Genomic DNA, 55,436 nt, shown 5'->3' with positions numbered 1-55,436 from the left:
GCACCGCGGCCCGGGCGGCGGCGGCACCGCCGCCGGGCTCGATGTCGCCCTGCCCCTGCGCTCCTGAGTGGGTTTCCGGTCCGGGGACGTACCCCATGGCGGGCGCACCGGCGCCGGCCCCGGCGGAGAAGTTCACACCGCGCTCGATCCGGTCCAGCCGGGCCATGACCGAGCGCTCGTCGCCGTACGCGGCGGGAAGCAGCACGCGCGCGCAGATCAGCTCGAGCTGGAGACGGGGCGAGGTGGCGCCGCGCATCTCGGTCAGCCCCTCGTTGACGATGTCGGCGGCGCGGCCGAGCTCGGCGGGGCCGAAGGTGCCGGCCTGGGCCTGCATCCGCTCGATGACGTCGGCGGGGGCGTCGATGAGCCCCTTCTCGGCGGCATCGGGGACGGCGGCGAGGATGACGAGGTCCCGCAGCCGCTCCAGCAGGTCGGCGACGAACCTGCGCGGGTCGTTGCCCCCCTCGATCACCCGGTCGACGACCTCGAAGGCGGCGGCGCCGTCGCCGGTCGCGAAGGCCTCGACCACGGAGTCGAGCAGCGAGCCGTCCGTGTACCCGAGCAGGGAGGTGGCCATGGCATACGTCACACCCTCCGCCCCGGCACCGGCGAGCAGCTGGTCCATGACGGACATCGAGTCACGCACGGACCCGGCACCGGCCCGTACGACGAGCGGCAGCACACCCTCCTCGACGGGGATGTCCTCCTTCCCGCACACCTCGCCGAGGTACTCCCGCAGGGTGCCGGGCGGCACCAGCCGGAACGGGTAGTGGTGCGTACGCGACCGGATCGTCCCGATGACCTTCTCGGGCTCGGTGGTCGCGAAGATGAACTTCAGATGCTCCGGGGGTTCCTCGACAACCTTGAGCAGCGCGTTGAATCCGGCCGACGTGACCATGTGGGCCTCGTCGATGATGTAGATCTTGTACCGGCTGGCGGCAGGCCCGAAGAACGCCTTCTCCCGCAGGTCACGGGCGTCGTCCACACCACCGTGGGACGCGGCGTCGATCTCGATGACGTCGATGGAACCGGGTCCGTTGCGCGCGAGGTCGCGGCACGACTGGCACTCCCCGCACGGGGTCGGCGTGGGCCCCTTCTCGCAGTTCAGGCACCGCGCGAGGATGCGGGCACTCGTCGTCTTGCCGCAGCCGCGCGGACCGCTGAACAGGTACGCGTGATTGACCCGGTTGTTCCGCAGCGCCTGCTGCAACGGGCCGGTGACATGCTCCTGCCCGATGACCTCGGCGAACGACTCCGGGCGATAGCGGCGGTACAGCGCGAGAGACGACACGCCTACGAGGTTATAGGCGCCCACCGACAACCGGACCGGCCGCCGCACACGCAAGCGCCCCCCACGCACCCGCCAGAGCCGACCTACCCTTGCTGCCTTCCGGCCCTGGGGGAGTTCAGTCAGATAGCGCCGCGTGAGGGGCTACGCAGAGGCTACCCCATGTCGCGGGCGGGGAACGAGTTCGCGAGCACTCCTCTCGGTCATGTAATGTTTCCGGCGGAGGATTCGCCTAGAGGCCTAGGGCGCACGCTTGGAAAGCGTGTTGGGGGCAACCCCTCACGAGTTCGAATCTCGTATCCTCCGCCAGTGCCTCACCGGGCACGATGTCGAAGGGCCCCACCGCTTGCGGTGGGGCCCTTCGACGTTGTCCGTCACCGATGAGCCGAACCGAGGTCCGGGTGCGGGTTCCCTCGGTGGGGGGCGGGGTGCAAGCTGGAAGGGAGGCCGCCTCGTCGTTCGGGCGCGGGCTCGTGGGCGCGCGGTCTCGCCACTCCGAGTGAGCCTTCCGGCTCGGCAGGAGGGAAGCGAGATGACCGATCAAGTCACCACCGACATCCGCTGGCACCTGACCGGCGACTGGTTCGACGTGTGCAAGTGCGCCATACCGTGCCCCTGCACGTTCGCCCAGCCCCCGACCTACGGCGACTGCGAGGGCGTGCTGGTCTGGCACATCCGGGAAGGCAGCTTCGGCGACGTGCGGCTCGACGGTCTGAACGTCCTGATGATCGGCTCCTTCACCGGCAACCCCTGGGCCGGCACCCACACCGATCCGTACGCCGCGATGTTCCTCGACGAACGGGCCGACGAGCGGCAGCGCGCCGCGCTCGGCACCATTTTCGGCGGCGAGGCGGGCGGATGGCCGGCGGAGTTCGGGGAGATGTTCCACCCGGAGATGCGCGGGATGGACTTCGCCCCCGTCCACGTCGAGATCGACAAGGACCTCGCCACCTGGCGGGCCGAGGTTCCCGGCCGGGTCACGGCCACCGCCGAGGCGCTCACCGGTCCGACGACGCCACAGGGCGCCCGCGTCCAGGTGCACAACGCCCCGGGTGCCGAGGTCGGTCCGGGCCAGGTCGCCACCTGGGGACGGGCCACCACCGACCGTGCCGACGCGTTCGGCTTCTCCTGGGAACGCTCGGGGAAATCGAGCAAGCACTTCCCGTTCGAGTGGAGCGGCCCCGACCGGTGAGGACGCGCCCGCGTCACATGTCGCCCATCGGCATGGTCCCCTGCAGCCCCGGCAGCAGCCAGTCCTGGAACGGCGCGAGCACGGCCAGGACGAGGAACGCGATGCCCACGGCCCGGGCGAGCAGCGGGCCTCGGGACCACAGTTTCTCGACGAAGATCACCACGGCCAGCCCGGCCATGGCCGCCACGTTCATCACGCCGAGCGGCACCAGGACCACCATCAGCCCCGCGCAGCAGCCGACGCAGTAGGCGCCGTGGTGCAGGCCCACCCGGAGGTCGCGGGCCGGCCGGCGGAACCCGGAGTAGCGCACCAGGTGGCCCATGGGGTCGCGGCAGTGCCGCAGGCAGACGTTCTTGAGGGGGCCGAGCTGGTACAGGCCCGCGAGCAGGAAGGCCACCGCGCCGATCCAGCGCCCGGCGGTCGGACCGTCCTCCACCAGGTCGCCGGTGACGGCCAGGGCCGCATAGGCGAGCAGGCCGAAGGCGGTCCACACCAGCAGATAGCCGCCCACGAACTCGACGGTGCGCGCGGTCCGCGTCCAGCCGGAGGACCGGCGGCCGATCCCACGGACCCAGGTGACCGCCACCGGCGCCATGGACGGCAGCATCATGGCCGCCATCATCGTCACCCACAGCAGCAGGAACAGCGGCAGGGCCGTGCCCATCGTGCCGGGCCCGACCCCCATGTCCCGGGCCTGCCCGATCGTCAGCACCCACGCGGGCACCGCGATCAGCACGATCAGCAGCCAGGCGGCGGCGAGTTCCCGGGTCGGCAGCAGGCTCCCGCCCGCTCCGGTCGGCGCGGGCGGCGGGGCGGAGGTGGCGGTGGACATCCGGCTGTGACGCATCGGCGCGTACTCCTGCGACTGCTTCCAGCACAGCACGGATCCCCAGGCGTCGCGACGCGTGGGCGTGGTCACGCGGGGGCCGGGCCTCCGCGCGGGCGGCTGACGCCGTCGAGCGGGTCGCCAGGTGAGCGGGTGATCAGCGAGTGATCCGTACCTGCCGGGTCTCGCTCACCTGGTCCAGTTCGGAGACCCGGATCGTCAGCTTCATGGTCCAGGTGCCCTCGAGGGGGAGGTTGAGGTCGTTGGTGGCCCAGTAGCCGCCGCGGTCGGTCACCTTCGCGTCGATGGGGCCGATGTCCTTGGCGGCGAGGGTGAAGGAGATCCGGACCTCCGGTACGAAGGTCAGGGCTCCGCCCGGGCCGAAGACGACGGCCTGGAGGCCGTTCTCGCCGACCCGGCCCGGGTCCATCGTGATCTGCACCGTGCCGCGGCCGCCGGGGGTGCCGACGTCGTAGGGGACGGTGAACGCCTCCGCCCCGGGGAGCCCGGCCACCTGGGGCCGGGGCGCCTCGGCGGCCTCCGCCTCCGCGCGGGCGGGGAGGGTGCCGGTGAGCACCGTGGTGATCAGCAGGACGACGACGGCGACGAGCACCTCGGCCAGCACGGACCGGCGCAGGGCGCGGCGGTAGTGGTCGGCCGTCGGTTCCGGCGGCGTACCGGGTGCGTCCGGTCCGTCCGTCCCCGGCGCTCGGGGGGTGTCCGGTCCGTCCGGCAGCGTCTCCCCCGCCCCCTGCCGTGCGGTGGCGGCACCGGACGCGCCCACCAGCTCGGGCACCCGCTCCTCCACCGTCGCCGGGGGCTGCGCCGCCCTGCGCACCAGGAGTGCCGTCCAGCGGCGTGACAGGCCCGCCGCCAGCAGCAGGAAGACGGTCGCGGCGAGCTTGGCCGTCAGGGTCCGGCCGTACGAGGAGTCCGTGAGGGCGGTCCAGGAGCCCAGGCCGCGCCAGGACTGGTAGACGCCGGTCACCACCAGGACGGTCACCGACAGGAAGGCCAGGCGGGAGAACCGGGTGACCGTGGCGGGCGAGGGCGGGGTCTTCGCGCGGTACAGGGTGAGGAGCAGCGCCGTCAGGCCGCCGAGCCAGCAGGCCATCGCCAGCAGGTGGAGGACGGACGACGCCATCGCCAGCGGGACCTGGATCCCGGCGGAGGCGTGCTCGGCCGCGGCCCAGGTCAGGGCGAGCGCGACGGACACGGCGGCGCCGGTCGCCATGCGGGTCCGGGGGCCGCCGCGCCGGGCGAGCGGTACGAGGACCGCCGCGGTCAGCAGGAGCAGGGCCAGCCGGGTCAGCAGGGCCAGGCCCGGGCGGCCGGTGAGGGTGCCGGAGAACGCGGAGAGGTCGAGGGCGGTGGCGGGTGACGTGCCGTTCTCGTAGGGGGCGCGCAGGACGAGCAGCGCGGCGGTGGCCGTCAGCAGGGTCCACCAGCCGGTGAGCACCGGCAGCCGCAGCGGGGCGGTGTCCGCGGGACGGCACAGCCCGGCGAATGCGGCCGCGCCGATGAGCAGGGCGGCGGCGATGTACGCGAGATAGCGGCCGGTGTCGTAGAGGCTCTTGGTGACCGGGTGCTCGGCATGGTCCGCGGGCGCCGCGGGCGGGTGGGGGGAGGGCTCGCCGATGGAGAAGGTGAAGGCTCCGGAGACCGGGTGGCTGTCGGCCGACACCACCCGCCAGGCCACCGTGTAGGTGCCGTCCTCGAGGCCGCCGGGCAGTGCGGCGCGGGCGGTGTCGGAGGCGCCGTCCGCGTGCCGCGGCTCGCCCAGATCGACGCGGCGGTTGTCGGGGCTGTAGACGCGGAACGAGTCGTCGAGCAGGCCGACGGACTCCGTGAAGGTCAGGGTGATGTGCCGGGGCGCGGACTCGACGACGCTGTTGTCCCCGGGGTCGCTGTCCCGGAGCGCGGCGTGGGCGCTCGCCGGGGTGGCGCTGCCGAGGAGGAGCAGGACCAGCACGGTGCCCAGCAGCACCAGCCCTTGAAGTCGCCGGGTTCCGCGGCCTGCGGCCTCGCCTCGTCCGCCATCGCCCGCCGCCTCGCTCCGCCGTCGCTCCACGTCGTACCCGCCTCCCGGCAATCCGGCTACGGGTTAGGTACGGATATGGACACCGGACTGCTCACCGGCCCCCGCGCGAGTATCGAGCCCGTCCGGCACGCTGCGGCCGACCGGCCGACGCGTAGCGCCCACGGTGGGTGGGTGGTGCGGGGCCGGGCCGGGGGTGTCCGTCCTCGGACTGGCGCGATTGAGCATCTTGGTGGAGCTGCGCGGCGCGGACGCGCCAGCCACTGCGGGCGAACACCCCCGCCCCGCCCCCACCCCGCCGTACGCGGCATACCCTCCACGCCCACGTCGGTCCGCGCTGCCCGCCCTACGCGCCTGCGGCCCCTGCCGCGATCCGCGGGCAGTCGTGCCTCCCCCAGTGCCTTACGGGACTGGGAGGTACCCCCAGGGCGATGGGGGTCCACCCGCTCATGGGGGTCCCCCCGCCCGAGCGCAGCCGAGGGTGGGGGAGAAGCCGAGAGTGGGGGAGGGTGGGCGCGACGACACCCCGATGGCGCCGGGCTGCGCAACCAACCCCCGGTCCACACCCACGCCGGGTAGCCCGTCGGCCCCGGTGACAACCGGCCGGTGTCCGGCAACGGGTGGGCCCCGGCACAGGCAGCCTCGTCGGGGGCGCCGGGGACCGAACGACGTACCGTGCCCGGCCTGCTCCTCAGCTCCGGCGGACACACTCTCCCCGCGCTGCGGCCGGCGGGACGGCTCACCAGGTCGGGCGGGTCGAGGCTCCTCCGTCCACGACGAGGTCGTGGCCCGTCACCCAGGAAGCGAGCCGCGAGGCCAGGAACACGCACGCGTCGCCGACGTCCTCCGCGCGGCCGAGGCGGCCCACGGCGGACGCCTCCCGCCAGCGGCGTACGCCCTCCGGCCAGGCCTCGTCGAGGCCCTCCCGGTCGATCAGCCCCGGCGAGACGGTGTTGACGCGGACGCCCCATGGCCCGTACTCCGCGGCCGCCGCGCGGGCGTGCATCACCACGGCCGCCTTGGCCGCGCTGTAGTGGGCGTGACCGGGTGCCGGGCTGCGGGCCTCGACGGAGGCGATGTGGGTGACGGAGCCGCCGCCGTCCTGGTCGCGCATGTGCCGTGCCGCCGCCTGGGTGCAGGCGAAGACGCCGGTGAGGTTGGTGTCCACGACCGCGCGCCACTCGGCCGCGGTCATCCCGGCGAGCTGCTGGACGGGCTGAATTCCGGCGTTGTTGACCAGCGCGGTCAGCCGGCCGCCGCCCCACTCGGCCGCCTCGGCCACCACGCGGTGGCAGGCGTCCTCGTCGGTGAGGTCCGCGCGGAGCACGACGGCCTTGCCGCCCGACTCCCGGATGCGCTCGGCGGTGTCCCGCGCGGACGCCACCGAGGTGCGGCAGTGCAGCGCCACGGCCGCGCCCTCCTCGGCGAACCGCAGCGCGATGCCCCGGCCGATGCCGCCGCCCGCGCCCGTGACCAGGGCGACCTGCCCCCGGAGCAGTCCGGCGCCGCTCATGGGCGGCACAGCTCCGCGATGAGCGCCGCCCGGTCGGGGTGGCGTGCCGTCAGTTCCTCCCCGTGGCCGTGCTCGTAGCCGTCGAAGGTGAACCCGGGCGCCATCGTGCAGCCGAAGAACGTCCAGGCGCCGCCCGCCGCCACCCGCGCACCCATCCAGGTGCCGGCGGGGACGGTGAGCTGGACGTGCTGGCCGCCGAGGACGTCCGGGCCGAGGACGGGGGTGCGGGAGGTGCCGTCGGGGGCGAGGAGGAGCATCTGCAGCGGGTCGCCGAGGTAGAAGTGCCAGATCTCGTCCGTGGGCAGCCGGTGCAGGGCGGAGTGGTCGCCGGGCGCGTCGGTGAGCAGGGCGACGATGGCGGTGCCCTCGGGCCGGCCGTCGGGGCGTTCGGGACCTGCCCAGGTCTGACGGAACCGCCCGCCCTCGCGGGGGAGCGGCTCCAGACCGTAGTGGGCGACGAGGTCGTCGGGGGTCACCCGCCGAAGGCTACCTCGCGGGTGAGGAAGGCGAGTTGCGCCTTCTTCTCCGGGATGTGCACGTCGGGCAGGTCGATCTCCGGCAGGACGACCGTGGGGCCGGCGGTGAAACCCTGCCTGAGGAAGCGGGCGATCGCCTTGTCGTTGGCCACGTCCGGGTCGACCACCACCCGCCTGCGGTCCAGCACCACCAGGACGTACGTGGCGATGGCGGCGAGCAGCCCGCCCGTCCAGCCGGAGCGGGCGCCCTCCGGCGCGGCGGGGGCGAGGAGCAGGTGGACGCCGATGTCGCCGGATTCGACGGGGTAGCACTCGCCGACGCGGTCGGCCTGAGGTTCATACGTCTGGAGGAGCGCGGCCGGGGTGCCGTCCTTGAGGACGAGGTACGCGTGGTGGGTGTCGAGGGTGTCCATGTGGGCGTAGATCTCGGCGACCCGCTGCTCGGTCAGGCCGTTCATGCCCCAGAAGGCGGCGCGTTCCTCGCTCACCCAGCGGTGCAGCAGGGGCGCGTCGGCGGCCGGGTCCAGCGGCAGGACGCGTACGGAGCCGAAGCCGTCGACCTGCTGTTCGTGGACGGCCGCGCGGGAGGTGTACGGGTCAGACATCGGTCTCCTTCTTCAACTGCGCCCAGTCGGTCAGGACCGGGGCCAGGTCACCGGCGAGCCAGAGGGCCTGCTGATCGCGGTGGTGGGGTGAGCCGGGGACGCCACAGGCGCCGAGCGGCACCACCCAGCGGCTGTCCTCGCGCCGGGCCAGGTCCCAGACGTAGCGGGCGGCCGGGCCGCGCGCGGCGAGGTCGGTGAGGCCGGGCACGGGGGAGGTGCAGAGCACGCAGTCGTGGTCTCCGGACAGGCCGGGTTCCTCCTGCGGTGTCTCCGGCGGCAGGGCCCGCCAGGGGACGAGGCGGTGGGTGTCGCCCCAGGTGCCGGCGGGCGGCCGGGCTGCGACCTCCTCCAGCGCGGCGCGTACGGCGGCCGGACGGTCGATGCCGAACTGGTCGTCGGCGGTGAGGAGGTGTTCGAGGGCGTGCCCGATGCGCGGGACGAGGGCGAGCCAGGGCCGGAACACCTCGGGGTACGGGGGTGGCGCGGCCGTCGCCGCGAAGGCGGGGTCGGCCGCGAGCCGGCGGACGAGCGCGCTGCGGACGGCGGCGAAGGCGGCCGCGTCGGCGCTGTCCGCGTCCATGTGGCGGTTCCAGTGCAGCAGGCGGTCACGCAGGGCGGCGGCGGGCTCGGTGAGGGTTCGGGGGTCGAGGGCGGCGAGGTGGTTCAGGAGGGGGGCGGCGGAGGCGAGCTGCGTGTCCATGTGGATGGCGGACATGTCGGCGGCGGACCAGCGCGTCCGCCGGCCCAGCAGGGTGGAGATGCGGTCGGCGCGGTGTGGCGGGGCGAACTCGACGCCGAGCGGGGCGGAGGGGCCGCGCTGGTTCGCCATCACGGCGACACCGTCGGTGAGTCCGTCGCGCGGGGGCGCGTGCCAGCCCCGCCACTCGTGACCCGGCTCCCACGCGGGGACGAGGCGGGTGCCGTTGGCCTTCGCGCGGAGGGGGACCCGGCCCGCCACCCGGTGCAGGGTGCCGCCCTCGGTGTCGGCGGCGAGGACGACGTTGACCGGTTCGGCCCACAGGTCGACGGCCCGGTCCACGTCGGCGGTGCGGCGGGCCCGCAGCAGCGGCAGCAGCGCGCCGAAGCCGAGGTCGCCGGTGACCCGGGGCGGGTAGCGGAGGGCGACGGCGAGCGGGGGTTCGCCGGGCTCGGGAACACCGTCGTCGAGGCCCTCGGGTCCGCCGATGACGACGGGGCCCCGGTCGGTCTCGATGACCTCCACCTCGACCGGGTCCTCACCCGCCACCTCGACGGTCTCGGTGTGCCGGGCGGCCCGCCGCCATGTCCCGTCCGGGCCGAGCGCCTCCACACCGGCACCGGTGCGGCGCAGCCGTTCGCGGTAGAGGTCCTGGTAGTCGGCCATGGCGTTGGTGATGGCCCAGGCGACCGTGCCGGTGTGGCCGAAGTGGGCGACGCCGGGGACGCCGGGCACGGCGAGGCCGACGACGTCGAACTCCGGGCAGGACAGGCGGATCTGCTGGTACACACCCGGGTCCTCGATGAACCGGTGCGGATCGCCTGCGATCACCGCCTGCCCGGTGACCGTGCGCTCCCCGGCGACCAGCCAGCCGTTGCTGCCGGAGGTACCGGGGCCGTCGGCGGCGAACAGGCCCACGGCGCCCTCCCCGAGGTGGGTACTGACGTGGTCGCGCCAGAGCTTGGCGGGAAACCCGGCGAAGAGGATGTGCGTGGCGAGCCAGACGGCAAGCGGCGTCCACACCTCCCACCGACCGGGCACGAGCCCGGCACGAGCGAACTCGGGCGCGAGGCCCGCGCCGTCGGCGGGGCTGTGAGCGGGGCCACCGCCGCCCGGGCCGCCCGTCCCCTCGGGGAAGTCGGCGGCCCGGCCTCCCGGACCGCCGCCCGGCACATCGGCACGCACCCCGGTCCCCCCGGCAGACACCCGCTCCCGCCCGGCACCCTCCGCCCCTGAACCCGCAACGCCGGCCCCACACACCGGAACCCCACCCGGCACATCACCCCACACTCCCGCGTCCCCGGCAGACACCCGCTCCCGCCCGGCGCCGGCTCTCGCGGAGTCCGCGGGCCCGGGTGGGCTGTCGGCAGAGGCCTCGGCCCCCGGCCCGGGCCGCGCGCCTGCCCGCCGGGCCGGCGTCGACTCGTCGGGCGTCCCTCCACGGCGCGCAGGCCCGGTGGAGCCGCCGGCCAGTCCGGCGGCGGGTGCCTCGGGCCGCGGCCCGGGCCGGGTCTCGCCGTTCCGGAGGGAGGTCAGGGTCTCGTTGATTCCCGTCACGTACGCCCGGATCCATTCCGCCGTCTCCGGGTCCCGTCGCTCCAGTTCGGCGTAGCAGCGGCGGGCCGTGTCGGACAGGCGGGCGCGGCGGACGAAGCGGTCCCAGGGGAGGGCCTCGGGGCCCAGGAAGGACGCCGAGGTGCCCTGCGCGCGGTGGCGTTCCACCTCGAGCTGCCAGGCCCGGTCGAGGGCGGTGACCCGGCCCTGGGTGCGCGCGAGTTCGTTCGCGCTGTCCGCGCGCAGATGCGGGATGCCCCAGGGGTCCCGGAAGATCTCGCCGGTCACTGTGCCCTCATTTCACTTTAGGTTAGGCTCCCCTAAGTAAACCGTGGCGGAATGGTACGCGAAGGGTGTAGAGGCGATGGGGCAGGGGCGGGGTTGGGAGGGCGCGGTCCTCAAGTTGCTGCGCGCGAAGGACTTCACGTTCACCGTGACGGGGAGCGAGGACGTCACCGCCGACTACCGGCGGGTGCACTTCACCGACGGCGGGCTGCTGACGGCCGCCGGCGTCCACCCCACCATGTGGGTGCGGCTGTGGTTCGACAACGCGGGCAAGCCGCACCAGCGCGCGTACACCCTGGTCGACCCGGACCCGGCGGCCGGCACCTTCAGTCTGGAGTTCGCGCTGCACGAGGGATGCGCCAGCGACTGGGCGCGCGCGGCGAAGCCCGGGGACACCATCGAGGCGACCGTGCAGGGCACCGGGTTCGAGAACCCCGCCCCCGCGCCCTCGCACGTGCTCGTGGTCGGCGACCCGGCCTCCCTCCCGGCCATCAACTCCCTGCTCGGCACCCTGGGCTCCGCGCCGGCGACGATCTGGTTCGAGGGCACCCTCGACGGACTGCCCTGCCGCGCCGAACCCGGCCGGCACGAGGTGCGCGAGGTGCCCCGGCGGCAGGCAGGAGCGGCGCTCGTCGAGCGCGTACGGGCCGAGCTGCCCGAACTGCTGCGGGCCGGCCCCGACCCGTACGTGTGGATCGCCTGCGACACCACGACCACCCGGACGCTCTCGGCGTTCGTGCGCAAGGAGCTCGGCGTGCCCAAGCAGCGGCTGCACGCGCTGGGGTACTGGCGCGCGGCCTGAGCCGCGACGCGCGATCATCGGGGCATGGACGTCACTCTTCACCTCGCCCAGGACCCCGATGCCGACGCCCTGCTGGGCCGCAGCCCGCTCGCCGCGCTGACCGGGATGCTGCTGGACCAGCAGATCCCGATGGAGTGGGCGTTCAAGGGCCCGGCGACGATCGCCGAGCGGCTCGGCGCGGACGATCTGGACGCGCACGAGATCGTCGCGTACGACCCCGACGCGTTCGCGGCGCTGCTCTCCGACAAGCCGGCCGTGCACCGCTACCCGGGCTCCATGGCGGGCCGCATCCAGCAGCTGTGCCGGTACCTCGTCGAGCACTACGACGGTGACGCCGAGGCCGTCTGGCGGGACGTCGGCGACGGCAAGGAGCTGCTGAAGCGGCTGCAGGACCTGCCGGGGTTCGGCAAGCAGAAGGCGCAGATCTTCCTCGCCCTCCTCGGCAAACAGCTCGGCGTCCGGCCCACGGGCTGGCGGGAGGCCGCGGGGGCGTACGGCGAGGAGCAGGCGTTCCGCTCCGTCGCCGACATCACGGGGCCGGAGTCGCTCACCAAGGTGCGGGCGCACAAGCAGGAGATGAAGGCCGCGGCCAAGGCGGCCAAGGCGGCGAAGAAGGCGGGCGCTTGACACCGAACCCTTTCGGGGGAATCGGCCGCAGGGGGCACGCGATCGGGCCCGGAACACCGCGGTGGCGTCACCCAACAGCGGACGCGCCGCGCCGAGGAAGCCCGTTTCCACCCGGTTTCGCGTGCCTTTTCCGGCGCCGTACTGCGCCGCCATGGCTGCGCCCGGAACGTCTTGACCGGTAGGCTTTCCGTGTGATCTTCAAGCGCATCGGAAACGGCCGGCCGTACCCCGACCACGGCCGGGAAAGCACCCGGCAGTGGGCGGACGTCGCGCCGCGCCCGGTCCGCCTCGATCAGCTCGTGACGACCAAGCAGCAGCTCGATCTCGAGACCCTGCTCGCCGAGGACTCGACCTTCTACGGCGACCTCTTCGCGCACGTCGTGAAGTGGCAGGGCGACCTGTACCTGGAGGACGGACTGCACCGCGCCGTGCGGGCGGCGCTCCAGCAGCGCCAGGTGCTGCACGCGCGCGTGCTCGAACTGGACTGAGGCACCCGCACCGCCGGTCCGCCTCATACCCTCCCGGGGCCCGTTCCGCCCGCCCCGGCGCCCGTTCGGGAGCCCTTCCACGGCCGGTTTGGCCCTTTCGGGTCGGACTGCACCCAGTCGAATGATCATCTGGTAGGCACGGACGCCCCGGCGCACTACGCTGCGCTCATGAGCATGCTCACTCCACCTGGCATGGGCGGCCAGTACCGGATCACGGGCGACAGGTACCCGCGAATGCGCCGGCCCCGGCGGCGCGGGAGGATCGTCGCGCTGGCCGTCACCTCCGTCGCCGTACTCGGCGTCGGCGGCTGGGGCACCCTGCAGCTCATCGACGTGTTCACCGGCGGCGGCGACTCCGTGTCCGCGGCCGGCACCAAGGCCGGCTGCGCCACCAGGGCGACCCCCGCGGCGGCGCCCAAGGCGTTCCCCGTGCCCGGCACGATCACGGTCAACGTCCTCAACGCCACGACCCGCGGCGGACTGGCCCAGAAGACGGCCGACGAGCTGAAGAAGCGCGGCTTCAAGATCGGCGAGGTCGCCAACGCGACCAAGGAGTACGACAAGAAGGTCAAGGGCACCGGTGTGCTGCTCGGCCCCTCCGCCGCGCTCGACACCGCGCTGCCGGTGCTCGGCACCCAGCTCCCCGGCGCCGAACGCCGCACCGATCCCGCCCGCAAGGGCGGCGAGATCGACCTCATCATCGGTGACGGGTTCCGGGAGCTGTCGAAGAAGGCGGACGCCGACCGGGCCCTGACCGCACTGGCCGCCCCGGAACCGACGCCCGCCTCGAAGAAGAACTGCTGACGGGACCGCGGTCTACTCGGCCGCCCCGTACATCCGGTCCCCCGCGTCGCCGAGGCCCGGCACGATGTAGCCGTGCTCGTTGAGCCGCTCGTCGACGGACGCCGTCACGACCGTCACCGGCGTTCCGGCCAGCTCGCGCTCCATGACCTCGACGCCCTCGGGCGCCGCCAGCAGCACCACGGCGGTCACATCGTCCGCGCCGCGCTTGATCAGCTCCTGGATCGCCGCGACCAGCGTGCCGCCCGTGGCCAGCATCGGGTCCAGGACGTAGACCTGCCGCCCGGAGAGGTCCTCCGGCATCCGGGTGGCGTACGTCGAGGCCTGCAGCGTCTCCTCGTTGCGGATCATGCCGAGGAAGCCCACCTCGGCGGTCGGCAGCAGCCGGACCATGCCGTCCAGCATGCCGAGACCGGCCCGCAGGATCGGCACCACCAGCGGACGCGGGTGGGAGAGCTTGACGCCCGTGGTCCGCTCCACCGGCGTCCGGATGTCGACCTGTTCGGTGCGCACGTCGCGCGTGGCCTCGTAGGCGAGCAGGGTGACCAGCTCGTCGGCGAGACGGCGGAAGGTCGCGGAATCGGTGCGCTGGTCGCGCAGCGTGGTGAGCTTGTGGGCGACCAGAGGGTGGTCGACGACGTGGAGACGCATGCCGTCAACATTAACCGGGCCCCGAGGGCTCGGTGTCCCCGCGCACGGCAAGCGAGCCGGGCCCCCGTCACTCGTTCGCTGGCGTCAAACCGCCCGTCCGGGGGAAGGTGGGAGGGACGGACTGGGGTGATGAATCAATGCCTGAGCAGGAAGAGCGGCACGATCCGTCGCTGCGCGAAACGCCCGGCCCGGCCGGGAACGGGATGGGCCGTGCGGCCGGTGCCGAGGCCGAGTCGGAGGCCGAACGACGACGGCGCCGCGCCCGGTTCCTGCGCGAACTCGCCGAGGCCCGCGCACTGCGTGACCGGGTCCAGCCGCGCCGCGCCAAGGCCGCCCGGCTGCGGCACGCGATGCGCATGCGCACCTTCCGCTGGTAGACAGCACCTCCCGAGTGCCGCGCGGGTGCGGCGGGCGGGGCCGCGTACGATCCGCACGTGGCGGCAACGAGCACGCCGGTGAGCCTCTCGGAGGCGCACACGGCGAACTGCGATCAAAACTGGCGGACACAGGGAGCGGAAGGCATCCCCTGACGGCCTTGTTTCTGCCACGATTCCGAGTGGGCGGGGCTCGGCGCACCGACCTCGCCCGCACACCTCCGCCGGGGGGATTCCCAACCGGCACGCCTATGACCAGTGGGAGAGTCACGGTGTACTTCGCCGCACTGCTCGCGCGCACCGAAGACGGGTGGGAAGCGAGCGACACGGAGCTCGACGATGTGGAAACCCTGTCGGATCTGGCCGACCTGGCCCGGGAAGCCTCTCCCGACGAGGACACGGTGCTCGTGCTGATCGAGCAGGAGGAGGGCTGGTTCGGCGTCGTCCGCGTGGACGGCGAGGAGGACCCCCGGGTCTACGTGTCCGACGCCGCCGCGGCCGCCCGCAGCAGCTACGGCGAGATCCTGCTCACCGACGAGCTGCTCGGCCGGGAGCCCGGGGACGACGGCACCGACCTGGACGCCCTCGACCTCGACGGCACGGAGGACGGGGAGCCGGACGACGAGGACGCCGAGGACGGCGCCGCGACGCCCGGTTCCGCCGACGCCGTGCCGCACGGACCGGTCGGTGACGCCCAGGTCCTGGAGGACCTGGGCGTGAGCGAGAAGGAGTTGCGTTCGATGACCGGGGACGCCGTCAACGAGATCGCCGACGCCCTGGGCGCCTCGGAGGTCCTGGAGACCGTCCGCTGACCGTGCCGACCACCACCACCGTGTCCGGACCGCCGGATCCGGTACGCGACCGCTGGCGGGCGGCGATGCGACTCGCCCTGGACGAGGCCGCACGGGCCGTCCGGGGCGGTGACGTCCCCGTCGGCGCCGTCGTGCTGGCCCCGGACGGCAGCACCGTGCTGGCCGCCGCCCACAACGAACGCGAGGCCGTCGGCGACCCCACGGCCCACGCGGAGGTCCTCGCCGTGCGACGGGCCGCCGCACGGCTCGGGGAGTGGCGGCTGACCGGCTGCACCCTGGTGGTGACGCTGGAGCCCTGCACGATGTGCGCGGGCGCGATCCAGCAGTCCAGGGCGGCCCGGCTCGTCTACGGCGCCCGGGACGAGAAGGCGGGCGCGGTCGGCTCCCTGTGGGACCTCGTCCGCGACCGGCGGCTCAACCACCGGCCCGAAGTGATCGGGGGAGTGCTCGCCGACGCGTGCTCCCGGCAGCTCACGGACTTCTTCCGCGAGCGCTGAATACCGATTTCAAACCACGCGCCACCTTGCTGTAAGGTCTCCCTCGGTAGCGTGTCCGAGCGGCCGAAGGAGCTCGCCTCGAAAGCGAGTGTGGCGCAAGTCACCGAGGGTTCAAATCCCTCCGCTACCGCTGGTGAAGGGCCTCGTCGTCGGACGGGGCCCTTCGTGCGATCATGGGCCCGCTCCACGCGTGTGACGACAGCGCACATCTGAGACAGGGGAGGGCCGCGATGGCGGTGAACGCGAAGAAGGCCGCCGTCTACGTCCTCGTGGTCTTCGTGCTGTATCTGATCATCACGGACCCGGAGAAGGCCGGCGACTACGTCACGGTCGGGTTCGAGGGCATCTCGGACGCCGCGAAGGCCATCGGCGACTTCATGACCTGGCTCGCCAACGGAGGTAAGTGATGATCCGCCATCTGGTGCTCTTCCGGCTGAACGAGGGCGTCGGGCGTGACGATCCGAGGGTCGTGGAGGGCGTGGAGGCCTTCCGTTCGCTCGACGGCAAGATCCCGGAGATCCGCTTCTGGGAGTGCGCCTGGAACATCAGCGACCGTCCCATCGCCTACGACTTCGCCATCAACTCGGCGTTCGACGACGCGGACGCGCTGCGCCGGTACGTGGAGCACCCGGAGCACCAGGCGGGTGTCGGACTGTGGCGCGAGTTCGCCACCTGGGTGATCGCCGACTACGAGTTCTGAGACTCCGCCCGGTCGCATCCGCGGACGTCTCCCGAGGGCCCCCTGTGGTGACGGCAGGGGGCTCCGGTGCGTCCGCGGGCACATGTCCCCCCTCGGCCTCCCTCAACACGGAATATGCGGTGCTTGCACACAGTGAGTCAGTCTTGTGATGCTATGACCGCTTTTGACGGATGAGTTGACGGACGATGTGAGCGATGAAGAGGTGGCGTTGACCGTGTCGGCCAGTACTGCGCCGCCCCAGGACGAGGTGTCCCCCGACACGGTCCAGACCCCCGCCAAGCGACGCGGCGCCGACACCCGCGCGCTGACCCAGGTGCTCTTCGGCCAGCTCAAGGATCTGGAGCCGGGCACGCCGGAGCACACCCGCGTGCGCGCGGCGCTCATCGAGGCGAACCTCCCGCTCGTGCGCTACGCGGCCGCCCGGTTCCGCTCCCGCAACGAGCCGATGGAGGACGTCGTCCAGGTCGGCACCATCGGGCTCATCAACGCCATCGACCGCTTCGACCCGGAGCGGGGCGTGCAGTTCCCGACGTTCGCGATGCCGACGGTGGTCGGCGAGATCAAGCGGTACTTCCGCGACAACGTCCGCACCGTCCACGTACCGCGCCGCCTGCACGAGCTGTGGGTCCAGGTCAACAGCGCGACGGAGGACCTCACCACCGCCTTCGGGCGCTCCCCGTCGACCGCCGAGATCGCCGAGCGGCTGCGCATCAGCGAGGAGGAGGTGCTCTCCTGCATCGAGGCGGGGCGCTCGTACCACGCCACCTCGCTGGAGGCCGCGCAGGAGGGCGACGGGATGCCGGGACTGCTGGACCGGCTCGGCTACGAGGACCCCGCCCTGGACGGCGTCGAGCACCGCGATCTGGTCCGGCATCTGCTCGTCCAGCTCCCCGAGCGGGAGCAGCGCATCCTGCTGCTGCGTTACTACAGCAATCTGACCCAGTCGCAGATCAGCGCGGAACTCGGTGTGTCGCAGATGCACGTGTCCCGCCTACTGGCGCGTAGCTTCCAGCGGCTGCGGTCCGCAAACAGGATCGACGCGTAACCGGAACGAGCGAATCGCTCACGAGTGCCGTTCTGTGCACTTCTGGTCCGAAAGCCCGTCAGACCCCTTGTTTCCAGGGCTGATTCGTATCTCGGATGTCGACATGTCACTACAGCGCGTTGCCGACATGTGACATTCTGCGGGAAGCGCGTTTGCCGGAGCTCCGGCGCCGGTATTCAGGTGAAGGCTGCGTTCCTCGGATCGGGAGCGTTCGCCGCGACCGTCCCGCGACCCAAAGGGGGTGGCATGTCCGCAGAACAGGGCAGCTCGAAGGTGCTCACGCTCGCGGAGAGCGAGACAGCTCCCCATGCTCTCGACGCACTCGGCCCCATCGATGAAGGCCCGGCCACACCGGTCCCGGAACTCCCGGACACCACGGAGGTTCCGGAGACGGCGGCCCTCGACACCCGCACCCTGTCCCGCTCCCTGTTCCTGCGGCTCGCCGTACTCGACGAGGACAGCCCCGAGCGTGCCTACGTCCGGGACACGCTGATCGAGCTCAACCTCCCGCTGGTGCGCTACGCGGCGGCCCGGTTCCGCTCGCGCAACGAGCCGATGGAGGACATCGTCCAGGTCGGCACCATCGGCCTGATCAAGGCGATCGACCGCTTCGACTGCGAACGCGGCGTGGAGTTCCCGACGTTCGCGATGCCGACGGTGGTCGGCGAGATCAAGCGGTTCTTCCGCGACACGTCGTGGTCGGTGCGGGTGCCGCGCCGGCTGCAGGAGCTGCGCCTGGCGCTGACGAAGGCCGGCGACGAGCTGTCCCAGAAGCTGGACCGCTCCCCCACGGTTCCCGAACTCGCCGCTGTGCTGGGCGTGTCGGAGGAGGACGTCGTCGACGGGCTCGCGGTCGGCAACGCGTACACGGCCTCCTCACTGGACTCCCCCACCCCCGAGGACGACGGTGGCGAGGGCTCCCTCGCAGACCGCCTCGGCTACGAGGACACGGCACTGGAAGGCGTGGAGTACCGGGAGTCGCTCAAGCCCCTGCTCGCCAAACTGCCGGCGCGTGAGCGGCGGATCATCATGCTGCGCTTCTTCGCCAACATGACCCAGTCACAGATCGGCGAGGAGGTCGGCATCTCCCAGATGCACGTCTCGCGGCTGCTCACACGGACGCTCGCCCAACTGAGGGAGGGCCTCATCTCCGACTGAGGCACCACGCGGCACGGGGCGCCGACAGGACGCCCCGTACGCGTATTCCCTTACCGCGGATGCGGATTCGTGGCCGCCGGGGCGCCCGCAGGGGCGCGACGGCGGCCGCCGTATTGCGCGGGCGCCGGTTACTTCAGCGCGAGCCAGGCCACCGCGGCCACGACCGCCACGGCCACGACGATGCCGACGATCAGTCCGATCCGGGGCCCGCCGCCCGCGGACGCGACCTGCCGGCCCTGGGGTGCCTCGTCGACGAACGCGCGGAACATCTGGGTGCTGCCGGCGGGGTCGTGCTGGCCCTGCGGGCCCTGGGTGTCAGCCATGGCACGAGACCCTAGCGAATCCCCGACGGGCGGCCCAAGCGGGGCGGGGGGGAGGGGCGCGCGGGCGACGGCGGCCGTACGTGGCCGGGACCGACGCGACCCGCCCCACCTGGGCGTTTACTGGAGCGATTACTTGCCTTTGCCAAGTTTTTGAGCCCTCCCGGGGATTTTTATTTGCCTGCGGCAACCATCAATCTCTACGGTTGCTTCAAGCAACGAAATGGGAGGTGCCATGGCCGCGTCGGCGCAGTACGAGGAGCTGGTCCGGCAGTTCAGCGCCTTCGGCGCCGTCAAGCGCGAGATGAACCGGCTCATGCCGGCCGACTGCCACGGCGGCTCCGCGTCCGTGCTGACGCTCCTGGGCCGCCACGGCGCCATGCGCATGAGCAGACTCGCCGAGCTGCTCTCCGTGGACATGTCCGTCACCAGCCGCCACGTCGCCCATCTGGCCGAGCGCGGCTGGATCGAGCGCTCCCCCGACCCGGCCGACAAACGGTCCCGCATCCTGCGGCTCACCCCCGCCGGCCAGGACCGGCTCGACGAGCTCTTCCGGCGGACCACCGAGCTGCTCGCCGAGCGCTTGGGCGACTGGACCGACGAAGAGGTCGAACGCCTCACCCAGCTGATGGCCCGGCTCAGGGACAGCTTCGGCGAGGGCCGCACCACAACCCGGCCGGCGCCTCCCGCACGCGCAGAGACCCTCCGTACACCCGCAAGCACATAAGAGAAGGACGCCCATGGCAACGACCACACCAACCGGTGTGCGGGCTCATGCCAAGCACGGGGGAGGCTCCTCGGGAGACGCTCCGATGACCCACCGGCAGATCATGGAGGCGCTGTCCGGGCTGCTGCTCGGCATGTTCGCCGCCATCCTGTCGTCGACCATCGTCACCAACGCCCTGCCCGAGATCGTGGGCGACCTCGGCGGCGGCCAGAGCGCCTACACCTGGGTCGTCACCGCCTCGCTGCTGACGATGACCGCTTCCACTCCCCTGTGGGGCAAGCTCGCCGACCTGTTCAGCAAGAAGGTCCTGGTCCAGATAGCCCTCTGCGTCTTCGTGCTGGGCTCCGTCGTGGCCGGCCTGGCGCAGAACCCGGCGATGCTCATCAGCGCGCGTGCCATCCAGGGCCTGGGCGCCGGCGGTCTGTCCGCCCTGGCCCAGATCATCATGGCCGCGATGATCTCCCCGCGTGAGCGCGGACGCTACTCCGGCTACCTCGGCGCCACCTTCGCCGTCGCGACCGTCGGCGGCCCGCTGCTCGGCGGGGTCATCACCGACACCAGCTGGCTCGGCTGGCGCTGGTGCCTCTACGTCGGCGTGCCCTTCGCGCTGATCGCGCTGATCGTGCTGCAGAAGACGCTGAACCTCCCGGTGCTCAAGCGCCAGGTCAAGGTCGACTGGGCGGGCGCCTTCTTCGTCACCGCCGCGGTCTGCCTGCTGCTCGTCTGGGTCACCTTCGCGGACGACAAGTACGCGTGGATGTCCTGGCAGACCGGCGCGATGGTCGGCGGCTCGATCGTGCTCACCCTGATCTTCCTGTTCGTCGAGAGCAGGGCCGCCGAGCCGATCGTCCCGCTGCGCCTGTTCCGCAACCGCACCATCACGCTGGCCTCGCTGGCCTCGCTGTTCGTCGGTATCGCGATGTTCGCCGGCACCGTCTACTTCAGCCAGTACTTCCAGCTGGCCCGGGACAAGTCCCCGACGATGTCGGGCGTCATGACGATCCCGATGATCGGCGGCCTGTTCGTGTCGTCCACGGTCTCCGGCATCATCATCACGCGGACCGGCCGGTGGAAGCGCTGGCTGCTGGCCGGCGGCGTGCTGCTGACGGCGGGCCTCGGCCTGCTCGGCACCATTCGGCACGACACCCCCTACTGGCACATCGGCGTCTTCATGGCGCTGCTGGGGCTCGGCGTCGGCATGATGATGCAGAACCTGGTGCTGTGCACACAGAACCAGGTGGCCCCCGGCGACCTGGGCGCCGCCTCCTCCGTGGTGACCTTCTTCCGGTCCCTCGGCGGTGCGGTGGGCGTCTCGGTGCTCGGCTCGGTCATGTCGAGCCGCATCAGCGGCTACGCCCAGGACACCATCGGGCAGCTCGACCCGCAGGAGCGGGCGGCGGCCGCCAAGGCCTCCGGCAGCGGCGCGATCCCCGACATGGACCTGCTGCCTCCGTCCATCCGCACCTGGCTGGAGAGCGCCTACGGGCACGGCATCGCCGACATCTTCCTGTACGTCGCCCCGGTCGCCCTGCTCGCGTTCCTGGTGACCCTGTTCATCAAGGAGGTCCCGCTGCGGACCACGGGCGCGCTCGCCCAGGCGGCGGAGGAGAAGGCCCCGGCACCCTCCGGCGAGAGCGGGAGCGCCCCGGACGAGAGCGCCCCGGACGGGAGCGCCATGAGCGGGAGCGCCCTGAGTGACGCCGCGGCCGTGTCCGCCGGCGGCGGAGGGATCCCGGTGCGCGGGGTCGTGCGCGGCGCGGACAGCGCGCCGGTGCCTCGGGCGGCCGTCACGCTGATCTCGCTGAGCGGGCGTCAGCTGTCGCGCTCGGTGGCGCAGGCCGACGGCTCCTACGCGGTGGACGCGCCCGGGACCGGCTCGTACGTCCTGATCGCGGCCGCCGACGGCCACCAGCCTCAGGCGTCCACGGTCGTGGTGGACGCACCGGTCGCCTACGACGTCCTGCTCAGCGGCACCGGCGGTCTGACCGGTCTGGTGCGCACGGCCGGAACCGGGGCGCCCGTGCCGGACGCCATGGTGATCGTCACCGATGTGCGCGGGGATCTGCTGGCCACCGGCAGCACCGGTGAGCAGGGCGAGTTCTCGTTCACCGAGCTGGTGCCGGGCGCGGTGACCGTCGCGGTGAACGCCGCCGGGTACCGTCCGCGCGCCCTGCCCGTCGAGGTGGGCGGCACCGGCGTGACCCGGGTCGAGGTCGACCTGGAGACCGGCGCCCGCGTCCAGGGCGTGGTCCGCGGCCCGCACGGCCCGCTGGCCGATGCCCGGGTCACCCTGGTCGACACGGCGGGCAACGTGGCCGGCACGGCGACGACCGGTGCGGACGGGGCGTACGCCTTCGCCGATCTGGACGGCGGCGAGTACACCGTGATCGCCACGGGCTACCCGCCGGTGGCCACCACGCTGACGGTCACCGGCGGCGGAGCCGACGACCACGACATCGCGCTCGCCCACCCCGGCGAGTAACGGAAAACCCCGGCCCGTGGCGGGCGAGCGCGTTCTGCAGCAAAGACGCGCCCCGCCGCGGGCCGGCCTCTTCAGGGCGCAACGGGATGCCACTGACCGACGGGGCCGGTACCCAGGTGCTGCGCGCCGAGGCGGACCCCGAGGGCGCCGTACGCGACGCCACCGACCCGGCGCCGGGGGCGTACACGGTCGTCGTCACCGCCGTCGGGTACGCGCCCGGCAAGGGCGGCGCCGGACTGCCGCCGCCCGGGCCGTGGGCCGTGGACCCGGCGCACTCGAGCGTGGCCGCCGTCGCCCAGCACCTGGGCATCTCCAGCGTGCGGGGCCGGTTCACCGGGTTCGCGGCCACGGTGGAGGTCGCGCCGGACGACGTCACCGCCTCGCGGGTGGAGGCGGTGATCCGGGCGGCGTCCGTCGACACCGGCAACGGGATGCGGGACACCCATCTGCGGTCCCCGGACTTCCTGGACGCCGGCCGGCACCCGGGGATCACCTACCGCTCCACCGGGCTGACCGAGGCGGGCCCCGGCCGCTGGACGGTCCACGGCGAGCTGTCCCTGCGCGGTGTGGTCCGCCCCGTGGGCCTCGGCCTGGCCTGCCTCGGCACCGGCGCGGACCCCTGGGGCGGCACCCGGGCGGGCCTTCCGCGCCACGGCCGAAGTGCGACGCGAGGACTTCGCGATGAACTACCACCAGGTGGTGCGGGCCGGTATCGCCGCGATCGGCACGACCCTGAAGGTGGAGCTCGACATCAAGGCGGTGCGCGGGGAGTCGCTCCCGGCCGCGTGAGGACCCGTCAGGGCCCGCCTCAGGGCTTGTTGTGGGCGTCGACGATACGGCGGGCGAGGTCACGCAGCTTCACGTTCTCCCGCTGCGAGGCCCGTACCAGGCTGTCGAAGGCGCCGGCCGCGTCGATGTCCATGCGCTCCATGAGGATGCCGGTGGCCTGGCCGATCATGTCCCGGGTGCGCATCGCCTCGGTGAGCTGCTCGCGCACGGTGGCGGAGTCGAGGGCGATGCCGACGTGCGCGCCGAGCAGCCGGCCGACCCGCAGCGCCGCCTCGTCGAAGGCGCGCGGCTTGCGGGCGTACGCGCTGAGCACGGTGAGCCGGCGGCGGTCCTCCCGCAGCCGCAGGGACAGTACGGAACGCAGGCCCAGCCCGGACAGCACGTCCTCGCCCCCGTCGCCCTCGCTGTCCTCGACCTCGGCCACCGGGGCGGTCCACAGACGGTGCCAGTACGGCTGCTGCCCGGCCGGGGGGTCGCCGTTCTCGGCGGCGCGGACCACCTCGTCGGTCCAGGCGAGCGTGGTGCGCCGGTTGTCGCGCTCTATCACCGAGATGGCGGCGTGGTCGGCGCCGGGCACCAGGTCCACCGCGAGCCGGACTGCCGTGTCCAGGGTGCTGTCCGGGGTCGACGTCTCGTGCAGTCGGCAGGCCGCGGCCGTCAGCGCTTCCGCCAGTTCCCCACCGGCAGGGAAACGGGGCAAATCAGAAAACCGGGATGCAGCCACCACGAACCTCTTCGGCATGCACGGCCGAACGGCCGTGCGCAGGAGAGCTCCGCAGCACATTCCTGACTGCGAGCACAGGACGTACAGAACTTTAACCGCTTCCACGGACGCGCTCCGACGTGGTGCGAGAGGTGGACGGGTGAGGAAGCGGCCCGGGTCCGCCCCGCCCCGGCGAAGGCGGCCTAGGCTGACGCCATGGCACCGAACATCGCGACGAACACCCGTGTCTCCCTCGACGAGTTGCTGGACTTCGTGCGGCCCCGGCACCGGGCGGTCCTGCTGACCCGGCGGGCCGACGGCGGCCCTCAGGGCTCTCCGCTGACCTGCGGGGTCGACGACTCGGGCCGGATCGTGGTCTCCACCTATCCCGAACGCGCCAAGACCCGCAACGCCAAGCGGGACTCCCGGGTGAGCCTGATCGTCCTCAGCGACGAATGGAACGGGCCCTGGGTGCAGATCGACGGCACCGCGGAGGTCGTCGACGCGCCCGAGTCCGTGGAGCCGCTGGTGGAGTACTACCGGAACATCGCGGGCGAGCATCCCGACTGGGACGAGTACCGGGCGGCGATGGTCAAGCAGGGCAAGTCGATCATCCGGATCACTCCGGAGCGCTGGGGCCCGGTGGCGACCGGCGGGTTCCCGGCCCGGCTGGCCGAGGGGGAGTAGGCGGGGGGAGCGCCCCGGATCAGTCCCCGCCGCGGGCCACCATCGCCTCGATGCCCGCGATCAGCAGGTCCAGGGCGAAGACGAAGTCCCGTTCCAGCATCTCCTCGACGGTGTCGCCGCCGCGGGCCTCCATGATCCTCGCCGACTCCTCGATGACCTCGGAGGCGTCCGGCGCCTGCGTCACCTCGCTCATGGCGTGCCGGTGGTACTCGTCGGCGGTCATGCCGGTGGCGGCGACACGGGCGTGGAAGTGGCCCTCGATGGTGCCGTAGCCGTACACGAACTGGAAGACGGCTGAGATGGCCCCGGTCACCCCGTGCGCGGGCAGTCCCGTCTTGCGGATGACCTGCTGGATCACTCGGGAGAAGGCCAGCGCGTTGGGCCCGATGTTGAGGAACCGGCCGGCCAGCGGCGACAGCCAGGGGTGGCGCACCAGCAGCGCGCGGTACTCGCGGGCGAGGGCGCGCAACTGGTCGCGCCAGTCCTCGTCGGCGGCGGGATCGGGCAGCGTGAGTTCGCCGAAGGTGCGGTCCAAGGCGAGTTCGAGGAGGTCGTCCTTGGTGTCGACGTACCAGTAGACGGACATCGCCGTCACGTCCAGCTCGGCGGCGAGGCGGCGCATGGAGAACTTGGCCGGGCCCTCGGCGTCCAGCAGCCGTACGGTGACCTCGGTGATCCTCTCCCGGTCCAGTCCCGACGGCTGCCCGCCGCCGCGGCCGCCCCCGCGGGTCCTGCCCTCCAGCCAGACACTGGTCCGCGGCGCACCGCCGGACCGCTGGGCTGCCCTCACCATGGCGCACCTTCCTCGACGTGCCGACACCGGTTCCTGCCGGGCACCCGTGCCCGGGTGTGCGGGATCCGGCTCTCAGGCCTTCTCCCCGAGTCTGCCCGGTCCGCCCGGCGCAGCAACGCCGCAGCGATCAGGCCGCCAGCAGCACGGCCACCGGCCCCACCAGCGGACTCGTCTCCGGTCCCGCGGAGAACGCGCCGGTGATCCGTGCCCGCTCGCCGTCCGAGCCCGCCGCCGCCGGCGCCGCCGGGAGCGAGCCCGCCGCCACCGGTACCGGTGCCGCGAACCGCGCGTTGAGCACCGCGCCCAGGACGGCGAACCCGAGCCCGTTGCCGGACTCGGCGAGGGTGCCGTTGATGGCGGCGCCGACGCCCGCCTTCTCGCGGGGCACGGAGCTCGTCACCGCGTGCGCCCGACGGGTGCCCGTCAGCCGTCGGTCTTCTTCCGCGTGAGGTCGTAGAAGGTCGCCGAACCGGCCGTCACCTCCTCGAAGTTCTGCTCCACCCAGGACGCGATCTGTGCGGAGGTGCCGGAGTCCCGGCCCCCTCCCATGCCGCCAACCATGCCCCCGCCGGCGACGAAGTAGTGGATCCGCCCCTCCGCCACGTACTCCTTGAACCGGTCGAGCGTCGGGGACGGGTCGGTGCCGTTGAAGCCGCCGATCGCCATCACCGGCTCACCGGTGGCGAGCTGATAACTCGCGGCGTTCTGGGCTCCCACGGCCGCTGCCGCCCAGGTGTGGTCACCGGCGTCCGCCGCCAGCAGTTCCTTCGCCTCGGAGCCGACGTCCGCGCCGCCGAGCAGGCCGCCCATGCCTCCGGCTTCGGCCGGGGCGTCCGGGCGGGTGCCGCCCGGAGGCCGTACGGCCCGGCCGGGGGCCGCCTGTCCGTCCCGGCCCCCCGGACCGCCACCGGGGAAGCCGCCCGCGCCGTCGCCGGGCGGGGTCCGTCCCTGCCGGCTCTGGCCTCCGCCGGGGAACCCGCCCTCTCCGGGCCGGCCCCCGCCCCCCGTGCCCGCCACCGCCGGACCCGCCGTGACAACGGAACCGAAGTGCCCCTCCTGCACGGTGCTCAGCGTGTACGACGTCGGACCGGCCAGCGCCGCGACCAGGCCGAGCCCCGCCGCCCCGAGCGCCACCCGGTGCCCCGCCCGGACCGCGAGGACCAGACCGAGCGCGGCCACCAGCCCGCCGGCCGCCACCGGCCACTTCAGCCAGGGCAGGTGGCCGGGCGTGCGGTCGAGCAGGACGTACCCCCACGCGGCTGTCGCCGTAACGGCCGCCGCGAGGGTGAGCGACGCCCAGAGCTCCTGCCGCTTCCCCCACAGGGCCACCGCACCCATGCCGACCACGGCCGCGAGGTAGGGGGCCAGCGCCACCGTGTAGTACTCGTGGAAGATGCCGGCCATGTAGCTGAACACGGCCATGGTCATCAACAGCGAACCGCCCCACACCAGGAAGGACGCCCGGGCGAGGTCGGTCCGCGCCGCACTGCGGGTGAGGAACAGCCCTCCGGCCAGCAGGATCAGCGCGGCGGGCAGCAGCCAGGAGATCTGGCCGCCGACCTCGGCGTTGAACATCCGGTCCCAGCCGGTCTCCCCCCACCGTCCGCCGCCGCCCGCTCCGCCGCCCCCGCCGACGCTGCCCGTCTCCTCGCCGTTGAGCCGGCCGAGGCCGTTGTAACCGAAGGTCAGCTCCAGGAAGCTGTTGCTCTGCGAGCCGCCGATGTACGGGCGCGAGGACGCGGGCCACAGCTCGACGACCGCGACCCACCAGCCGCCCGAGACGACCAGCGCGGCCGTCGCCCACGCGAGCTGCACCAGCCGCTTCCTCAACGGCACCGGGGCGCAGACGCCGTGGACGGCCGCGAGGACCGGCAGGATCAGAAAGGCCTGCAGGGTCTTGGCGAGGAACGCGAAGCCGATCGCCACACCGGCCCACACCAGCCACTTCGTACGGCCGTCCTCGAGGGCCCGGAGGACCAGGTGGCAGGCGACGGACATCAGCAGCGCCAGCAGCGCGTCCGGGTTGTTGAACCGGAACATCAGCGCCGCGACCGGGGTGAGCGCGAGCACGGCGCCCGCGATCAGCCCGGCCGCCGCGCCGGAGCGGCGGCGTACGGCCGCGTACACGACGGCGACCGTGCCGACACCCATGAGCGCCTCGGGCACGAGGATCGCCCAGGAGTTCAGGCCGAAGATCCGCACCGACAGCTCCATCGGCCACAGCGCGGCCGGGGGCTTGTCCACGGTGATGGCGTTCGCCGCGTCCAGCGAGCCGAAGAAGAAGGCCTTCCAGGACTGGCTGCCCGCCTGGACGGCCGCCGAGTAGAAGGAGTTGGCGTATCCGGAGGCGCTGAGGTCGTAGAGGTGGAGCAGTCCGGTCGCCAGGAGCAGGGCGAGGAGGGCGGGGCGCGCCCAGCGGGGGTCCGCCGGGGTGTCCGTCCGGTCGTGCCGCGCGGTCATCACACGTTCCTCGGGTCGTGGTCGGCGGGGGCGGGGCGGGACGGGGTTCCGTCCGGGAACACCCACGCCCGGAAGAGCAGGAACCGCAGCACGGTGGCCGCGAGGTTCGCGGCGACGAGCACGGCGAGTTCGGCGGAGTGAGCGGGCTCGCCGCTCGCCGTGTCGAGTGCGAGGAGCGAGCCGCTGGTCAGCACCAGGCCGATGCCGAAGACGGCCAGTCCCTGCGCCTGATGTCGTACGGCCCCGGCGCGCCCGCGCACGCCGAACGTGAGCCGGCGGTTGGCGGCGGTGTTGGCGACCGCCGAGACCAGCAGGGCGAGCCCGTTGGCGGTCTGGGAGCCGATGAAGGCCCGGAAGCCGCTGTACAGCAGCAGATAGAACAGGGTGGACAGAACGCCGACGGCACAGAAGCCGACCAGTTGGCGGGCCAGCCCCTGCGGTACGTCCTGGATGTCCCGGTCACGCGGATCGTCGCCGAAGGGGCGGGCGAGCCGGTCCAGCGGCAGCGAGCCGGTGGCCAACGCCCTGCCGACCCGCCAGACGCCCTTGAGGTCCTCGGCCGCCGTCCGCACGATGTGCACCGTGGAACGGGGGTCGTCGACCCAGTCGACCGGCACCTCGTGGATCCGCAGCCCCGCCCGCTCGGCGAGGACCAGCAGCTCGGTGTCGAAGAACCAGCCGCTGTCCTCCACCAGCGGCAGCAGCACCCGGGCCACGTCACGGCGGATCGCCTTGAACCCGCACTGCGCGTCGGAGAACCGTGCCTGGAGCGAGCCCCGCAGGATCAGGTTGTAGGAGCGGCTGATGAGCTCCCGCTTGGCGCCCCGCACGACCCGTGCGCTGCGGCTCAGCCGGGAGCCGACGGCCAGGTCCGAGTGGCCGGAGATCAGCGGGGCGACCAGCGGCAGCAGGGCGTTGAGGTCGGTGGACAGGTCGACGTCCATGTAGGCGAGGACGGGGGCGTCCGAGTGCGACCAGGCGGTCCGCAGCGCCCGGCCGCGTCCCTTCTGCTCGAGGCGGACGGAGCGGACCTCCGCGAGGCACTCCGCCAGCCGCCCGGCCACGTGCGGGGTGCGGTCGGTGGACGCGTTGTCGGCGATCGTGATGCGGAAGGTGTAGGGGAAGGTGCGGGTGAGGTGCTCGTGCAGCCGGCGGACGCACGGCTGGAGGTCCTGCTCCTCGTTGTGTACGGGGATCACTACGTCCAGGACCGGCGTGCCGGCCGAGGCGGCCGGGAGGTGCTCCCGCGCCGGCAGGGTGCCGGGAGAGGAATCGGTTCGCATGGGAACCGACTCTGATCAAGCGTCCTGTCGTGCCCGTGTGGTGAGGCTGTGCCGGGGCTGTGAGTGCGGTGGCGGCGTCAACCGGCCCTGCGCGGCGGGCAGATGGAGGGTGAAGACGGTCCGTCCGGGCACGCTGTCGACGGTCACGGCACCGCCGTGCGCGGTCGCGACGGCCTGCACGATGGCCAGGCCGAGTCCCGTCGAACCGGTGGCCCGGGTGCGGGCCGCGTCGCCGCGCGCGAACCGCTCGAAGACGTGCGGCAGCAGGGCGGGCGGGACGCCGGGGCCGTCGTCCGCGACGTCCACGCAGAGCCAGGGGCCGCTCCGGCGCACCCGTGCGGTGACGGTGGTGCCGGGCGGGGTGTGGCTGCGGGCGTTGCCGAGCAGGTTGACGAGGACCTGCTGGAGGCGGGCGGCGTCACCGGTCACCCGGGCGGGCTCGTCGGGCAGTTCGAGCCGCCAGATGTGGTCCTGGCCGGCGGCACGGGCGTCGCTGACGGTGTCCACGACGAGCGGTACGAGGTCGGGCTCCGCGAACTGCAGGGGCCGCCCCGCGTCCAGCCGGGCGAGCAGCAGCAGGTCCTCCACGAGCAGCGTCATCCGGCCCGCCTCGGACTCGATCCGCCCGAGGGCGTGCCGGGTGTCGGGGCCGATCTCCTCCCGTCCGCGCCGGGTGAGTTCGGCGTAACCCCGGATGGAGGCGAGCGGCGTGCGCAGCTCATGGCCGGCGTCCGCGACGAACTGCCGTACCCGGGTCTCGCTCTCCTGGCGTGCGCGCAGGGCACCGTGGATGTGGTCGAGCAGCCGGTTGAGCGCGGCGCCGACCCGGCCGACCTCGGTGTGCGGATCGCACTCGGACTCCGGGACGCGCTCCTCGAGGGTGACCTCGCCGCTGTGCAGGGGGAGTTCGGAGACCCGGGTGGCGGTGGCGGCGACCTTGCGGAGGGGACGGGTGGCGACGCCCACGATGACGGCTCCGGCCAGGGAGGCGGCGATCAGTCCGGCGGCGGTGACACAGATCTCGACGAGGACCAGGGTGCCGACGGTGTCGTCGGGCCCGGTCGTGGGCAGCGCCGCGTAGAAGGCGCCGTTGGGGCCCACCCGGTAGGCGGCGCGATGGCTTCCCAGGCCGGGGATGTCGACGGTGTGTTCGGCACCGTCGCGGGCGACCGAGCCGAGCGCGGCGGTCTGGGCCGCGTCCAGTGTCTCGGCGGTCATCGAGAAGTCGTCCGTGGACTGCTTGCCGTACACGGCCTCCGTGACGGTGCCGCTGAGCACCCTCGCCACGACGGTGCCGGGCGGCTGCGGGCCGTGCTCCACGAACTCGGGGAGATCGATCCGCCTGGGCTCCCCGCCGCCCCCGTCCGCGCCGGGCCCCGGCGGCCCGAAGGCACCCGAGGCGCGCGCCGCCACCTCACGGAGCTCACCGTCGAGCTGCTCGTACAGGTGCGACCGCAGCGCCAGCGTGGTCACCGTGCCGATCACCGCGCACACCACCGCGATCAGCGCCACGGAGGCGACGACGAGCCGCGTCCGCAGGGTCCGCGGGCGCGGTCGCCGCCGTCCGGTCACACCGCGGGCTTGATCAGATAGCCGGCGCCGCGCCGGGTGTGGATCATCGGCTCCCGGCCCGCGTCGATCTTGCGGCGCAGATACGAGATGTACAGCTCGACGACGTTCGCCTGCCCGCCGAAGTCGTACGACCAGACCCGGTCGAGGATCTGGGCCTTGCTGAGCACGCGCCGCGGATTGCGCATGAGGAAACGCAGCAGCTCGAACTCGGTGGCGGTGAGGTGGATGCCGTGCCCGCCCCGGGTCACCTCGTGACTGTCCTCGTCGAGGGTGAGGTCGCCGACGACCAGCATCGACGCGGAGCGGCGGTCGGCCGCCCCGGAACGGCGGATCAGCCCGCGCAGCCGTGCGACGACCTCCTCCAGGCTGAACGGCTTGGTCACGTAGTCGTCGCCGCCGGCCGTCAGCCCGGCGATCCGGTCCTCGACGGCGTCCTTGGCGGTCAGGAACAGGACGGGCACGTCCGGCAGCTCGCGGCGCAGCCGCCCGAGGACGGACAGCCCGTCCATGTCCGGCAGCATCATGTCCAGCACGACGGCGTCGGGCCGGAACTCGCGCGCGGTCCGGACCGCGCCCTGGCCGTCCCCCGCGCTGCGGATCTGCCAGCCCTCGTACCGGAGGGCCATGGAGAGCAGTTCGGTGATCGACTGCTCGTCGTCCACCACCAGCACGCGGACGGGGCTCCCGTCCGGCCTCAGCAGTTCGGTGCGCCCTCGGGGCGAGGTCGTGGTCATACCGCACACGATGTCGACGGCCTCTGAGAGCACTCTTTCGGCAACCTGTGTTTTCCCTGAGAAACCCCGGGCAACGGCGCGTCAAGCGGGCCTTCGTGCCTCCCCCAGTGGCCTGAAGGGCTGGGAGGTACCCCCATGGCGGCACGGGTGGGCGCGACGGCACCCCGCAAGCGCCGGGCTGCGTCGCTCCACCCGCCCCCACCTACGCCGTGCGCCCCAGCGGCACGGCCCCGCCCTCACCGCCCCGGAAGGCCGAAGAGCACCGCCGCGTTGTCGTGGCACACCCTCCGCAGCCACTCCTCCCCGAGCCCCAGCCGCTCCAGCGCGTGCAACTGGTGGACATAGGGATAGGGGATGTTGGGAAAGTCCGAGCCGAGCAGGATCCGGTCGCCGAGGGCGGCCAGCCGGGGCAGGGCACGTCTGGGGAACGGCGCCATCCGTTCACTGAAGTCGGTGAACGCCATCGTGGTGTCCAGCCGCACCTGCCCGTAGCGCTCGGCGAGGTCCAGGAAGTCCTCGTACTCCGGCATCCCGAGGTGCGCGACCACCAGCCGCAGCCGGGGGTGCCGGGCCAGCACCCGGGCGACCGGCTCGGGGCCGGTGTACTTGCCGGGGGCGGGGCCGGAACCGCAGTGGATCACCACGGGAACCCCCGCCTCCGCGAGCAGTCCCCAGGCGGCGTCGAGCGCCTCGTCCGCCGGGTCGTACGCACCCACCTGCACGTGCGCCTTGAAGACGCGTGTCCCGGCCTCGACGGCCGCGCGGACGTAGTCCGCGACGCCCGGTTCGGGGAACAGCGTCGAGGTGTGCAGACAGTCGGGTGTGCGCGCGGCGAAGCCGGCCGCCCAGTCGTTCAGCCAGCGGGCCATGCCCGGCTTGTGCGGGTACAGCATGGCGGTGAAGGCCCGCACACCGAACGCCCGCAGCACCGCCGCCCGCTCGCCCTCCTCCTTCCGGTAGGTGATCGGCCACTCGACCCCGCCGGTCAGCGGACCGAGCGCGTCGAAGTAGGCCCACACCTTGTGGAGCACCCGCTCCGGCATGAAGTGCGTGTGCACGTCGACGAGCCCGGGCAGCCCGAGGCCTTCCCAGAAACGCCGCACGTCGTCCGCTTCGGCACCGGTGTCGCGGTGATCGCTCATGCCGTCACGATCACCCGTGACCCCACCCGCGGTCCAGGGTCCGGGTCAGAACAGCCCGTCCTGGGCCGCCGCCGTCTCCTTCAGCGCCCTGACCGGCACGGCGAACTCCCGCCCCGCGGCCGGGACGAGGCCCCACCCCGCCAGCAGCCGGGTGTCCAGCACCACGACCCCCTTGCCCGTCAGCAGATGGAGATCAGGGCCGGCGGCGGCCACCAGTTCACCGCTGACGGCGCCCCCGGCGACCAGTTCGGTGACCTCCCCCACGGCCACCGATGCCCCCGTCAGCCCGAACACCTCCATGTGGTCGGCCGGCCGGTACGGCGCCGGGTCGAGCGACTCCGGCCACCCGCTCAGGGCGACCGCCCGCGCGTGCAACCCGGCGATCTCCGCCGCCCGTTCCTCTTTCCCTGCCGGGAGGGCCGCCCTCGCCGCCCGCTTGCCCGCGTAGGGAATCCGGTCGGGCACCCGGAGCGCGGCGCGCAGCAGTTCCTCGGTGCGCCGCGCCGCCATCAGCGGTCCGGTGCCCAGCCAGGTGAAACAGACCGCGCCCTGTTCCAGCAGCCGTGCCGGTCCCCGCTCGGCCGCGGTGATCCCGACCTTGACCATCCCGGGCCCGAACCACGCCAGGTAGACGCGGTAGGGCCGCGGGTCGTCCGCGAGGGTGTCGGCGGCCACCGAGTGCGCCCGGTCCAGCCGGGCGCACTCCTCGCAGCGCGCCCCCGTGCTCCGCCCCGGCACCGGCGCACCGAGCGGGCAGGCATGTCCCCGTGCCCCGACGCAGGTCCGCGCTCCCCCTTCCGCGACCCCGAAGGCCACCCGTTTCCCCCAGGTCAGCGCAGAACGCCGGCCGCCGTCCCACAGCAGCACGGGACCGTCCGCCGACCACCGCAACCCCGAGCAGCTCCATGCCTGTGCCATCACTGCCGAGACTAGAGGGCACCACTGACATCGATGATTGACAGGGGTAGGCAGGGTTCCGGTGGTCGTGGCCCGGCCTCCGACTGACGTCCTGCTGGGCTGTCCGGCGCCGGTGAGGCGGACTACCTGGAGGAGCAGTGCCGCACCGACGGACAGCGGGCCCGGGCCGAGGTGCCGGATGCGATCAGGGGTGCCAGTCTGGATGAGGCATCGCACTGCTCGGGGACGTCCGAAAGGCCGACAACATGGCGAGCAATGTCAGCGGTACGCACCACCGGTCCGGGTGGGAGGCGGAGAGCCCCTGGGCCACGAGCTGGACGGCCGCGGCGGCGGTCCTGATGACCTTCGGCGGGATCATGGCGATCTTCCAGGGCATCGCCGCCATCGCCAAGGACGACGTCTTCGTCGCCACCCCCAACTTCACGTACGAGTTCAGCCTCACCGGCTGGGGCTGGGTGCATCTGATCCTCGGCGCACTGGTGGCCGTCGCCGGCCTCGCCCTGTTCACCGGTGCCACCTGGGCCCGCGTGGTGGGCATCGCGCTGGCCGGACTCAGCATGATCGCCAACTTCGTGTGGCTCCCCTACGCGCCGGTGTGGTCGATCGTCCTGATCGTCGTCGACGGCTTCATCATCTGGGCCCTGTGTGCACCGCGCCGCGAGTCCCGCGCGTAGAGCGCGCGTCCACGGGCTGGGGTACCCTCCGGCCCTGGGTGGCGCAGGTGGCCGGGGTGACGTTGATGGTCGCCGCCTACTTCCTCCTGCCCCTGGACCAGCTGGGCCCGCGGCGCCCGGTGCTGAGCTGGCTCCTCTTCGGCCTGGCCCTGGGGCTGATCGCCCTCCTGCTGCTGCGGCAGGTCGTGCATGTACTGCTGTCCGTCCCGGGCGGGCGCCCAGGGATGGTCATCCCGCCGTTGATGTGCCTGTCCATCCTGGTCTTCGCGACCGCCTACCAGGGCCTGGCGCAGCACCCCGGCCAAATGGACGGCATCGCCACCCGCCTGGACGCCCTCTACTTCACGCTCGTCTCCCTGGCCACCATCGGGTACGGCGACATCACGCCCCACGGCCAGGCGGCCCGCCTGGTGGCCGTCCTGCAGATCCTCTACGCCTTCGTCTTCCTCACCGCGGCGGCCACCACCCTGACCAGCTACCTCCGTGACCAGCTGAGCCGCCGCGAGAACCCCCGCCGACCGGGCTGACACCGCCATGTCGCGTGCCCACGTGACCGGCGTCACACTGAACTGAGGGGGTTCCGCAATCTTCTCCCGAGGGGTGTCCGTTCATGAGCGGCCTGGACACAACTGCTCTCGACAGCCTGCGCACCGCCCTGCGAGGACGTGTCGTCGCACCGCAGGACGCGGACTACGACGAGGCCCGCAGCATCTACAACGCCATGATCGACCGGCGTCCCGCCGCCATCGCCCGGTGCACGGGAGCGGCGGACGTACGGACCACCATCGCCTTCGCCCAGGAGACGGGCGCCGATCTCGCCGTACGCGGGGGCGGGCACAGCGGGCCGGGGCTGTGCCTGGTCGACGACGGACTCACGCTGGATCTGTCCCCCATGCGCTGGGTGCGGGTCGACCCGTTGACCGAGACCGTGCAGGTGGGCGGCGGCAGTCAGCTGGGCGACCTGGACCACGAGGCCCACGCCTTCGGACTCGGCATCCCCTCAGGGATCAACTCGACCACGGGCGTCGGCGGTCTCACCCTGGGCGGCGGGCACGGCCATCTGACGCGCAAGTACGGGCTGACGGTGGACAGTCTGATCGGCGCGGACGTCGTCCTGGCGGACGGCAGCGTGATCAGCGTCTCCGAGAAGGAGCACCCGGACCTGCTGTGGGCGCTGCGGGGCGGCGGCGGCAACTTCGGCGTCGTCACCTCCTTCACCTTCCGGCTGCACCCGGTGGACACGGTCGGGGTCGCGGTGACCGTGTGGCCGGTCGACCGCACGCCGGAAGTGCTGCGGTGGTACCGGGAGTTCCTGCCCGCCGCACCGGACGACCTCAACGGGTTCTTCGCGGTCATGGCCGTCCCGCCCGGGCCGCCCTTCCCGGAGCCGATCCACGGCCGGAAGATGTGCGCCGTGGTCTGGTGCTACACCGGCGACCTGGCGGACGGGCACCTGGAGGACGTGCTGTCCGTGGTCAACGACCCGGCCCCGCCGGCCTTCCACTTCACCACACCCATGCCCTACCCGGGCCTGCAGACCATGTTCGACGAACTCGTCCCCAAGGGCCTGCAGTGGTACTGGCGCGGCGACTTCTTCGACAGCATCCCCGACGAGGCCCTCGCGGTGCACGAGCGGTACGGCCAGGCCCTGCCCACCGCCCTGTCGACGATGCACCTGTACCCCGTGGACGCGGCCGCCCACCGCGTCGCCCCCGGCGAAACGGCCTGGGCCTACCGGGACGCCGTCTGGTCCGGCGTCGTCGCCGGAATCGACCCCGACCCGGCCAACGCCGACGCGATCCGGCAGTGGTGCGTCGACTACTGGACCGACCTGCACCCGTTCTCCATGGGCGGTTCGTACGTCAACTTCCTCGGCGAGTCCGAGGGCCCCGAACGCGTCCGTTCCACCTACCGCGACCACTACGACCGTCTGACCGCGGTCAAACGCACCTACGACCCCCACAACCTCTTCCACGCCAACCAGAACATCCCCCCGTCCGCGGCCTGACAGGCGTCGTGCCCGGCCGGGATCAACCGGCCGGGCACGACGCCCGGTCCACTCACGGCCCGTACGGATCTCAGGCCGTCCGGGTCGTCACCAGCCCGTCATGATCGCGCCCAGCGCGATGGGCGCCACCACCAGGGCGGCCGCCTTCTCGCCCAGCGCCCGCCCACCGGCCCCGTCCGCGAAGCGGCACACCGCGAACGCGGCGACGATGCCCAGCGGGAACAGGACGGCAACCGATTCCGTCAGGTCGCCGCGCGTACCGCCGACGTACGCGGCGGCCCAGGTCCCGACGAGCCCGGTCAGGACCGCGAAGAAGACCTTCCCGGCGCTGAACCAGTCGCGCTCCATCAGATCGACGAGCTCACCGAAACTCGCACCCGCGCTGCGGCGGCGCACCGCCGTGACGACAAAGGCGACCAGCAGGGCGGCCCCGGCGACGAGACAAACCGAGCGCAGCACGCTCGCAAAGGTGTCCATCATCCTTGCCTCCGGTTCTCGACGCGGCTCACCAGCAGTGCTTGATGACGCCGTCGACACCCAGGATCGACGCGGCCATTCCGCCGAGGCCGCCACCGGCCTCCTCGAACACCTCCGCAATTCCCTTCTTGAAGGTCTTCCCCGCCTTTTTCTTCGAGCGGATCTTCTTGACCACCTTGGATATCCCACCGAGCTTGTCGATGGCCTTCTTCATCTTGTAGATCTTGGCGACAGCGAAGATGTTGGAACCGATCGCCAGCAGAATTCCACGGGCACATCCCGTGGCGCTGAAGGAGCGCTGCGGCCCGCCCTTGGACGCCTTGGCGAGTTCGCCCTCCACCCGCTGCGTCAGCCACTGCTTCGCCGCCTCGTCGCCCTGGGCGAGTACCTCTTCGGGAATCTCGCTGATGAGCTGCAGCGCCTTCTCGATCTCGGCGAACGCGGCCTCGTCACCGGCGGACGCCGACTGGACCGAAACCACGGTGGCGGGCTTCACCACCACCGGCTCGGCCGCGTGCGCGCCGGCGGTCGCGGAGAGGACCGCGGCCGCCGCCACACCGGCTATCACCGCCACCCGACGCCGAACAGGAACGCCGGTACGGGAATCCAGAAAAGCCGTCATGCAATTTCCCCCTGCTTCATACCACTTGAACATCAGGCAGCCGCCGCCCTGGTCAGAGGCGGCGTTCTGCTGCGACAAGTTGATCTTGCACCGGAGGCCAACTCCAGAACAAGCGACTTGAGCGATCTTTGAGCAATGGGGGACGGACAGCCGGGCCCACTCACCCCGGAACCGGATCAGGTTGGCCCGGATCGCGGATCCGGCGGCTGACGAACCGCCACAGCAGCTTCCACGAAGAAGTCTTCTATCCCGTCCGGACTCCCTCAGCGACATCACGAGATCGTTCCATCCCCTGTGGAAGTCCACGAGCTCCTCCCCCGAGGAAGCCGACGAAGGCACCGCCCAGGGCAGCTGCGGCGGCAATGATCGCCACCCATATCTCGGCCGTAGGGGTCATCCTCCGAGGAGGGGAGGAGAGCCTTCCCCACTTCTCCCAGAGATCACGCGTCCGGGTGGCACAAAGCAGAGGCCCTGTGGATCACTCCACAGGGCCTCTGATGTGCTGTGCACTCGGCAGGATTCGAACCTGCAACCTTCTGATCCGTAGTCAGATGCTCTATCCGTTAAGCTACGAGTGCCTGTCTCTTCAGTTTTCTCGCCGCTCCCGGCCCTTCCGGCCCGCTCGCGGCGACAGGAAGAACATTACATGACTGCCGCCGCCATGTGAAATCCGTTTGGCCCACCCCTTGTGACCTGCGCAAACGCGGTTTCGGAGGGGACATGACGAAGCCCCGGCCACTGGGACCGGGGCTTCGTCATGAGGGCGGAGGCGGAGGGATTTGAACCCTCGATGGGCTTTAAGACCCAAACCGCATTAGCAGTGCGGCGCCATAGACCGGACTAGGCGACGCCTCCATGCACAGGCCCCCCGCGCGTGAGCGCGAGCAAATCAGTGCGTGCCGATGATGACACAACCGCGTGGGGTGTCACCAATCGGTCCCCACGGTACTAGGCAGGAAGCCCGCAGGGCAAAGCCCTTCCGGTCGGCACGTCGGCGTGGCGCAACATCCCGCGCGGTGGCGCGTTGATCAGGTCATGTCTCAGTTCACCGTCGCTGCCGCCGCCACCCTCATCGCCCTCACTCCGCTGTCCACGGCACACGCGCAGGAGCCGCCCGCGCACGGTGACCGTCTCACCGTCACCGTGCGCGGCGCGGGCGGCGGGGCGGACGGGACGTACGAGGTGCGCTGCCGGCCCGGCGGCGGCAGCCATCCCGACCCCGCCGGAGCCTGCGCGGCCGTCGAGCGGAACACCCGGTGGGGAGAGGACCCCTTCGCCCCGGTGCCGCGCGACGCCGTCTGCACCATGCAGTACGGCGGACCCGCCACCGCCCGGGTCACCGGCACCTGGGCCGGCCGCCCCGTCGACGCGACGTACGACCGTACGAACGGATGCGCGATCGCCCGCTGGGACCGGCTCGTCCCCCTGTTGCCGGAGGCGCGGCGGCGAGTCGGGGCACAGGGGACGTAAAGGTCCCGCGAAGGTTCCGGCCGCGTCGGTGCAGGCAGCGCGGGTCCGGGGCGCACCGGGCGTCACATTGCGGTCACTTCCTGATGCGATGTCCGTCCCATCCGGCGTCGCGGGCGCAACCCCAGCCCTTAGACTCCCTCGCGTGACACGCTGCGGGCAGATTGGCAAGATGGCCCGAGCGGTCGGCACGTCGCGGTAACAGGGAGGAAGCGTCTCGTGAGCAGCAGGCCATCCCGAGGCGCTGCTCGCCTCGCAGCCATACTGGACGCGCTTCCCGACGCCTTGGTGCTGGTCAACGCCAACGGGACCGTCGTCAACGCGAACACCATCGCCCTGGAGGCCTTCGAGGCCCCGGGCACTGCCCTGGTGGGGCGAGGGCTGCTGGATCTGCTGCCGCAGTTCGACAGCAAGCTCATCCCGGGATCCATGCGGCGTCCCGACCACATCGACCCCCGCGGGCGCACCAAGCCGACCCGGATGATCGCGCGGCGGACCGACGGCAGCGAGTTCCCGGTCGAGGTCACCAGTGCGAACCTGGAGACCGGCCAGCAGGCCTACGACAATTACGGCTACACCGCCGACGAACTGCTCATGCTGGTCGTGCGCGATCTCTCCGGCACCGTCGACACCGAGGCCGAGCTGGCGCGTTCGCAGCGGCAGACCGAGATGATCCTGCGCGCCGCATCCGAGGGCGTCGTGGGCACCGACACCGACGGACGGATCGTCCTCGTCAACCCGGCCGCCGCCCAGATCCTCGGCTACCGGGCCGGTGAGCTCGGCGGACGCGAGCTGCACACCCTCGTCCTGCACTCACGCGCCGACGGCTCCCCCTTCCCCTACGACGAGTCCCCGCTCGCCGACACCCTGCGCTCCGGGCGCAAGCACCGGGTGCGCGGGCAGGTGCTGTACGCCAAGAACGGCAACAAGCTGCCCGTCGACCTGACGACCGCGCCGGTGCGCGACGGTGACCAGCTCGTCGGCGCCGTCATGACCTTCCTCGACCGCCGCCCCTACGACGCCCTCGCCACGGAGAAGGAGAAGGCCGAGCGGGAGCACACCGAGGCACTGGAGCGCCTCGCCGAGGAGCACGGCTCCGAGCTCACCGCTCTGCGCCAGAGCCACGTCACCGAGCTGGAGCAGCTCAGGGAGCGCCACGCGGAGGAACTCGCCGCCAACGAGGAGCGGTACGCGGCGCTCGGCGAGCGGGAGAAGGACCGCTACGAGGCCCTCGCCGCCCGGCACGACCAGCTGCTCACCTTGCTCGGGCAGTCCCTGCGCGGCCCGCTGGACGAACTGCGCCGCGAGCTGTCCGCGCTGGCCGCCGACGACGCCGGACAGCTGTGGCCCGAGGCCAACCAGGTGCTGCATCACCTGTCGGCCGGCTACGCCCGGATCACCACGCTGATCGACAACGTCCTCGGCTACCAGCGGCTCGACGCCGGGGCCGAGCAGGTCACCCGTACGAAGGTGATGCTCGACGCCGTCGTCGCCGCCGGGGTCGACGGCGCCGTGGAGCTGATCGGTCCCGGCCGGGTGCAGTTCGCCGTGCACGCGCCGCCCATCGAGGCCGAGGTCGACCCGCGGCTGCTCGCGACCGCCCTCGCGCATCTGGTCGCGGACGTCGCGGGCGTCGACGCGACCGGCAACACGCCCCTGTCGGCGGGTGGTTACCTCGACAACACGGTCGTGGTGGCGGCGGCGCAGCGCGGCGAGGTCGTCCGCATCGAGGTGCGCGGGCCCTACAGCGGCGGCGACCCGGTGCACGAGCCGATCGTGCGCGGGATCGTCCGGGCCCACGGCGGTGTGCTGCAGACGCACGAGGTGCCGGGCATGAGCGGCAGCGCGTTCGTCCTCGAGGTGCCGATCGGGGGCGGGGCGGGGGCGGTGGCGGCCGCCGAGGCACCGGCCCCGGCCGAGGAGCCGGCTCCCGCCGAACCGTCCGCCGCCGGCGGACGGCGCCGGGCGCGGCGTTCCTCCGTGGACGCCTTCCTGGAGAGCGAGGTGCCCGGCACGCACGAGGACGCCGGCACCGGGACCGCCCCGACCGGCCGGCGCAGGCGCCGCGCGGCCCCCGCCGAGCCCGCGCAGGCACAGCTTCCGGCCCAGGCGTCCGCCGAGGGCGCGGCGGTGTCGGGCGGCACCGGACGCCGGCGCGGCCGGCCCGCCGAGGCCGCGTCGGCCGGCACCGCGCTCGAGCTCGCCGGTGCCGGGGTGTCCGAGGGGGCCGTCGTCACCGCCGCGGAGCACGCGGCGGGGGCCGCAGCGTCGAACACGGGGCTGGGCGGGACCGTACCGCCGCAGGGCGTGCCCGCGCCCTCCGGCCGGCGCGCCCGGCGTGCGTCCGGCGATCAGCACGCGCTGCCGCCCGCGCTGCCCGCGCCGTCCGGCGGCGGGGACGGAGCCGCCGAGGTGGCCGTGCACGTCCCCGCCCAGGGGCAGGCGCCGACCGAGGGTGCGGGGCAGCAGCCGACGGGACGGCGGAGGCGTGCGCTGGCCGCCGCCACCGAGCGGGCGGCGGCCCAGGAGGCCGCGCCCCGTACGGTGTTCGCGCTGCCGCCGGCCGAAGCGGACCAGACCGAGCGGGCCGGGCAGGCCGAAGCCGTCGGGCAGGCCGCGCAGCCGGGCACGGACGCGTCCGTCCCGCCCGGTGACGTCCTGGTCGACCACGGCCGCCACGACGCCGTACCGCACGACCAGACCGATGACCACACCCCGCCGCAGCCGCATCCCACCAGCGCCCCGACGGGTCGCCGGCGGCGGGCGGCCGCCCCGCCGGCGGAGGCCGGGCAGGCGCCGGGCGTTCCGGCACCGGGGACTCCGGAGCAGTGGGGTGCGGCTCCTCCGCAGGGCGGTCCGGTGGCACCGCAGGGTGTTCCCGTCCCGCCCCACGGGGCATCCGTGCCGGGGGCCGTCCCGGCGCAGGTGCCGCAGAACCAGCCTCAGGTCCAGGCCGCCGACGCCCCGGCGCAGGCACAGGCGCCGCGTCCCGCCGCCCAGCCGCTTCCCGCCGAGGCCGCGCCCGGCCAGGGCACCCCGGCCGAGGGCACCCCGGCCCCGCAGACCTGGCCCGCAGCCGGTGACGGCTCCGGTGCCGGTACGCCCGTACCGCAGCCGCAGCCGAACCCGGTGGCCCCCGCCCCGCCGCAGCCGACGCCCGCCCCTGGCACCCCGCTGCCGCCCGAGGGCGCACCGGCGGCGGCGCAGCGGGCCGCGCAGCCGCTGCCCGCGGAGGCCGCGGCGCCGGTGGACGCGGACTCCACGCAGGGACGGGCGATCAGCGTGCGGACGCTGGGGCAAGGTGTGCCGTTCAACCGGCAGGCCGCCCAGGTGCAGCAGCCGCTGCCGACGGCCACGCCTCCTCCGCAGCAGCCCGGCGGCTCCGGACGGCGTCGCAAACTCGGTACGCGTCCCGACCCGGCCGCGGCCGGCGAGCACAACGGGCGCCCGCACCCGGCGGCCGGAACCGCGCCCGCCGCACCGGCACCGGCCCGGCAGGACGGGACCCCGGCAGCGACTCCGGCGCAGCCCCAGCCGGAGCACTCGCTCGCGGGTCAGTCCCGGCTCGCGCCCGTGACCGAGGGCACCGGACGTTCGTACGCCATAGGGGCGCCCGACGCGGACGCCGCCGAGGGACCCGAGCCGCTGGACGGCCCGGGCGGGGCCGTGGAGGTGGCGGACCCGCCGCGTCCGCAGCCGATGGACGACGAGCTGCCGCCGGAGCCGCTGGACAACCCGCGCCGGCTGCTGGTGTGGCCCGCGCCGGACGTCTCGACCCAGCAGGCGCTGAGCGACCGGGGCTACCGGCCGGTGATCGTGCACTCGCGCGAGGAGGTCGACGCGCAGATCGCGGCGTTCCCCGCCGCGCTGTTCGTGGACCCGCTGACCGGTCCGATCACGCGCACGGCGCTGCAGTCGCTGCGCCAGGCCGCGGTGGCCGCCGAGGTGCCGGTGCTGGTCACGGCCGGGCTCGGACAGGCCTCGCGCGACGCCGCGTACGGCGCCGATCCGGCCGTACTGCTGAAGGCGCTCGCGCCGCGCGACAGCGAACAGCACCCTCCGCGCGTGCTGCTGATCGAGGAGCACGCGGAGATCGCGCTGGCGCTGACCGGGACGCTGGAGCGGCGCGGGATGCAGGTCGCGCGGGCCGCGAGCGACGCCGACGCGGTGACGCTGGCGGGGCAGTTCCGGCCGAACCTCGTGGTGATGGACCTGATGCAGGTGCAGCGCCGCCAGTCCGGGATCGTGGACTGGCTGCGGGCGAACGGGCAGCTCGACCGCACGCCGCTGGTCGTCTACACGGCCGCCGTCGACCAGGCCGACCTGCCGCGGCTGGCCTCGGGCGAGACGGTGCTGTTCCTCGCGGAGCGGTCCACCAGCGCCGAGGTGCAGGAGAGAATCGTCGACCTGCTGTCGCGGATCGGGACCAACTGACCGGCGTCCGCCCCGCGAACGCAGCGCGCCGGGCGGTGAGGGGGTGTTTCCCCGCTCACCGCCCGGCGCGTCGTCGTACGGGCGTCAGATCTGTGTGACGTCCAGCGAGCCCTCGGCGTACTGCCTGCGCAGCACCTTCTTGTCGAACTTGCCGACGCTGGTCTTCGGCACCGCCTCGATCACCGTCCAGCGCTCCGGGAGCTGCCACTTGGCGATCCTGCCCTCCTCCTGGAGGAAGGCCCGCAGCGTGGTGAAGTCGGCGGTGGAGCCCTCCTTGAGGACGACCGTGGCCAGCGGGCGCTCGCCCCACTTGTCGTCCGGGACGGCGACGACGGCCGCCTCTGCGACGTCCGGGTGGGCCATCAGCGCGTTCTCCAGCTCGACCGAGGAGATCCACTCGCCGCCGGACTTGATGACGTCCTTGGCGCGGTCGGTCAGGGTCAGGAAGCCGTCGGGGCTGATGGTGCCGACGTCGCCGGTCTTCAGCCAGCCGTCCTCGCTGAACTTGTCGGCGGGGCGGAGGGGTTCGGCGTCGGGGCCGTTGTAGTAGGCGCCCGCGATCCATGCGCCGCGGACCTCCAGCTCGCCCGCCGACTCGCCGTCCCAGGGGAGGCGTTCGCCGCCGGGGCCGGTGAGGCGGGCCTCGACGGCGGCCGGGAAGCGGCCCTGGGTCAGCCGGTAGGCGAACTCCGCCTCGGTGCCGACGGCGGCGGCCGGCGGGCGGGCGATGGTGCCGAGCGGGGAGGTCTCCGTCATGCCCCAGGCGTGGCAGACCCGCATGCCGAGCTTGTCGAACGCCTCCATCAGCGAGGGCGGACAGGCGGAGCCGCCGATGGTGACCTGGGTGAGGGAGGAGACGTCGCGGGGCCTGGCGGTCAGCTCGGCGAGCAGGCCCTGCCAGATGGTGGGCACGGCGGCGGCGTGGGTCGGCTTCTGGCCCTCGATCATCTCGGCGAGCGGGGCGGGCTGCAGGAAGCGGTCCGGCATCAGCATGTTGACGCCGGTCATGAAGGTGGCGTGGGGCAGGCCCCAGGCGTTCACGTGGAACTGCGGGACGACGACCAGCGAGGTGTCCTGGTCGGTCAGGCCCATCGACTGGGCCATGTTGACCTGCATGGAGTGCAGGTAGATGGAGCGGTGGCTGTAGACCACGCCCTTGGGGTCGCCGGTGGTGCCGGAGGTGTAGCACATGGCGGCGGCGGCGCGTTCGTCCAGCTCGGGCCAGTCGTAGGCGACGGGCTGTCCGGCGAGCAGGTCCTCGTACTCGTGCACCCGGACGGTGGCGTCCGCCAGTGCGGAACGGTCACCGGCGCCGGAGACGACCACGTGCTCGACGGTCTTCAGGTGCGGCAGCAGCGGGGCGAGGAGCGGGATCAGCGAGCCGTTGACGATGATCACCCGGTCGGCGGCGTGGTTGACGATCCACGCGAGCTGCTCGGGGGGCAGACGGAGGTTCAGGGTGTGGAGGACGGCTCCCATGGACGGGATCGCGAAGTACGCCTCGACGTGCTCGGCGTTGTTCCACATGAGGGTGGCGACCCGCTCGTCGCCGGTGACACCGAGGTCCTCGCGCAGGGCGTGGGCCAGCTGGGCCGCGCGGGCGCCGATCTCCGCGTAGGAACGGCGCTGCGGTTCGCCCTCGCCGGTCCAGGTGGTGACCTGCGATGTGCCGTGGATCGTCGACCCATGGGTCAGGATCCTCGAGATCAGCAGCGGTACGTCCTGCATGGTGCTCAGCACGGCGTCCTCCTGGGCGACATCGCCTACGCGTCGGTAAAGGTTGCGCTGATTCTGCGCACATACCACGCGGTATGTCACTAGGGGAGCGGATGATCGATCACGCCCCACCGGAGGACTTTCTCGCTCACATACCGCTCATTTTCGAACAAGTCCCAGTTCAGCATCGTCGCGGAGTTTGCCAAGCGCCCGCGACACGGCGGACTTCACGGTACCCACCGAAACGCCGAGCACCTCGGCCGTCTGGACCTCGCTGAGATCCTCGTAGTACCGCAGTACGACCATCGCCCGCTGCCGCGCGGGCAGCCGCATGATCGCCCGCCACATCGCGTCGCGCAGCGCCTGCTGCTCGGCGGGGTCGTCGCCGCCGGGCAACGGGTCGGGCTCGGGCAGCTCGTCGCAGGCGAATTCGTCGACCTTGCGCTTGCGCCACTGCGACGTGCGCGTGTTGACCAGCGCCCTGCGCACATAGCCGTCGAGCGCGCGGTGGTCCTCTATGCGCTCCCAGGCGACGTACGTCTTGGTGAGCGCGGTCTGCAGCAGGTCCTCCGCGTCGCTCGGGTTCCCGGTCAGCGACCGGGCGGTACGCAGGAGCACCGGGTGGCGGGCCCTCATGTACGACGAGAACGACGGGTACGGGACGGTCTGCGTCGGTGGAGCAGCGGCGTTCGAAGCGCTGGTGCAGACAAGTGTGGTCATGTCTCAACGCTAGGAGCGGGCCCCGTCCGGCGGATCGGCCGCAGGTCCCGAAGCCGGATCCCCCTCAGGTTGTAGGGGTGGGGTCCGCCGCACCTCCTGTAGGTGGACGAGAGGATGAGGGGTACTGCGGGTCGGCCCCTGACGAAGCCGCGCGGGACGCGGGCCGCCGGCGCGGTACCCGGAGGACGCCGGAGCGGCGCCACCGCGGCGAAACGCCTGCGCGGCGGCACCGAAGCACCGCCGCGCAGACGCCTTGCACCCCACGAAGCACACACCCGGACGGTCAGGAGCCCGGCCTCACCACCACAGCGGGGTGAAGCTGATGGCCACGTTGTCCGTGCCCTGGTTGACGGCGGTGAACGCCGAACCGTTGACCTGGGCGGAGTTGCTCTGGTTCGTGGCGCCGGACCCGGTGGCCTGCTGCTGGGCGGTGGCCGAGTTGCCGAAGTTGTCGCCGCCGACACCGCTGCCGAGGGCGTCGGCCGCGGAGCTCGTGGCCGACGCGTTCGATCCGTCGTCCGCGAGGGCGCCGTTGTCCGCCGTCGCGACGCCGGTGAAGAGGGCGGCCGCGAGCGGAAGTGCGGAGACCGCGGCGATGACGCGGGCGGTACGGATGCTTGCCATGTTGTGTTCCCTCCAGAACAAGGACGCACCGGCCTACGGCCGTCTGTGCGTGAAGTACGGGTGCGACCAGGGAAGTTGCCCCCCGCCCTGGTGCTGTTCACGACGTCGCGAGATCAGAGTTGCCCACCGGTTCGCCGCCGAACCGTCCCGAAAGCCGCCATCGCACGCAAGCGTGACGACCGGCCGATAAACCCCCTGACGACCACCGAGCCGGAAGGCGCCTCGGCCAGGACAACGGCACCCCGGGCGCCGCAAGGGATGAAGCGTTCCGGCACCACGCTCGCCGACTGCCCCGCCCCGGCGCGTCGTGGCGCACCCCCCTTCCCATACTCGAACATGTGTACGAACATAGAGGCATGGCCACCACCGACCGGCAGGCCACGACGCTGGCCCTCGCACACGCCCTGTCAGCCGCCGAACGCGGCCTGGCCGTCATCCCCCTGTCCCGGACGAAACTCCCGGCCCTGCGCTCCCCGCACCGTGGCACCCCCGGCCCGGCGGGTCCGACCTGTCACGGCGAGTGCGGCCGCTTCGGCCACGGTGTCCACGACGCCACGACCGACCCCGCCCGCATCCGCGCGCTGTTCGCCGCCGCGCCCCGCGCCACCGGCTACGGCATCGCCTGCGGTCTTCCCCCGCACCATCTGATCGGCGTCGACCTGGACACCAAGACCGGCACGGACTCCTCCGCCGCCCTGCGCGAACTGGCGCTGCGTCACCTGTTCACGATCCCCGCCACGGTGGTCGTCCTGACCCCGAGCGGCGGCCGCCACCTGTGGCTCAGCGGCCCGCCGGACGTCGTCGTCCCCAACTCCGCCGGCCGCCTGGCCCCCGGCATCGACATCCGGGGCGCCGGCGGCTACCTCGTCGGCCCCGGTTCCCGCACCGCCCACGGCACGTACACGACCGAGCCCGGCACGGCACACCTCGCCCCGGCCACCTGTCCGCCCGCCCTCCTGCGCCTGCTCCTCCCGCCGCCCCGAGCCCACCACCCGACGCCCCCGTCCACCGGCGGACACGGCCAGGGTCTGGTCCAGTTCGTCCTCGCGGCGCACGAGGGCCGGCGCAACACCCGCCTGTTCTGGGCGGCCTGCCGTGCCTACGAGGACGGCATCGGCCCCGCCCTGGTGGACCCCCTGGTCGACGCCGCCGTCAGCACGGGCCTGTCCGAACGCGAGGCCCGCGCCACGATCGCGTCGGCCGCCCGCATGACGTCCCACCGCCCCTGACCGCGTTCGCCCCGCCCAAAAACCGAAAGCCCCGGATGCACCACCGCTCTAAAGTGCCGACCATGGCACTCACCCGCGTCGCCCTCACCTCCGGCCGCTCGGTCGACCTCTCCGAGCTGCGGATGTCGTCGACGTACGGCGGCCTGCTCGAGGGCTACCCGTGCAAGCTCCTCAACGACAACCGGATCGACGGGCTGCTGCGCACGGCCGAACAGGCCTTCCCCGGCGTCCCGGTCCACCTGATACCGCCCCCGCGCGAGTACCCCGACCAGTACGCGGGTGCCTTCGGCCCGGTGGAGGTGCTGCCCGCCGTGACCTGCGTCGGCAGCTTCCGCTCCGAGGCCGTCGACCCGGCCCACGACCGCGCCCTGTACCGCTCCCGCCTCACCGTGATCTGGTTCCAGCCGACGTCGTCCGTACCGTCGGGCTACGACGCGGAGCCCGCCCTGCGGGACCTGTCCTGGGAGCAACTCTCCGTCGACGAGGAGCTGTGACCACGCCTGCGCCGGCCACCCCGCGGACGGCCCTGCTCCGTTGGCAGTTCGAGCTGACCTGGTCGTTGTTCGAGTACCACCTGGAGCGCCTGGAACCGGAGGACTTCCTCTGGGAGCCCGCCCCGCACTGCTGGACGGTGCGCCGGTCCCCCGAGGGCACCTGGGTCCCCGACTGGGCGGACACCGAACCGGACCCCGTGCCCGTCCCGACGATCGCCTGGCTGAGCTGGCACATCGACTGGTGGTGGAGCGTGACGCTGGACCACGCCCGGGGACGCCGGCCCCGGGAGCGGACCGACATCGTCTGGCCCGGCGAGGGCGCCCCCACCGTCGACCGGCTGCGCACCCTGCGCACGGAATGGCTCGCGCTCCTGGACGACCTCACCGACGCCGACCTGGACGCCACGGCCCCCTTCCCCTGGCCGGACGACCCGGCGCACACCAAGGCCCACATGGCCGCCTGGGTGAACGCCGAACTGATGAAGAACGCCGCGGAGATCGGCCAACTCCGCCTCCTGCGCGCAGCGTCCTGACCCGGCGCCTCAGGACCCGGCCGCCTCCGCACCCGCTGTCAGTGACGGCTGCGGTGCCGCCGGCATGCCACCGTGGAACCTGCTCGACCTGAAGACGGCCCTGAGAGCCTGCCGGGCCGCCGACCCCTGCTCACCCGAGGAACCATCACGGCCCCCCGCACCGTCGAACAGCCGCGAACCCAGCCGCGCACGCCGGCGTATCACTTCACGGGTACTTTCATTCCGAACAGTTTCTCTGCATTTCGGAACGCAATCTTTTCCTTGTCTTCGCGTGGCAAATCGACTCCACGGAACCAGTCGGTCTGCTCCTTTATGTCCGCGAACGGGTAGTCGGTTGCGAACATCACTCGATCCACGCTTATGTACTTCAGCAGGAGATCGAGCAGTTCGGTCTGGGGGAATGCGCTGGTTGTGACCCAGAAGTTGTCCTGGAAGTATTGCCCGAAGGGCTTCTCGAGCGAGTTTTCGGTCGGCTCGCCCATGTCATTGGCGATCCGCTCGTAGTAGAAGGGAAGACCTTCGCCCATGTGGCCGATGATGATTTTCAGTTTGGGGAATCTGTCGAAAACCCCGTACGCGATCATCCGAATGCATTGGGTCAGCACCTCCTGGTGCCAGCCATATCCAGACCCACTGAAAATGTAGTCCTGGAACTCTTCCGTGTATTGGGACCGTGTGGTGCTGTAGTAGATCTCGAAGACCTCGTCAGCTGGATAGCCGGGATGCAGGTAGATCGGCACATCGAGAGCAACGGCACGGGCCAGCACCGGCTCGAAATCGGGATGGTCGAGATACTTCTTCGCGATGTGTCCGTTGGTCAGTGCGCCCAGGAAGCCATCTTCGCGAACCGAGCGTTCCAGTTCGTCCGCCGCCGCCTCCGGGCTCTGCAAGGGCAAGGTGGCGAAAGCCTTGAAGCGGCCCGGATATTTGGCGATCGGCCCGTCTACAAGTTGCCGGTTAAGACGATAGGCAAGGTCGATGCCCCTCTGTCCAGGGACATTTTGCACGGAGGGTGTATGAGCCGAGAGGATTTGAACGTCGAGTCCCCCCGCATCCATATCGCCGATGCGGCGCTGACCCAGATCAGAAAGGCCAATTTCCTCGAGGAACGCTATGTGGTCCTGATTGATGGAGTTCAGCTTCAACAACGCGGGAGTCGTAAAGGTCTCCTCCGTGCCGATGAAGGGCAGGTCCCGGTCTCGCAACGCAATGTCCGAAGTCTTGTCCGAAGTCTTGTTCGGAGTATTGTTCCCGTCCACTGCCGAAACGGCGGCATACGCGGACAAGCCGGCACCAGCGCCGAGTGCCGTGGCAGCGGCCAGAAAGCCGCGACGTCCCATAGACTTCATGTCAGTCTCTCTTCAGGTGTTTGTGTGGTGTGGTATCCGTACGGCATCCGTCTGCGAGATACTTCAGTCCTACACACGCGTTGCCTCGCTCATCTGACGATGACCTTCGTACCGAGCGAAGCTGAGACGACCGTTAGAAGGCTCCTGACACAATCTCCTGGCCAGCGCCTCGTCTGCTCACCGATCTGGCTGACAAGACCGGGTTGACCAGCGGCTTCGTCCATGGGTTGTGCCTGAACCAACAACGCCGGCCAACGCACGAACCAGTCCGCGTCGCGGTCGACCTGGCGGCTCACTCGTCACGCACATCCAGCGGACGTACTACAGCGACCAGGGCCGCCCCGTGGAGACCGCGGACATCGTCGTGCCCGCCGCGCTCTGCGAGATCGTCTACGAGATTCCGATCTCCCGATAGCCGTTCGCGCAGGCCCCTTCCGTGCCCCGCGCGTACCCGGTCGAGCGGGGAATCGCAGGGAACGGCGGGGAGTCGCGGGGTACGGGCATGCGAGCGGCCCCCGACCAACTTCCAGGTCGGGGGCCGTTCTCACTGCTCATCGCGCGGAGGCGGTGGGATTTGAACCCACGGTGACATCGCTGCCACGACGGTTTTCAAGACCGTTCCCTTAGGCCGCTCGGGCACACCTCCCCGCGCCTGCCGGTGATCGGCGGCGCGGGGACAAGGGTAACGGGTCCGGGGTCCGGGGGTGGGGTCAGCTGTCGCCCACGCGGGAGCCCAGGGTGAGTTCCGTGGTGCGCTCCTTGCCGCCGCGCTCGTAGGTGATCGTGACCTCGTCGCCCGGCTTGTGGGTCCAGATCTCGCCGATCAGGGTGGGGCCGGAGTCGATGACCCGGTCGTCGAGCTTGGTGATGACGTCGCCGGGCTTCAGGCCGGCCTTGTCGGCGGGGCCGCCGGGGTCGACGGGCTCGGAGCCGCCCGCTCCCTGTTCGGTGATCTTCGCGCCGCCCGTCGTCTCCTCCAGGGAGACCGACGCGCCGATCTTGGCGTACACCGGCTTGCCCGTCCTGATCAGCTCCTGGGCGACGTACTTGGCCTGGTTGATCGGGATGGCGAAGCCCAGGCCGATGGAGCCGGCCTGGCCCGTGCCGAAGCCTCCGTTGCTGGTGGACTGGATCGCGGAGTTGATGCCGATGACATTGCCCTGCGCGTCCAGCAGCGGACCGCCGGAGTTGCCGGGGTTGATGGACGCGTCGGTCTGCAGGGCGCTCATGTAGGAGGCCTGGCTGCCGCTGCCGTCGCTGGAGGCCACCGGGCGGTTCTTCGCGCTGATGATGCCCGTGGTCACCGTGTTGGACAGGCCGAAGGGCGCGCCGATCGCGATGGTCGAGTCGCCGACGGTGACCTCGTCGGAGTTGCCGAGGGGAAGGGGGTTCAGGTCCGAGGGGGCGTCGTTCAGCTTGATGACCGCGACGTCGTAGCCCTGTGCGTGGCCGACCACCTCGGCGTCGTACTTCTTGCCGTCGGGGAAGGTCGCCGTCACCTTGCCGCCGTCGACGGCCTCCGCCACGACGTGGTTGTTGGTGACGATGTGGCCCTGCTTGTCGAAGACGAAGCCCGTGCCGGTGCCGCCCTCACCGCTGCTGCTCTCGGCCTCGATGGTGACCGTGCTGGGCAGCGCCTTGGAGGCCACGGCGGCGACCGTGCCCGGGTCGCGCTTGACGTTGCCGCCGCTGGTGGACGACGACACGGTCGTCGAACCGCTGCTGTCGTTCTCCTTGGCCAGCGTGTAGCCGAGGCCGCCGCCCGCGCCGCCCGCGACCAGCGCGGCCGCCAGGACCGCGGCGATCATGCGCCCGCGCCCGCCGCCGTTCTTGGGTGCCGGCTGCTGGTACGCGGAGCCCCAGCCGCCGTGTCCCGCGCCGCCGTCGCCGTACGACGGGGTGGCCGGCGGCGGGGGCGGGGGCCAGGAGGCATCGGGGGCGGAGGAGTGGGCCCCGGACGGAGGGCCGGCGGGCGCGGCGCCGTGGGAGGCGGGCTCCTGGGTCCCGTCGCCGTCCCGGGGGCCGTACGCGCTCTCGGCCGTCGGGGGCTGCTGCGGGGCCGTGCCGTGTCCCTGGGCGTCCGCTGCCTGCGCGCCCGCGGGCGGCGGTGCGGTCGGGCCCGGAGCCGCCCCCGGGGCCTGGTAACCCTGGTGCGCCGAAGCAGCGGGAGCATCCACCGGCGCGGGCGGCGGTGCGGACGGGGCCGGGGGTACCGCGCCGCCCTCGTTCTCGGTGCTCACAGCTTCTCTCCTCGATCCACGGCTGTTGTTCTCGGTCGCACTCGGTCCCGCTCGTTCACGCACGTCCACGAGTCCGGCGCGATGCAGCTGTGCATGTCCCTTTGTATGACGTCAGCTTTTCCCACGGGCCGTCAGGGCACCATAAGCCGTTCCTGTGGGTCCGGGGTCATTCTTTATATAGGGCATTACTCACGTAAGGCGCGCCAACGCGATGCCTCCGACCGGACGCCGACACCGTTCACCCCACTCCGAGCGCTCGTCCACGCGCGCGCGGTGGCACCATGACGCGGTGACCCACGCACGGCAGCACCCGACCCAAGTCGTCGCGCACCGCGGGGCCTCCGAGGACGCCCCGGAACACACCCTGGCCGCCTATCGCAAGGCGATCGTGGACGGTGCGGACGCGCTCGAATGCGATGTGCGCCTGACCGCCGACGGCCACCTCGTGTGCGTGCACGACCGCCGTATCAACCGTACGTCCAACGGGCGCGGTGCGGTGTCGGCGCTCGAGCTCTCCGATCTCGCGGCCCTGGACTTCGGCTCGTGGAAGAGCCGTGACCCCGCGGGAGGGCCACGCGTCGAGGAGCCCGACTGGGAGCACCGCCCGGAGGACCGGGAGGCGACCTCCGTCCTCACCCTGGAACGGCTGCTCGAGCTCGTCTCCGACGCCGGGCGCCGGGTCGAGCTGGCGATCGAGACCAAGCACCCCACGCGCTGGGCGGGGCAGGTGGAGGAGCGGCTGCTGGTCCTGCTCAAGCGGTTCGGCCTGGACGCTCCCGCCGCCCCCGAGGACTCGCCGGTGCGCGTGATGAGCTTCTCCGCGCGGTCGCTGCACCGGGTACAGGCCGCGTCGCCGACGCTGCCCACGGTCCACCTCACGCAGTTCGTCACACCGCGGCTGCGTGACGGACGGCTGCCCGTCGGCGTGGGGATCGCGGGCCCCTCGATCCGTATCGTGCGCAGTCACCCGGCGTGCATCGAACGCCTCAAGCGTTCCGGCCACCAGGTGCACGTGTGGACCGTGAACGAACCGGAGGACGTGGACCTCTGCGTGGACCTCGGCGTCGACGCCATCATCACCAACCGTCCTCGCGCGGTACTCGACCGGCTCGGACGCTGACCGCGCGGTGATCCCCTCTTGTCACACCCTCCCCATCCGCCCCGGAAATTCCCCGCAGGCGTCTTGACCGCGCGCTCCGGGCGGGAGCATCCTCACATCTCGGCCACACCGACGAATTCCAGCCACACGGCTACGGGGAGTGCTCCGGCGCGTTCGGTGCGTATTCGCTCGTTCCGAGTGCGTCACCGCTCATGGATTGGCCGGTTTCCGGTTCAGGCCATTGGGGCATCCACACCGTGGCGTGGGGCGAAGGAGGTCTCGGGGGTGGCGTTGGTGGTGGCACAGGAGGTGCCCACGTCGTCGAGCATGGCCGTACCCCATGGCCCTGCGGGCGTGGGGAAGGCGAGGCGCCGTATGCGCACGCAACTGCGCGACGGGGGCGTGCCGGACTCGGTCGTCGACGATGCCGTACTGATTCTTTCCGAACTGCTGAGCAACGCGTGCAAGCACGGCCGGCCCCTGGGCGACGCCCTGGCCGGGGACGGCGACGTACGGGCAGCCTGGCGGGTGGATCCGTGCGGCCGGCTCGTCGTCGAGGTCACGGACGGCGGCGGTCCGACCCGCCCGGCGCCGGCCACCCCGTCGGTCACGGCGCACGGCGGCCGCGGGCTCAACATCATCACCGCGCTGGCCGACGACTGGGGCGTGCGCGACGAGGTGCCGGGCGAGGTCACGGTGTGGGTCGTCGTCCACGACGACGTCCACGACCCCGATGCCGGGGCCGGCCACCGGCGCGAGGACTTCGCCGCACGCGTGACGGCTCCCCCAGTCTCCCGCATACCGGGGCTGGACTTCGCGGACGTCTTCGACGACCTGGGCTGACGGCTCACCGGCCACGGGCGGGCGCGAGGGCGGGGGTGGTCCGAGGCCCGCCGGCCGCGGGGCCCGCGGGGTTCACGGTCCGGCACGTTGTCCACAGGTTCCCGACGGCCGTGGCACGAACGGCTAGGCTCGCGCCGTACGTGACGAGCCGTAACCGGGAGACACCCACGATGGCCAAGAAGCGACCCCAGACGAAGGCCAAGCGCCCGCAGCTCACGGACGGGCAGATCCCGGTCGTCGGCGCCCGCGAGCCCTGCCCCTGCGGCAGCGGCCGCCGCTACAAGGCCTGCCACGGCCGCGCCGCCGCGCACGCCGTGACCGAGCTGGTGCACCGCCCCTTCGAGGGTCTGCCCGGCGAGTGCGACTGGGTGGCGCTGCGCGAGCTGGTGCCGGCCGCCACCGTCGAGCTGACGCTCAAGGACGGACTGCCCGAGGGCATCCCGTCGGTCACGCTGGCCACGGTGCTGCCGATGGCCTGGCCGGCGCTGCGCCGCGACGACGGCTCGGTCCTGCTCGGCCTGCAGAACGACACCTCCTCCGGGGACATCAGCCGCGATCTCGCCGACACCCTCCAGCGCGCGCTCGGCGCCGACCCGGGCACGCCGGTGCAGGCCCGGCGCGCCCCCGCCGACGGTCCCCGGCTGCAGGACCTGCTGGCACCCGAGGGCGCTTTCGAGCCGGTGGTGCACAGCGGGTTCGAGTTCTGGGTCCCGGACCCGGAGAACGCCACGCCGGACGTCACCGCCTCCCTGGAGCGCGCCAACGCCGCCGCCATCCCGACGGTCAAGCTGTCGGGTGTGGACTCCGCGTACTGGTGCGAGACGCCCGAGAAGAACCATCTGCGGTGGGTCATGCCGCATCCCGAGGAGCAGCTTCTGGACGCTCTCGCGCGGCTGCACGCGGCGGGGCGGTCCTCCCTCGGCGAGGGCACCCGTCTGGTGGGCTCCTTCCGCGCTCACGGGCTCACCGTGCCGGTCTGGGACCTGCCCAGCGGCGTCGGCGCCGAGGACGTGGAGAAGCCGGCGGCCGAGTTCGCCGAGCGGCTCGCCGAGGCCCTGGCCACGAACGCTCCGCTCACCGCGGACGAGCGCCGCGCGCGGGGGGGCCTGACGAACCGCCAGGTCACCCTCAGCTGAGGCACCGGCGCGACAGCGGGTTCCGCCGGCGGCCGGCCGGCGGAACCGCCCGGGCGTGCACCACCCGCCCCATGCGTAACTCCCGGCGCGGACAAGCCAGTCGGTGACCGGAAAGGCCGAGATCGAATTTGCGAACCGCGGATCTCTTGTTACCGTTCCAGTAGCCCGGTTGCTGGTGCATCCCCCGTCGCCAGCAACCGGGTCTTTGCCTGCCGGTCCCCGCTCCCTCGGCGCGACCACGGGTCGACCGCTCGTTCCCGCCGGACCGGAATGCCCTTCCGGCCGACCGGCGTCTCGTCCCCCACCGGTCAACGGCTCCTCCCGGCCGTTCAGTTGCTCCCGGAGCGCAGCAACAGCCGCCCCTGCCCGGCGCGGTGCGCGAACTCGGCGACGGCCGTGTACCGAGCGAGGCCTCCGCTGCCGCGCCCGCGCGGCGTCTCGCACAGGGCCGGCTCGTCGCCGGCGTCCACGGCACAGTGCGTCCGCACGGTACGGCCGCCGGGCCCCATCAGACTCAGCCCGGCGGCCCGCTGCTCACCCGTGGCGTTGCGGTAGTAGGTCCGCGCCCACACCTCCTCGCCCTGCGCCACCACACAGGTCTGCGCCTCGATGCCGTCGGGGGAGGAGAGCACGGGACCGCAGCGCAGGGCGGTGGACAGGTGCGGGCCTGGTGGCGCCGGGGCACCGGCAGCCGGCGTCCGAGCCGTGCCGTCGCCGCGCGGGGCGGACCGT

General features: G+C 72.4%; 51 protein-coding genes, 5 tRNA genes, 1 other RNA gene and 2 pseudogenes (2 of these 59 cut by a window edge). 29 read left to right on the top strand and 30 right to left on the bottom strand.

Features of this window, described 5'->3' with window-relative positions; genetic code table 11:
• Together ACZ44S_RS21605 and ffs are read right to left on the bottom strand one after the other, a co-directional pair.
• Window positions 1-1,291 carry the 5' portion of a DNA polymerase III subunit gamma and tau gene (locus tag ACZ44S_RS21605; protein WP_466931419.1) on the bottom strand. Its footprint begins 968 nt before the window's first position, so the window shows 1,291 of its 2,259 coding nt (coding positions 1-1,291); its start codon is at window positions 1,289-1,291; its stop codon lies beyond the left edge, outside the window.
• Window positions 1,292-1,338: 47 nt separating this feature from the next.
• Window positions 1,339-1,437: signal recognition particle sRNA small type (ffs, locus tag ACZ44S_RS21600), an RNA gene on the bottom strand.
• 72 nt (window positions 1,438-1,509) lie between these two features.
• On the opposite strand from ffs, the gene ACZ44S_RS21595 reads away from it, so the two are divergent.
• Both ACZ44S_RS21595 and ACZ44S_RS21590 read left to right on the top strand, forming a co-directional pair.
• A tRNA-Ser gene (locus ACZ44S_RS21595) sits at window positions 1,510-1,597 on the top strand.
• 223 nt (window positions 1,598-1,820) lie between these two features.
• Entirely contained in the window at window positions 1,821-2,480 is a 660-nt protein-coding gene (locus ACZ44S_RS21590) for a DUF1326 domain-containing protein (protein ID WP_466931418.1), read from the top strand.
• A 13-nt stretch (window positions 2,481-2,493) separates the two neighbouring features.
• Here ACZ44S_RS21590 and ACZ44S_RS21585 read toward each other — a convergent pair whose 3' ends face one another.
• From ACZ44S_RS21585 to ACZ44S_RS21560, 6 genes are all read right to left on the bottom strand, one after another.
• On the bottom strand, window positions 2,494-3,312 hold the full coding sequence (locus tag ACZ44S_RS21585; RefSeq protein ID WP_466931499.1) for a DUF2182 domain-containing protein: 819 nt from the start codon (window positions 3,310-3,312) through the stop codon (window positions 2,494-2,496).
• A gap of 151 nt (window positions 3,313-3,463) precedes the next feature.
• The gene (locus tag ACZ44S_RS21580; protein ID WP_466931497.1) at window positions 3,464-5,293 is read right to left on the bottom strand and encodes a copper resistance CopC/CopD family protein; all 1,830 of its coding nucleotides are present in this window, start codon (window positions 5,291-5,293) and stop codon (window positions 3,464-3,466) included.
• 790 nt (window positions 5,294-6,083) lie between these two features.
• On the bottom strand, window positions 6,084-6,857 hold the full coding sequence (locus tag ACZ44S_RS21575; RefSeq protein WP_466931416.1) for an SDR family NAD(P)-dependent oxidoreductase: 774 nt from the start codon (window positions 6,855-6,857) through the stop codon (window positions 6,084-6,086).
• Entirely contained in the window at window positions 6,854-7,333 is a 480-nt protein-coding gene (locus ACZ44S_RS21570) for a cupin domain-containing protein (protein ID WP_466931414.1), read from the bottom strand. The genes ACZ44S_RS21575 and ACZ44S_RS21570 overlap by 4 nt, the downstream gene beginning before the upstream one ends.
• The gene (locus tag ACZ44S_RS21565; RefSeq protein ID WP_466931412.1) at window positions 7,330-7,938 is read right to left on the bottom strand and encodes a GNAT family N-acetyltransferase; all 609 of its coding nucleotides are present in this window, start codon (window positions 7,936-7,938) and stop codon (window positions 7,330-7,332) included. The genes ACZ44S_RS21570 and ACZ44S_RS21565 overlap by 4 nt, the downstream gene beginning before the upstream one ends.
• The gene (locus tag ACZ44S_RS21560; RefSeq protein WP_466931410.1) at window positions 7,931-10,477 is read right to left on the bottom strand and encodes a penicillin acylase family protein; all 2,547 of its coding nucleotides are present in this window, start codon (window positions 10,475-10,477) and stop codon (window positions 7,931-7,933) included. The genes ACZ44S_RS21565 and ACZ44S_RS21560 overlap by 8 nt, the downstream gene beginning before the upstream one ends.
• Before the next feature lie 76 nt (window positions 10,478-10,553).
• Here ACZ44S_RS21560 and ACZ44S_RS21555 point away from each other — a divergent pair, with 76 nt between their 5' ends.
• From ACZ44S_RS21555 to ACZ44S_RS21540, 4 genes are all read left to right on the top strand, one after another.
• A complete protein-coding gene (locus tag ACZ44S_RS21555) occupies window positions 10,554-11,276 on the top strand; it encodes a siderophore-interacting protein (protein ID WP_466931408.1) in 723 nt (240 codons plus the stop codon).
• Between the two features lie 24 nt (window positions 11,277-11,300).
• A complete protein-coding gene (locus tag ACZ44S_RS21550) occupies window positions 11,301-11,903 on the top strand; it encodes an HhH-GPD-type base excision DNA repair protein (RefSeq protein ID WP_466931406.1) in 603 nt (200 codons plus the stop codon).
• Between the two features lie 191 nt (window positions 11,904-12,094).
• A complete protein-coding gene (locus ACZ44S_RS21545; RefSeq protein ID WP_004943146.1) occupies window positions 12,095-12,391 on the top strand; it encodes a type II toxin-antitoxin system VapB family antitoxin in 297 nt (98 codons plus the stop codon).
• Window positions 12,392-12,583: 192 nt separating this feature from the next.
• On the top strand, window positions 12,584-13,195 hold the full coding sequence (locus ACZ44S_RS21540; RefSeq protein WP_466931495.1) for a LytR C-terminal domain-containing protein: 612 nt from the start codon (window positions 12,584-12,586) through the stop codon (window positions 13,193-13,195).
• Between the two features lie 12 nt (window positions 13,196-13,207).
• On the opposite strand, the gene upp is transcribed toward ACZ44S_RS21540, so the two are convergent.
• Window positions 13,208-13,843 (bottom strand): uracil phosphoribosyltransferase, encoded by a 636-nt coding sequence (upp, locus tag ACZ44S_RS21535; RefSeq protein ID WP_149547823.1) that lies wholly within the window; start codon window positions 13,841-13,843, stop codon window positions 13,208-13,210.
• Window positions 13,844-13,980: 137 nt separating this feature from the next.
• Here upp and ACZ44S_RS21530 point away from each other — a divergent pair, with 137 nt between their 5' ends.
• From ACZ44S_RS21530 to ACZ44S_RS21495, 8 genes are all read left to right on the top strand, one after another.
• Window positions 13,981-14,220 (top strand): hypothetical protein, encoded by a 240-nt coding sequence (locus ACZ44S_RS21530; protein ID WP_466931404.1) that lies wholly within the window; start codon window positions 13,981-13,983, stop codon window positions 14,218-14,220.
• Between the two features lie 269 nt (window positions 14,221-14,489).
• Entirely contained in the window at window positions 14,490-15,029 is a 540-nt protein-coding gene (locus ACZ44S_RS21525; RefSeq protein ID WP_466931493.1) for a tRNA adenosine deaminase-associated protein, read from the top strand.
• A 65-nt stretch (window positions 15,030-15,094) separates the two neighbouring features.
• Window positions 15,095-15,526, top strand: a complete 432-nt coding sequence (gene tadA / locus ACZ44S_RS21520) for a tRNA adenosine(34) deaminase TadA (protein WP_466931491.1) — start codon at window positions 15,095-15,097, stop codon at window positions 15,524-15,526.
• Between the two features lie 45 nt (window positions 15,527-15,571).
• A tRNA-Ser gene (locus ACZ44S_RS21515) sits at window positions 15,572-15,656 on the top strand.
• A gap of 100 nt (window positions 15,657-15,756) precedes the next feature.
• Entirely contained in the window at window positions 15,757-15,933 is a 177-nt protein-coding gene (locus ACZ44S_RS21510) for a hypothetical protein (protein WP_466931402.1), read from the top strand.
• The gene (locus tag ACZ44S_RS21505) at window positions 15,933-16,226 is read left to right on the top strand and encodes a Dabb family protein (RefSeq protein ID WP_466931400.1); all 294 of its coding nucleotides are present in this window, start codon (window positions 15,933-15,935) and stop codon (window positions 16,224-16,226) included. The genes ACZ44S_RS21510 and ACZ44S_RS21505 overlap by 1 nt, the downstream gene beginning before the upstream one ends.
• Before the next feature lie 208 nt (window positions 16,227-16,434).
• Window positions 16,435-17,271, top strand: a complete 837-nt coding sequence (locus ACZ44S_RS21500; protein WP_190164814.1) for an RNA polymerase sigma factor SigF — start codon at window positions 16,435-16,437, stop codon at window positions 17,269-17,271.
• A gap of 246 nt (window positions 17,272-17,517) precedes the next feature.
• Window positions 17,518-18,429: an RNA polymerase sigma factor SigF gene (locus ACZ44S_RS21495; RefSeq protein WP_466931398.1), complete on the top strand. Its 912-nt coding sequence runs from the start codon at window positions 17,518-17,520 to the stop codon at window positions 18,427-18,429.
• A gap of 128 nt (window positions 18,430-18,557) precedes the next feature.
• Here ACZ44S_RS21495 and ACZ44S_RS21490 read toward each other — a convergent pair whose 3' ends face one another.
• Window positions 18,558-18,752, bottom strand: coding sequence for a hypothetical protein (locus ACZ44S_RS21490; RefSeq protein WP_466931396.1), 195 nt, complete (start codon window positions 18,750-18,752; stop codon window positions 18,558-18,560).
• A 232-nt stretch (window positions 18,753-18,984) separates the two neighbouring features.
• Here ACZ44S_RS21490 and ACZ44S_RS21485 point away from each other — a divergent pair, with 232 nt between their 5' ends.
• From ACZ44S_RS21485 to ACZ44S_RS21475, 3 genes and pseudogenes are all read left to right on the top strand, one after another.
• Complete coding sequence (locus tag ACZ44S_RS21485) at window positions 18,985-19,476, top strand: MarR family winged helix-turn-helix transcriptional regulator (RefSeq protein ID WP_466931394.1); 492 nt, start codon at window positions 18,985-18,987, stop codon at window positions 19,474-19,476.
• Between the two features lie 85 nt (window positions 19,477-19,561).
• Window positions 19,562-21,958 (top strand): MFS transporter, encoded by a 2,397-nt coding sequence (locus ACZ44S_RS21480; RefSeq protein ID WP_466931392.1) that lies wholly within the window; start codon window positions 19,562-19,564, stop codon window positions 21,956-21,958.
• An 86-nt stretch (window positions 21,959-22,044) separates the two neighbouring features.
• Window positions 22,045-22,747, top strand: a pseudogene (locus ACZ44S_RS21475) (YceI family protein).
• Between the two features lie 19 nt (window positions 22,748-22,766).
• Here the strand turns inward: ACZ44S_RS21475 and ACZ44S_RS21470 are convergent.
• Complete coding sequence (locus ACZ44S_RS21470; RefSeq protein WP_466931390.1) at window positions 22,767-23,489, bottom strand: GAF and ANTAR domain-containing protein; 723 nt, start codon at window positions 23,487-23,489, stop codon at window positions 22,767-22,769.
• Between the two features lie 177 nt (window positions 23,490-23,666).
• Here ACZ44S_RS21470 and ACZ44S_RS21465 point away from each other — a divergent pair, with 177 nt between their 5' ends.
• A complete protein-coding gene (locus ACZ44S_RS21465; protein ID WP_466931388.1) occupies window positions 23,667-24,137 on the top strand; it encodes a PPOX class F420-dependent oxidoreductase in 471 nt (156 codons plus the stop codon).
• A gap of 19 nt (window positions 24,138-24,156) precedes the next feature.
• Here ACZ44S_RS21465 and ACZ44S_RS21460 read toward each other — a convergent pair whose 3' ends face one another.
• From ACZ44S_RS21460 to ACZ44S_RS21425, 8 genes and pseudogenes are all read right to left on the bottom strand, one after another.
• Window positions 24,157-24,930 (bottom strand): TetR/AcrR family transcriptional regulator, encoded by a 774-nt coding sequence (locus ACZ44S_RS21460; RefSeq protein WP_466931386.1) that lies wholly within the window; start codon window positions 24,928-24,930, stop codon window positions 24,157-24,159.
• Window positions 24,924-25,339: pseudogene (locus tag ACZ44S_RS21455) on the bottom strand (hypothetical protein); the annotation flags it as partial. The pseudogene ACZ44S_RS21455 and the gene ACZ44S_RS21460, both read right to left, overlap by 7 nt.
• Window positions 25,340-25,353: 14 nt before the next feature.
• Entirely contained in the window at window positions 25,354-27,390 is a 2,037-nt protein-coding gene (locus tag ACZ44S_RS21450) for a glycosyltransferase family 39 protein (protein WP_466931384.1), read from the bottom strand.
• A complete protein-coding gene (locus ACZ44S_RS21445; protein ID WP_466931382.1) occupies window positions 27,390-28,673 on the bottom strand; it encodes a bifunctional glycosyltransferase family 2/GtrA family protein in 1,284 nt (427 codons plus the stop codon). The genes ACZ44S_RS21450 and ACZ44S_RS21445 overlap by 1 nt, the downstream gene beginning before the upstream one ends.
• A 15-nt stretch (window positions 28,674-28,688) precedes the next feature.
• Window positions 28,689-30,245: a sensor histidine kinase gene (locus tag ACZ44S_RS21440; protein ID WP_466931380.1), complete on the bottom strand. Its 1,557-nt coding sequence runs from the start codon at window positions 30,243-30,245 to the stop codon at window positions 28,689-28,691.
• Window positions 30,242-30,979 (bottom strand): response regulator transcription factor, encoded by a 738-nt coding sequence (locus ACZ44S_RS21435; RefSeq protein WP_466931378.1) that lies wholly within the window; start codon window positions 30,977-30,979, stop codon window positions 30,242-30,244. Before ACZ44S_RS21435 ends, ACZ44S_RS21440 begins: the two co-directional genes overlap by 4 nt.
• A gap of 236 nt (window positions 30,980-31,215) precedes the next feature.
• The gene (locus ACZ44S_RS21430; protein WP_466931376.1) at window positions 31,216-32,121 is read right to left on the bottom strand and encodes an amidohydrolase family protein; all 906 of its coding nucleotides are present in this window, start codon (window positions 32,119-32,121) and stop codon (window positions 31,216-31,218) included.
• A 45-nt stretch (window positions 32,122-32,166) separates the two neighbouring features.
• Entirely contained in the window at window positions 32,167-33,039 is an 873-nt protein-coding gene (locus ACZ44S_RS21425) for a DUF2797 domain-containing protein (protein WP_466931374.1), read from the bottom strand.
• 245 nt (window positions 33,040-33,284) lie between these two features.
• Between ACZ44S_RS21425 and ACZ44S_RS21420 the strand changes: the two genes are divergently transcribed.
• From ACZ44S_RS21420 to ACZ44S_RS21410, 3 genes are all read left to right on the top strand, one after another.
• Window positions 33,285-33,713: a DUF7144 family membrane protein gene (locus ACZ44S_RS21420; RefSeq protein ID WP_466931372.1), complete on the top strand. Its 429-nt coding sequence runs from the start codon at window positions 33,285-33,287 to the stop codon at window positions 33,711-33,713.
• Window positions 33,714-33,751: 38 nt separating this feature from the next.
• Complete coding sequence (locus ACZ44S_RS21415; RefSeq protein ID WP_466931369.1) at window positions 33,752-34,240, top strand: potassium channel family protein; 489 nt, start codon at window positions 33,752-33,754, stop codon at window positions 34,238-34,240.
• Between the two features lie 83 nt (window positions 34,241-34,323).
• Window positions 34,324-35,721, top strand: coding sequence for an FAD-binding oxidoreductase (locus tag ACZ44S_RS21410; protein WP_466931367.1), 1,398 nt, complete (start codon window positions 34,324-34,326; stop codon window positions 35,719-35,721).
• Window positions 35,722-35,808: 87 nt separating this feature from the next.
• On the opposite strand, the gene ACZ44S_RS21405 is transcribed toward ACZ44S_RS21410, so the two are convergent.
• From ACZ44S_RS21405 to ACZ44S_RS21390, 4 genes are all read right to left on the bottom strand, one after another.
• Window positions 35,809-36,201, bottom strand: coding sequence for a hypothetical protein (locus ACZ44S_RS21405; protein ID WP_466931366.1), 393 nt, complete (start codon window positions 36,199-36,201; stop codon window positions 35,809-35,811).
• A 25-nt stretch (window positions 36,202-36,226) separates the two neighbouring features.
• The gene (locus ACZ44S_RS21400; RefSeq protein ID WP_466931364.1) at window positions 36,227-36,898 is read right to left on the bottom strand and encodes a hypothetical protein; all 672 of its coding nucleotides are present in this window, start codon (window positions 36,896-36,898) and stop codon (window positions 36,227-36,229) included.
• Window positions 36,899-37,325: 427 nt separating this feature from the next.
• Window positions 37,326-37,398: transfer RNA gene (locus ACZ44S_RS21395), tRNA-Arg, on the bottom strand.
• A gap of 186 nt (window positions 37,399-37,584) precedes the next feature.
• Window positions 37,585-37,675 (bottom strand) — tRNA-Ser (locus ACZ44S_RS21390).
• A gap of 180 nt (window positions 37,676-37,855) precedes the next feature.
• Here ACZ44S_RS21390 and ACZ44S_RS21385 point away from each other — a divergent pair.
• On the top strand, window positions 37,856-38,290 hold the full coding sequence (locus ACZ44S_RS21385; protein WP_466931362.1) for an SSI family serine proteinase inhibitor: 435 nt from the start codon (window positions 37,856-37,858) through the stop codon (window positions 38,288-38,290).
• Between the two features lie 216 nt (window positions 38,291-38,506).
• Complete coding sequence (locus ACZ44S_RS21380) at window positions 38,507-42,721, top strand: hybrid sensor histidine kinase/response regulator (RefSeq protein WP_466931360.1); 4,215 nt, start codon at window positions 38,507-38,509, stop codon at window positions 42,719-42,721.
• An 84-nt stretch (window positions 42,722-42,805) separates the two neighbouring features.
• Here ACZ44S_RS21380 and ACZ44S_RS21375 read toward each other — a convergent pair whose 3' ends face one another.
• From ACZ44S_RS21375 to ACZ44S_RS21365, 3 genes are all read right to left on the bottom strand, one after another.
• Window positions 42,806-44,449 carry a long-chain fatty acid--CoA ligase gene (locus ACZ44S_RS21375; protein WP_466931489.1) on the bottom strand — a complete coding sequence of 548 codons (1,644 nt, stop codon included), beginning with the start codon at window positions 44,447-44,449 and terminating at the stop codon, window positions 42,806-42,808.
• A gap of 147 nt (window positions 44,450-44,596) precedes the next feature.
• Window positions 44,597-45,157, bottom strand: a complete 561-nt coding sequence (locus ACZ44S_RS21370; protein ID WP_466931358.1) for a SigE family RNA polymerase sigma factor — start codon at window positions 45,155-45,157, stop codon at window positions 44,597-44,599.
• Between the two features lie 297 nt (window positions 45,158-45,454).
• The gene (locus ACZ44S_RS21365) at window positions 45,455-45,781 is read right to left on the bottom strand and encodes a hypothetical protein (RefSeq protein WP_466931356.1); all 327 of its coding nucleotides are present in this window, start codon (window positions 45,779-45,781) and stop codon (window positions 45,455-45,457) included.
• Between the two features lie 356 nt (window positions 45,782-46,137).
• On the opposite strand from ACZ44S_RS21365, the gene ACZ44S_RS21360 reads away from it, so the two are divergent.
• From ACZ44S_RS21360 to ACZ44S_RS21350, 3 genes are all read left to right on the top strand, one after another.
• A complete protein-coding gene (locus tag ACZ44S_RS21360; RefSeq protein ID WP_466931354.1) occupies window positions 46,138-47,010 on the top strand; it encodes a bifunctional DNA primase/polymerase in 873 nt (290 codons plus the stop codon).
• 62 nt (window positions 47,011-47,072) lie between these two features.
• Complete coding sequence (locus ACZ44S_RS21355) at window positions 47,073-47,504, top strand: hypothetical protein (RefSeq protein ID WP_466931352.1); 432 nt, start codon at window positions 47,073-47,075, stop codon at window positions 47,502-47,504.
• Complete coding sequence (locus ACZ44S_RS21350) at window positions 47,501-48,037, top strand: DinB family protein (protein ID WP_466931350.1); 537 nt, start codon at window positions 47,501-47,503, stop codon at window positions 48,035-48,037. The genes ACZ44S_RS21355 and ACZ44S_RS21350 overlap by 4 nt, the downstream gene beginning before the upstream one ends.
• Window positions 48,038-48,237: 200 nt before the next feature.
• On the opposite strand, the gene ACZ44S_RS21345 is transcribed toward ACZ44S_RS21350, so the two are convergent.
• The 3 genes from ACZ44S_RS21345 to ACZ44S_RS21335 form a co-directional block, all read right to left on the bottom strand.
• Complete coding sequence (locus tag ACZ44S_RS21345) at window positions 48,238-49,386, bottom strand: amidohydrolase family protein (protein WP_466931348.1); 1,149 nt, start codon at window positions 49,384-49,386, stop codon at window positions 48,238-48,240.
• A gap of 559 nt (window positions 49,387-49,945) precedes the next feature.
• Window positions 49,946-50,032: transfer RNA gene (locus ACZ44S_RS21340), tRNA-Ser, on the bottom strand.
• A 64-nt stretch (window positions 50,033-50,096) separates the two neighbouring features.
• Window positions 50,097-51,626, bottom strand: a complete 1,530-nt coding sequence (locus tag ACZ44S_RS21335; RefSeq protein ID WP_466931346.1) for a S1C family serine protease — start codon at window positions 51,624-51,626, stop codon at window positions 50,097-50,099.
• A 289-nt stretch (window positions 51,627-51,915) separates the two neighbouring features.
• Here ACZ44S_RS21335 and ACZ44S_RS21330 point away from each other — a divergent pair, with 289 nt between their 5' ends.
• The 3 genes from ACZ44S_RS21330 to ACZ44S_RS21320 all read left to right on the top strand — a co-directional run bounded on the left by ACZ44S_RS21330 (window position 51,916) and on the right by ACZ44S_RS21320 (window position 54,704).
• Window positions 51,916-52,746 (top strand): glycerophosphodiester phosphodiesterase, encoded by an 831-nt coding sequence (locus ACZ44S_RS21330; RefSeq protein ID WP_466931344.1) that lies wholly within the window; start codon window positions 51,916-51,918, stop codon window positions 52,744-52,746.
• A 177-nt stretch (window positions 52,747-52,923) separates the two neighbouring features.
• Window positions 52,924-53,568, top strand: a complete 645-nt coding sequence (locus tag ACZ44S_RS21325) for an ATP-binding protein (RefSeq protein WP_466931342.1) — start codon at window positions 52,924-52,926, stop codon at window positions 53,566-53,568.
• Window positions 53,569-53,738: 170 nt separating this feature from the next.
• Window positions 53,739-54,704 carry a DUF5926 family protein gene (locus ACZ44S_RS21320; RefSeq protein ID WP_190164535.1) on the top strand — a complete coding sequence of 322 codons (966 nt, stop codon included), beginning with the start codon at window positions 53,739-53,741 and terminating at the stop codon, window positions 54,702-54,704.
• Window positions 54,705-55,033: 329 nt separating this feature from the next.
• Here ACZ44S_RS21320 and ACZ44S_RS21315 read toward each other — a convergent pair whose 3' ends face one another.
• On the bottom strand, window positions 55,034-55,436 hold the 3' portion of the coding sequence (locus ACZ44S_RS21315) for a hypothetical protein (protein ID WP_466931340.1). The gene runs 167 nt beyond the window's last position; the window shows 403 of its 570 coding nt (coding positions 168-570); its start codon lies beyond the right edge, outside the window — the gene reads right to left on this strand; it ends in the stop codon at window positions 55,034-55,036.

This window comes from Streptomyces malachitofuscus, from assembly GCF_055571035.1.
Note: the sequence above shows the minus strand (reverse complement) of the source record. Positions and strands in the feature narration are given on the sequence as shown.

Excerpts from the sequence above, each read along its gene's own strand:
- ACZ44S_RS21590 (WP_466931418.1), top strand. The coding sequence starts at position 1,821 with ATGACCGATCAAGTCACCACCGACATCCGCTGGCACCTGACCGGCGAC.
- ACZ44S_RS21585 (WP_466931499.1), bottom strand. The coding sequence starts at position 3,312 with ATGTCCACCGCCACCTCCGCCCCGCCGCCCGCGCCGACCGGAGCGGGC.
- ACZ44S_RS21575 (WP_466931416.1), bottom strand. The coding sequence starts at position 6,857 with ATGAGCGGCGCCGGACTGCTCCGGGGGCAGGTCGCCCTGGTCACGGGC.
- ACZ44S_RS21565 (WP_466931412.1), bottom strand. The coding sequence starts at position 7,938 with ATGTCTGACCCGTACACCTCCCGCGCGGCCGTCCACGAACAGCAGGTC.
- ACZ44S_RS21555 (WP_466931408.1), top strand. The coding sequence starts at position 10,554 with ATGGGGCAGGGGCGGGGTTGGGAGGGCGCGGTCCTCAAGTTGCTGCGC.
- ACZ44S_RS21550 (WP_466931406.1), top strand. The coding sequence starts at position 11,301 with ATGGACGTCACTCTTCACCTCGCCCAGGACCCCGATGCCGACGCCCTG.
- ACZ44S_RS21540 (WP_466931495.1), top strand. The coding sequence starts at position 12,584 with ATGGGCGGCCAGTACCGGATCACGGGCGACAGGTACCCGCGAATGCGC.
- upp (WP_149547823.1), bottom strand. The coding sequence starts at position 13,843 with ATGCGTCTCCACGTCGTCGACCACCCTCTGGTCGCCCACAAGCTCACC.
- ACZ44S_RS21530 (WP_466931404.1), top strand. The coding sequence starts at position 13,981 with ATGCCTGAGCAGGAAGAGCGGCACGATCCGTCGCTGCGCGAAACGCCC.
- tadA (WP_466931491.1), top strand. The coding sequence starts at position 15,095 with ATGCGACTCGCCCTGGACGAGGCCGCACGGGCCGTCCGGGGCGGTGAC.
- ACZ44S_RS21510 (WP_466931402.1), top strand. The coding sequence starts at position 15,757 with ATGGCGGTGAACGCGAAGAAGGCCGCCGTCTACGTCCTCGTGGTCTTC.
- ACZ44S_RS21505 (WP_466931400.1), top strand. The coding sequence starts at position 15,933 with ATGATCCGCCATCTGGTGCTCTTCCGGCTGAACGAGGGCGTCGGGCGT.
- ACZ44S_RS21495 (WP_466931398.1), top strand. The coding sequence starts at position 17,518 with ATGTCCGCAGAACAGGGCAGCTCGAAGGTGCTCACGCTCGCGGAGAGC.
- ACZ44S_RS21490 (WP_466931396.1), bottom strand. The coding sequence starts at position 18,752 with ATGGCTGACACCCAGGGCCCGCAGGGCCAGCACGACCCCGCCGGCAGC.
- ACZ44S_RS21485 (WP_466931394.1), top strand. The coding sequence starts at position 18,985 with ATGGCCGCGTCGGCGCAGTACGAGGAGCTGGTCCGGCAGTTCAGCGCC.
- ACZ44S_RS21480 (WP_466931392.1), top strand. The coding sequence starts at position 19,562 with ATGACCCACCGGCAGATCATGGAGGCGCTGTCCGGGCTGCTGCTCGGC.
- ACZ44S_RS21470 (WP_466931390.1), bottom strand. The coding sequence starts at position 23,489 with ATGCCGAAGAGGTTCGTGGTGGCTGCATCCCGGTTTTCTGATTTGCCC.
- ACZ44S_RS21465 (WP_466931388.1), top strand. The coding sequence starts at position 23,667 with ATGGCACCGAACATCGCGACGAACACCCGTGTCTCCCTCGACGAGTTG.
- ACZ44S_RS21460 (WP_466931386.1), bottom strand. The coding sequence starts at position 24,930 with ATGGTGAGGGCAGCCCAGCGGTCCGGCGGTGCGCCGCGGACCAGTGTC.
- ACZ44S_RS21450 (WP_466931384.1), bottom strand. The coding sequence starts at position 27,390 with ATGACCGCGCGGCACGACCGGACGGACACCCCGGCGGACCCCCGCTGG.
- ACZ44S_RS21445 (WP_466931382.1), bottom strand. The coding sequence starts at position 28,673 with ATGCGAACCGATTCCTCTCCCGGCACCCTGCCGGCGCGGGAGCACCTC.
- ACZ44S_RS21435 (WP_466931378.1), bottom strand. The coding sequence starts at position 30,979 with ATGACCACGACCTCGCCCCGAGGGCGCACCGAACTGCTGAGGCCGGAC.
- ACZ44S_RS21430 (WP_466931376.1), bottom strand. The coding sequence starts at position 32,121 with ATGAGCGATCACCGCGACACCGGTGCCGAAGCGGACGACGTGCGGCGT.
- ACZ44S_RS21425 (WP_466931374.1), bottom strand. The coding sequence starts at position 33,039 with ATGGCACAGGCATGGAGCTGCTCGGGGTTGCGGTGGTCGGCGGACGGT.
- ACZ44S_RS21420 (WP_466931372.1), top strand. The coding sequence starts at position 33,285 with ATGGCGAGCAATGTCAGCGGTACGCACCACCGGTCCGGGTGGGAGGCG.
- ACZ44S_RS21410 (WP_466931367.1), top strand. The coding sequence starts at position 34,324 with ATGAGCGGCCTGGACACAACTGCTCTCGACAGCCTGCGCACCGCCCTG.
- ACZ44S_RS21405 (WP_466931366.1), bottom strand. The coding sequence starts at position 36,201 with ATGATGGACACCTTTGCGAGCGTGCTGCGCTCGGTTTGTCTCGTCGCC.
- ACZ44S_RS21385 (WP_466931362.1), top strand. The coding sequence starts at position 37,856 with ATGTCTCAGTTCACCGTCGCTGCCGCCGCCACCCTCATCGCCCTCACT.
- ACZ44S_RS21375 (WP_466931489.1), bottom strand. The coding sequence starts at position 44,449 with ATGCAGGACGTACCGCTGCTGATCTCGAGGATCCTGACCCATGGGTCG.
- ACZ44S_RS21370 (WP_466931358.1), bottom strand. The coding sequence starts at position 45,157 with ATGACCACACTTGTCTGCACCAGCGCTTCGAACGCCGCTGCTCCACCG.
- ACZ44S_RS21365 (WP_466931356.1), bottom strand. The coding sequence starts at position 45,781 with ATGGCAAGCATCCGTACCGCCCGCGTCATCGCCGCGGTCTCCGCACTT.
- ACZ44S_RS21360 (WP_466931354.1), top strand. The coding sequence starts at position 46,138 with ATGGCCACCACCGACCGGCAGGCCACGACGCTGGCCCTCGCACACGCC.
- ACZ44S_RS21355 (WP_466931352.1), top strand. The coding sequence starts at position 47,073 with ATGGCACTCACCCGCGTCGCCCTCACCTCCGGCCGCTCGGTCGACCTC.
- ACZ44S_RS21345 (WP_466931348.1), bottom strand. The coding sequence starts at position 49,386 with ATGAAGTCTATGGGACGTCGCGGCTTTCTGGCCGCTGCCACGGCACTC.
- ACZ44S_RS21320 (WP_190164535.1), top strand. The coding sequence starts at position 53,739 with ATGGCCAAGAAGCGACCCCAGACGAAGGCCAAGCGCCCGCAGCTCACG.